General features: G+C 66.7%; 44 protein-coding genes and 1 tRNA gene. 20 read left to right on the top strand and 25 right to left on the bottom strand.

The window, feature by feature from the left end:
- Positions 1-372 precede the first annotated feature (372 nt).
- Together OXF11_13925 and OXF11_13920 are read right to left on the bottom strand one after the other, a co-directional pair.
- Complete coding sequence (locus tag OXF11_13925; protein MCY4488195.1) at positions 373-1,884, bottom strand: GMC family oxidoreductase; 1,512 nt, start codon at positions 1,882-1,884, stop codon at positions 373-375.
- 285 nt (positions 1,885-2,169) lie between these two features.
- Entirely contained in the window at positions 2,170-3,540 is a 1,371-nt protein-coding gene (locus OXF11_13920; GenBank protein ID MCY4488194.1) for an MmgE/PrpD family protein, read from the bottom strand.
- Positions 3,541-3,707: 167 nt separating this feature from the next.
- Between OXF11_13920 and OXF11_13915 the strand changes: the two genes are divergently transcribed.
- Both OXF11_13915 and OXF11_13910 read left to right on the top strand, forming a co-directional pair.
- Positions 3,708-4,829 (top strand): amidohydrolase family protein, encoded by a 1,122-nt coding sequence (locus OXF11_13915; GenBank protein ID MCY4488193.1) that lies wholly within the window; start codon positions 3,708-3,710, stop codon positions 4,827-4,829.
- A gap of 18 nt (positions 4,830-4,847) precedes the next feature.
- Positions 4,848-5,645 carry a hypothetical protein gene (locus OXF11_13910; GenBank protein MCY4488192.1) on the top strand — a complete coding sequence of 266 codons (798 nt, stop codon included), beginning with the start codon at positions 4,848-4,850 and terminating at the stop codon, positions 5,643-5,645.
- Between the two features lie 63 nt (positions 5,646-5,708).
- Here the strand turns inward: OXF11_13910 and OXF11_13905 are convergent, their stop codons facing one another.
- Positions 5,709-6,725 carry an LLM class flavin-dependent oxidoreductase gene (locus tag OXF11_13905; GenBank protein ID MCY4488191.1) on the bottom strand — a complete coding sequence of 339 codons (1,017 nt, stop codon included), beginning with the start codon at positions 6,723-6,725 and terminating at the stop codon, positions 5,709-5,711.
- A gap of 176 nt (positions 6,726-6,901) precedes the next feature.
- Positions 6,902-7,972: a glycosyl hydrolase gene (locus tag OXF11_13900; protein MCY4488190.1), complete on the bottom strand. Its 1,071-nt coding sequence runs from the start codon at positions 7,970-7,972 to the stop codon at positions 6,902-6,904.
- A 291-nt stretch (positions 7,973-8,263) separates the two neighbouring features.
- Between OXF11_13900 and OXF11_13895 the strand changes: the two genes are divergently transcribed.
- From OXF11_13895 to OXF11_13885, 3 genes are all read left to right on the top strand, one after another.
- Positions 8,264-9,181 (top strand): hypothetical protein, encoded by a 918-nt coding sequence (locus OXF11_13895; protein MCY4488189.1) that lies wholly within the window; start codon positions 8,264-8,266, stop codon positions 9,179-9,181.
- Positions 9,182-9,348: 167 nt separating this feature from the next.
- On the top strand, positions 9,349-10,239 hold the full coding sequence (locus OXF11_13890; GenBank protein ID MCY4488188.1) for an EamA family transporter: 891 nt from the start codon (positions 9,349-9,351) through the stop codon (positions 10,237-10,239).
- Positions 10,240-10,263: 24 nt separating this feature from the next.
- Positions 10,264-11,133 (top strand): DMT family transporter, encoded by an 870-nt coding sequence (locus OXF11_13885; protein ID MCY4488187.1) that lies wholly within the window; start codon positions 10,264-10,266, stop codon positions 11,131-11,133.
- A 170-nt stretch (positions 11,134-11,303) separates the two neighbouring features.
- Here the strand turns inward: OXF11_13885 and rnr are convergent, their stop codons facing one another.
- From rnr to OXF11_13845, 8 genes are all read right to left on the bottom strand, one after another.
- A complete protein-coding gene (gene rnr / locus OXF11_13880; protein MCY4488186.1) occupies positions 11,304-13,424 on the bottom strand; it encodes a ribonuclease R in 2,121 nt (706 codons plus the stop codon).
- A 4-nt stretch (positions 13,425-13,428) separates the two neighbouring features.
- On the bottom strand, positions 13,429-13,716 hold the full coding sequence (locus OXF11_13875) for a DUF4911 domain-containing protein (protein ID MCY4488185.1): 288 nt from the start codon (positions 13,714-13,716) through the stop codon (positions 13,429-13,431).
- A gap of 56 nt (positions 13,717-13,772) precedes the next feature.
- Positions 13,773-16,391 carry a hypothetical protein gene (locus OXF11_13870; GenBank protein ID MCY4488184.1) on the bottom strand — a complete coding sequence of 873 codons (2,619 nt, stop codon included), beginning with the start codon at positions 16,389-16,391 and terminating at the stop codon, positions 13,773-13,775.
- A gap of 135 nt (positions 16,392-16,526) precedes the next feature.
- Positions 16,527-17,732 (bottom strand): thiolase family protein, encoded by a 1,206-nt coding sequence (locus OXF11_13865; protein MCY4488183.1) that lies wholly within the window; start codon positions 17,730-17,732, stop codon positions 16,527-16,529.
- A 45-nt stretch (positions 17,733-17,777) separates the two neighbouring features.
- Positions 17,778-18,512 (bottom strand): 3-hydroxyacyl-CoA dehydrogenase family protein, encoded by a 735-nt coding sequence (locus tag OXF11_13860; protein MCY4488182.1) that lies wholly within the window; start codon positions 18,510-18,512, stop codon positions 17,778-17,780.
- Complete coding sequence (locus OXF11_13855; protein ID MCY4488181.1) at positions 18,505-19,362, bottom strand: 3-hydroxyacyl-CoA dehydrogenase NAD-binding domain-containing protein; 858 nt, start codon at positions 19,360-19,362, stop codon at positions 18,505-18,507. The genes OXF11_13860 and OXF11_13855 overlap by 8 nt, the downstream gene beginning before the upstream one ends.
- A 30-nt stretch (positions 19,363-19,392) precedes the next feature.
- Positions 19,393-20,175 (bottom strand): enoyl-CoA hydratase-related protein, encoded by a 783-nt coding sequence (locus OXF11_13850; GenBank protein MCY4488180.1) that lies wholly within the window; start codon positions 20,173-20,175, stop codon positions 19,393-19,395.
- Positions 20,172-20,945, bottom strand: coding sequence for an enoyl-CoA hydratase-related protein (locus tag OXF11_13845; protein ID MCY4488179.1), 774 nt, complete (start codon positions 20,943-20,945; stop codon positions 20,172-20,174). Before OXF11_13845 ends, OXF11_13850 begins: the two co-directional genes overlap by 4 nt.
- Positions 20,946-21,055: 110 nt before the next feature.
- On the opposite strand from OXF11_13845, the gene OXF11_13840 reads away from it, so the two are divergent.
- Positions 21,056-21,742, top strand: a complete 687-nt coding sequence (locus OXF11_13840; GenBank protein MCY4488178.1) for a TetR/AcrR family transcriptional regulator — start codon at positions 21,056-21,058, stop codon at positions 21,740-21,742.
- Between the two features lie 117 nt (positions 21,743-21,859).
- Here the strand turns inward: OXF11_13840 and OXF11_13835 are convergent, their stop codons facing one another.
- The 5 genes from OXF11_13835 to OXF11_13815 all read right to left on the bottom strand — a co-directional run bounded on the left by OXF11_13835 (position 21,860) and on the right by OXF11_13815 (position 26,886).
- Complete coding sequence (locus tag OXF11_13835; GenBank protein ID MCY4488177.1) at positions 21,860-22,489, bottom strand: glutathione S-transferase family protein; 630 nt, start codon at positions 22,487-22,489, stop codon at positions 21,860-21,862.
- A gap of 7 nt (positions 22,490-22,496) precedes the next feature.
- Entirely contained in the window at positions 22,497-23,795 is a 1,299-nt protein-coding gene (locus OXF11_13830; protein ID MCY4488176.1) for an OFA family MFS transporter, read from the bottom strand.
- A gap of 29 nt (positions 23,796-23,824) precedes the next feature.
- On the bottom strand, positions 23,825-24,568 hold the full coding sequence (locus tag OXF11_13825; protein MCY4488175.1) for a hypothetical protein: 744 nt from the start codon (positions 24,566-24,568) through the stop codon (positions 23,825-23,827).
- 2 nt (positions 24,569-24,570) lie between these two features.
- Positions 24,571-25,902: an ABC transporter substrate-binding protein gene (locus OXF11_13820; protein MCY4488174.1), complete on the bottom strand. Its 1,332-nt coding sequence runs from the start codon at positions 25,900-25,902 to the stop codon at positions 24,571-24,573.
- 96 nt (positions 25,903-25,998) lie between these two features.
- Positions 25,999-26,886: a deoxyribonuclease IV gene (locus OXF11_13815; protein MCY4488173.1), complete on the bottom strand. Its 888-nt coding sequence runs from the start codon at positions 26,884-26,886 to the stop codon at positions 25,999-26,001.
- A 155-nt stretch (positions 26,887-27,041) separates the two neighbouring features.
- Between OXF11_13815 and OXF11_13810 the strand changes: the two genes are divergently transcribed.
- From OXF11_13810 to OXF11_13795, 4 genes are all read left to right on the top strand, one after another.
- Positions 27,042-27,449 carry an EVE domain-containing protein gene (locus OXF11_13810; protein ID MCY4488172.1) on the top strand — a complete coding sequence of 136 codons (408 nt, stop codon included), beginning with the start codon at positions 27,042-27,044 and terminating at the stop codon, positions 27,447-27,449.
- A gap of 173 nt (positions 27,450-27,622) precedes the next feature.
- On the top strand, positions 27,623-27,769 hold the full coding sequence (locus OXF11_13805; protein MCY4488171.1) for a hypothetical protein: 147 nt from the start codon (positions 27,623-27,625) through the stop codon (positions 27,767-27,769).
- A 68-nt stretch (positions 27,770-27,837) separates the two neighbouring features.
- Positions 27,838-27,914: transfer RNA gene (locus tag OXF11_13800), tRNA-Val, on the top strand.
- A gap of 245 nt (positions 27,915-28,159) precedes the next feature.
- Positions 28,160-29,320 (top strand): hypothetical protein, encoded by a 1,161-nt coding sequence (locus tag OXF11_13795; GenBank protein MCY4488170.1) that lies wholly within the window; start codon positions 28,160-28,162, stop codon positions 29,318-29,320.
- 84 nt (positions 29,321-29,404) lie between these two features.
- Here the strand turns inward: OXF11_13795 and OXF11_13790 are convergent, their stop codons facing one another.
- Both OXF11_13790 and OXF11_13785 read right to left on the bottom strand, forming a co-directional pair.
- The gene (locus OXF11_13790; protein ID MCY4488169.1) at positions 29,405-30,250 is read right to left on the bottom strand and encodes a DUF3891 family protein; all 846 of its coding nucleotides are present in this window, start codon (positions 30,248-30,250) and stop codon (positions 29,405-29,407) included.
- Between the two features lie 68 nt (positions 30,251-30,318).
- Positions 30,319-31,296 carry a tripartite tricarboxylate transporter substrate binding protein gene (locus OXF11_13785; GenBank protein MCY4488168.1) on the bottom strand — a complete coding sequence of 326 codons (978 nt, stop codon included), beginning with the start codon at positions 31,294-31,296 and terminating at the stop codon, positions 30,319-30,321.
- Positions 31,297-31,505: 209 nt separating this feature from the next.
- Between OXF11_13785 and OXF11_13780 the strand changes: the two genes are divergently transcribed.
- Positions 31,506-31,964, top strand: a complete 459-nt coding sequence (locus tag OXF11_13780) for an Hsp20/alpha crystallin family protein (GenBank protein ID MCY4488167.1) — start codon at positions 31,506-31,508, stop codon at positions 31,962-31,964.
- A 76-nt stretch (positions 31,965-32,040) separates the two neighbouring features.
- Here OXF11_13780 and OXF11_13775 read toward each other — a convergent pair whose 3' ends face one another.
- Together OXF11_13775 and OXF11_13770 are read right to left on the bottom strand one after the other, a co-directional pair.
- Complete coding sequence (locus OXF11_13775; protein MCY4488166.1) at positions 32,041-33,132, bottom strand: hypothetical protein; 1,092 nt, start codon at positions 33,130-33,132, stop codon at positions 32,041-32,043.
- A 10-nt stretch (positions 33,133-33,142) separates the two neighbouring features.
- Positions 33,143-34,165: a kelch-like protein gene (locus tag OXF11_13770; protein ID MCY4488165.1), complete on the bottom strand. Its 1,023-nt coding sequence runs from the start codon at positions 34,163-34,165 to the stop codon at positions 33,143-33,145.
- Positions 34,166-34,256: 91 nt separating this feature from the next.
- Here OXF11_13770 and OXF11_13765 point away from each other — a divergent pair, with 91 nt between their 5' ends.
- From OXF11_13765 to OXF11_13755, 3 genes are all read left to right on the top strand, one after another.
- Positions 34,257-35,303, top strand: coding sequence for an amidohydrolase family protein (locus tag OXF11_13765; GenBank protein MCY4488164.1), 1,047 nt, complete (start codon positions 34,257-34,259; stop codon positions 35,301-35,303).
- A 61-nt stretch (positions 35,304-35,364) separates the two neighbouring features.
- On the top strand, positions 35,365-37,119 hold the full coding sequence (locus tag OXF11_13760; GenBank protein MCY4488163.1) for a hydantoinase B/oxoprolinase family protein: 1,755 nt from the start codon (positions 35,365-35,367) through the stop codon (positions 37,117-37,119).
- 7 nt (positions 37,120-37,126) lie between these two features.
- Complete coding sequence (locus OXF11_13755) at positions 37,127-38,305, top strand: MFS transporter (protein ID MCY4488162.1); 1,179 nt, start codon at positions 37,127-37,129, stop codon at positions 38,303-38,305.
- A gap of 94 nt (positions 38,306-38,399) precedes the next feature.
- Here OXF11_13755 and OXF11_13750 read toward each other — a convergent pair whose 3' ends face one another.
- Complete coding sequence (locus OXF11_13750; GenBank protein MCY4488161.1) at positions 38,400-39,119, bottom strand: ABC transporter ATP-binding protein; 720 nt, start codon at positions 39,117-39,119, stop codon at positions 38,400-38,402.
- Entirely contained in the window at positions 39,116-40,936 is a 1,821-nt protein-coding gene (locus tag OXF11_13745) for an efflux RND transporter periplasmic adaptor subunit (GenBank protein MCY4488160.1), read from the bottom strand. Before OXF11_13745 ends, OXF11_13750 begins: the two co-directional genes overlap by 4 nt.
- Positions 40,937-41,243: 307 nt before the next feature.
- Between OXF11_13745 and OXF11_13740 the strand changes: the two genes are divergently transcribed.
- Together OXF11_13740 and OXF11_13735 are read left to right on the top strand one after the other, a co-directional pair.
- Positions 41,244-42,620, top strand: coding sequence for a TolC family protein (locus tag OXF11_13740; protein MCY4488159.1), 1,377 nt, complete (start codon positions 41,244-41,246; stop codon positions 42,618-42,620).
- 126 nt (positions 42,621-42,746) lie between these two features.
- Positions 42,747-44,975: a SulP family inorganic anion transporter gene (locus OXF11_13735; protein MCY4488158.1), complete on the top strand. Its 2,229-nt coding sequence runs from the start codon at positions 42,747-42,749 to the stop codon at positions 44,973-44,975.
- Between the two features lie 160 nt (positions 44,976-45,135).
- Here the strand turns inward: OXF11_13735 and OXF11_13730 are convergent, their stop codons facing one another.
- A complete protein-coding gene (locus OXF11_13730) occupies positions 45,136-45,579 on the bottom strand; it encodes a helix-turn-helix domain-containing protein (GenBank protein ID MCY4488157.1) in 444 nt (147 codons plus the stop codon).
- Between the two features lie 512 nt (positions 45,580-46,091).
- Here OXF11_13730 and OXF11_13725 point away from each other — a divergent pair.
- Both OXF11_13725 and OXF11_13720 read left to right on the top strand, forming a co-directional pair.
- Positions 46,092-48,149, top strand: coding sequence for a hydantoinase/oxoprolinase family protein (locus OXF11_13725; protein MCY4488156.1), 2,058 nt, complete (start codon positions 46,092-46,094; stop codon positions 48,147-48,149).
- Positions 48,150-48,230: 81 nt separating this feature from the next.
- The gene (locus OXF11_13720) at positions 48,231-49,193 is read left to right on the top strand and encodes an NAD-dependent epimerase/dehydratase family protein (protein MCY4488155.1); all 963 of its coding nucleotides are present in this window, start codon (positions 48,231-48,233) and stop codon (positions 49,191-49,193) included.
- Position 49,194: 1 nt separating this feature from the next.
- Here OXF11_13720 and OXF11_13715 read toward each other — a convergent pair whose 3' ends face one another.
- Positions 49,195-50,295 carry a cupin domain-containing protein gene (locus OXF11_13715; protein ID MCY4488154.1) on the bottom strand — a complete coding sequence of 367 codons (1,101 nt, stop codon included), beginning with the start codon at positions 50,293-50,295 and terminating at the stop codon, positions 49,195-49,197.
- 62 nt (positions 50,296-50,357) lie between these two features.
- On the opposite strand from OXF11_13715, the gene OXF11_13710 reads away from it, so the two are divergent.
- Both OXF11_13710 and OXF11_13705 read left to right on the top strand, forming a co-directional pair.
- Entirely contained in the window at positions 50,358-50,630 is a 273-nt protein-coding gene (locus OXF11_13710; protein ID MCY4488153.1) for a hypothetical protein, read from the top strand.
- A 30-nt stretch (positions 50,631-50,660) separates the two neighbouring features.
- Positions 50,661-52,529: hypothetical protein (locus tag OXF11_13705; GenBank protein MCY4488152.1), on the top strand; the 1,869-nt coding region annotated here is incomplete at its 3' end.

Genomic DNA, 52,529 nt, shown 5'->3' with positions numbered 1-52,529 from the left:
GTCCCGGAACTCATCCAGGCCATCCATGACTACGTCCGCATCAATAACCAACAGCCCACTCCTTTCATCTGGACCGCTTCGGTCGAAGCCATTATGGAGAAAATCAATCGTTGTAAAGCTATTTATGAGACGGTACACTAGGTCCTACTCCGACCAGTGGTCCAATATTGCCTCACCACAACGTTTCAGGCGCTAGTTTCCCTCAAAGGGTGGCCAACTTTTTCCGGTTTACTCTGCCATTCTGTGTCGGATTCCGCATTCGCGTCCGAAATCCTACCACTTGCGGCCGGTCTGGCTTCGCTTGGCTCTCCGCCCGAGTTAGCAACCTCGGGTGGAGGCTTGCGCTCTTGCGGTACCCGACGTTACCGTTTCCTACGCGGCGCTGTTCAGGAACTCCGCCAGCCGTTCGGCGATGACGTAGACCGTGGCGTTGGTGTTGGCATGGGTTACCTCGGGCATGATCGAGGCGTCGGCCACCCACAGGTTGTCCAGCCCGTGGACGCGCAGGCGCTGGTCCACCACCGAGGCGGGATCGTCCGCCGGCCCCATTTTGCAGGTGCCGGAGGCGTGGTGGTAGCTGTCGTAGGTGGAACGGGCGAAGGTCGCCCAGTCCTCCTCGGGAGCCGGGTTGCGTAACGCGCCGCAGAACTCGCGCATGGGCGATGTGCGCGCGAGGTCCCGGAGGAATTCCATGGCCGCCACCATCTTCTCCACGTCCTTCGGGTCCGCCAGCAGTCCCGTCTCCACGACGGGGAAATCCCGGGCATCCAGGCTGGGGAGGCGGATCCGTCCCGACGCCCCTTGCTCCAGCAGTTGAACCGACAAGGGCAGCAGGGTGCCTACGCCCTCGATCCTGGTGGGCGGCCGCAGCGAAGCGCTGAAGTCCCCGTGATCCACGCTCGGGGAGGTCCGTGCCAGGAGACGAAGCCGCGACAGGGTCCACGCCACCTCGAAGTCCCTGGCGGCGGCGAAGGTCACGTGGACGACGGCGTGGTCCTGGAAGTTCCCTCCGACGCCCTCCAGCCCGTGCGTCACCTCGATGCCCATCCGTTCCAGCTCGGCGGCCGGGCCGATACCCGACAGCATGAGGAGCTGGGGCGTGCGGTACGCGCCCGCGGCCAGAACCACCTGGCCCGCGCTGTCCGTGTGGATCTGGCCGTCCTTCTCGTAACGCACGCCGTCCACGCGGCTGCCCGACAGGGTCAGCCCCAGCACCGGCGCCTCGGCCTTGACGGTGAGGTTCGGACGCCCCCGTGCCGGTTCGAGATGGCTCACCACCGCGGACTGGCGCACACCGTCCTTGATGTTGGAGACCCCCGGTCCCACGCCCACGGGGTCGGGGATGTTGGTGTCGGGGAGGCGCGGCAGGCCCATTTCGGCGGCGCCGTCGATGCAGGCCCGGACCACCGGGGACAGGTCCGACTCCAGGCTGAAGGGACGCTTGACGTAGACCGGTCCGGCGTGGCCGTGGTTTGGGTCGTCCGGGAAGTCCTGGTCCGCCTCGATGCGCTTCAGGACCCCGTGGACCGCTTCCCAGGACCAGTCGGGGTTCCCCGCCGCCACCCACCGGTCCATGTCGTGCCGGGTCGGCCACACCCAAGCCATGGCGTTGACCGACGAGCCCCCGCCCATGATCTTCCCCGCCAGGGAGCGGAACGGGCTGCCGTCGACGGGCCGCACCACGGGGACCATGTCGACGTAGGGGGTCTCGAGCCAGACCCGGTCCCGGGCGCTGGCCAACCGGATGGTTTCCGGTATCGGTTGCGGGTCCGGCGCGGCCTCCAGCAGCAGCACCTTGCGGCGCCGGTCCTCGCTGAGCCGCGCGGCGGCGACGCAGCCCCCGGAGCCGCCGCCGATGATGATGACGTCGTAGTGGTCGGACATGGAATTCTCCCCAAGCTGGCGGAAGTGGCCATCGGGCCTGATCCGTCATTGCCGCGAAAGCTTGCCCTCGACCCCGATCGGGGGCGGGAATCCAGGGGTGGCGAGGCCGGGAAACGCCGCTGTAGTGCCGCACCACCACCCCTGGATTCCCGCTTCCGCGGCAATGACGAATCGGGGGGTTGGTACTCATTCTCATCCGTGTGGAGTATGAACACGCCTGTCTCGCGGGAATGACGGATTCGGGCTATAGCGGCGCGTCTCGCAACCGGGACGCGGAGGCGGCCGCTAACTCCGCTCGTGTTTCTCCTTCGGTGTGGCGCTGCGGGCGAGGGCGCTTGCATCCTCCAATTCAACCATTGTTCGGCAGGCGCGAATCATTTCCCCGGTCGCCGCCGTCCCCAGCAGCGGGTCGGCGAGGGCGTGGACCTTCGCGTCCATGTCTTCATCGGACAGCGGACATTCCAGGCTGCCCGAGCACTGCTCGACGACCTCCTCGACGGTGCGGCCGTCCTTCAGCCGGATGGTGACCACGGCGCCGGCTTCCCGGATGTTGCCGTCCACCACCGCGGAGACCCGGTCGCGCACGGCCATGACGCGAGGGTCCTGCACGACTTCGTCGGCGAACTCGGCGACGTTCACGCGCCCGAGCACGAGGGCGGCGCCCGCGGCGTGGTACACGCTGAACTTGCCTTGCAGTCCGGTCTTCGGGGTCTTGTTCCCGGTGAGTTCCAGCACCAGCGGATGCACCCGCAGTTGCACCGATTCGATGTCGTCGCCCGTTAGCCCGTGGCGGCGTTTCAGGCTGATGCAGCCGTCGAGGCTCGGGTGGATCACGACGCCGCAAGGGTAGGGCTTGTAGGTGTTGAGCAGGGTCTCGTAGCTGTCGCCCAAGCCGTCGCAAATGGCGGCGTAGTCCTGTTTCGTGGACAGCACCCGGGCGAAGCCGCGCGGCGCCTCGAGGGCGCGCTCCGAGCCGGTCAGCCCCTCGGCGGCCAGAAACGCCGCGGCGAGGCCGTTCTGCGCCGCGCGTCCGATGTGGAACGGCTTCAGCATGGTGCCGAACATCTCCCGCAGCCCGGCGGCCTGGGTGGCGGCACCGGCCAGCGCCCAGCACATGCCCTGCACGTCGAGCCCCAGCAGGCGTCCGGCCGCGGCCGCGGCGCCGAACACGCCGGCGGTGCCGGTGATGTGCCAGCCCACGTCGTAGTGGTTTGGGTAGACGGCGTTGCCGATGCGGCACTCCACCTCGACGCCGAGGATGAGCGCGTGCAGGAAGTCGCGCCCGGACACGCGCCGGTGCTCGGCCAGCGGCACAAGCGCGGAGGCCACCGGCCCCGCGGGATGAATGATGGTCCGCAGGTGGGTGTCGTCGAAGTCGAACACGTGGGAGCCGATGCCGTTGAGCAGCGCCGCGTGCAGCACGTCCACGCGCTCCGTGCGCCCCAGCACCGACGCCTGCGGCTGTCCCATGAAGGGTCCCAGCGCCCGCAGCGTGATGTCCACGGATTCGTGAGCCGATCCCCCCACGGCGCAGCCCATCCAGTTGAGCAGCGTGCGCGCGGCTTCGTCGCGCACGGCGTCGGGGACGGTCGCGAAATCCGACCGGCAGACCCATTCCGCCAGGGGTTTGGTCACTTCGATATCCGGTGTGCTCATTGGAATGGCTTCCTCATGGGGCTTGCCGGCGTCGCGAGCCGCCGGTGGATGTACTCTCGATGTTCGCGGCTCGCGGCCCGGCGCCGCGCCGCACCGTCCTTGACAAGGTGCATCAAGGTCATCAATGTTGAGTGCACATATGTACCGTGAATCGATGGAGGTGAGAAATGCACTGCGTAGACGCTGACGGCCACGTGGAAGAGTGCTTGGAGACTTTCGACGACAAGTACCTGGACCCCAAGTTCCGCGGCCAGCGGCCGCGGGTGGTGGGCGTGGACGGCATGGCCTACTGGATGATCGACGAGCAGCTCTTCCCGCGCCGGGTGGGCCGCGGCTGCAACAACCTCGGAACGCCCCTGACCATCGACGGCAAGCTGGCGAAACACTCGGTGGGCAAGGTGGACAGCGTCGGCAGCCAGGAGCTGACCAACGTCGGCGAGCGGCTGGCGATCATGGACGAGGAGGAGATCGCCGTGCAGGTGGTTTACACGACGCTCTTTCTCGCCTATCCGCTGACCAGCAACGTCCCCTTGGCTACCGCGCTGTGCGACTCGTACAACCGCTGGCTGGGAGACCGGCTGGGCGGCAGCGACCGCATCAAGTGGGCGGCGGTGGTGAACCTGGACGACGTGAACGGCGCCGTGCGCTCGGTGAACGAGGCCGCGGAGCTGGGCGCCGTGTCGGTGATGGTGCTGGGCACCGCCGGCGACCGCCTGCTGGACGACGACGAGCTGCTGCCGTTCTACGAGGCGGTGGAAGGGAACAACCTCGCGCTGGGCGTCCACGTGGGCTGGTCGTGCCCGTCGGTGAACAACCTCTACTCGCACATCTACCCCTCCGGCGTCATCGCGTTCCACATGCCGGTGCTGATGGCGTGCACCTCGCTCATCGCCGGCGGCGTCCTCGACCGGCACCCGGACATGCGCGTGGTGTTCCTGGAAGCCGGCTGCATGTGGGTGCCGTTCATGCTCGACCGACTGAAGCACCGCTACGAGAACCAAGGCGAGCTGCTGCTCAAGTTCATCCCCGAGTGCGTGCCCAAGCAGGCGCTGCCGGCCATGGACTACGTCGAGAAGGGCAACCTTTTCTTCAGCGCGGAGATCGAGGACTCGCTGTTGCCGCACGTGATGCAGGAGGTGGGGCAGGGTCAGATCGTCATGGGGACGGACATGCCCCACGGCGACCGGGAGCGCTTCGCCGCGCGCATGCTGCGCGAGCGCACCGACATTTCCGATGCCGCCAAGGACGCGATCCTGGACGGCAACCCCAGGCGGCTCTACGCGTTGTAGGCTGGGCGGGAGATCGCCATGGCACTGAAGGCTTCCATGGGCGCCACCTACGGTTGGCGCGCGCGCATCGGGTTCGTCACCCCGAGCCCGGGGCATGAGAACAACGGCTACGAGTTCTATCTGATGGCGCCGGACGGCGTCACCATCGTCATGACGTCGCTGCATGTCACCGAGCTGACCCAGCAGCAGTACAACGACGCGGTGAGCCGCATGGGCGTGGCCGTGGCGGAGCTGGAGGACCGCCGGGTGGACTCCATCATCCAGGCCGGAGTGCCGCTGATCGTCACGCGCGGATGGGGTTTCGAGGAGGAGCTCCTGGCCGAGGTGGCGCGCCAGACCGACATCCCCATGGCCACCGACATCGGCGCGTGCATCCGCGGGATGCACACCCTGGGCATGAAGCGCGTGGTCATGCTCACGCCTTTCGACGAGTCCATGCACCGCCAGCTCACCGAGTACGTCGCAAACGCCGGCATCGAAGTGGTCGCCACCCGCTCCCTGTGGCCCTCCGACGAGGCCGGCATGTCACGCCGCTACGGCGTCTCCACCCTGCCGCTCGCCGAACCCTACCACGCCGCCAAGGAGCTCTATCTCTCCACCCCCTCCGCCGACGGCATCTGGATCACGGGCGCGCTCATGCCCAGTGTGGCCATCATCGACACCCTTGAGCAGGACCTCGGTGCCCCCGTGGTCAGCAGCATGCAGGCCATGATGTGGGCCGGCCTGGGGATGGCGCACGTGTACTCGGAGGTGGAAGGATTCGGCCAGTTGTTCGACTTCGCGTACGACGCGGAATCCGATGAGGATGAAGTGTAGAGGTCGCTCCGTGCCGAGGGCGTTGCCGGAGATGCAGGAGGCTCGGTTCGCCCGGGGTAGGCGCTACGCCAATCTTGGCGCCACCTTCTCCGTGAGCAGCCGGATGGAGTTGATGACCTGCTCGTGGGGGATCTGGCCGCCGTGGTTCACGTCGAGGATCATGCCGGTCAAGCCCGTGCGCTCGCGGAACTCCTCGATGCGGTCGAGGGCGGACTCGGGCGAGCCGTAGATGACGCGGGTGCGCAGGAACGAGTCGTAGTCCGCCAGGAAGGCCTGGGCCTGGGCCACGCGGTCGGCGGCGTTCATGGCCGTGGCCTCGCCGATGACGCGGTGAAGGTCGTGCTCCACGCTGGCCCGGGGTATCTCCCGCGCCGCCGCTTCCGACTCGGCGATGAAGATGGGCACGCGCACGTGGATCTCGGGCGGCTCGGGATGGCCCGCGGCCTGCCATTCCTCGCGATAGATCTGCAGGCGGTCCTCGTAGTAGTCGCCCATGAACCACAACACCACGTTGAATCCGCTGCGGGCGGTGTGCGCGAAACCCTCGGGCGTGCGCACGGCCATGTAGATGGGGGGATAGGGTTGCTGGAGCGGCCGCGGCGAGATGCTGACGTCGTGGTAGGAGTAGTAGTCGCCTTCGAAGGAGAAGGTCTCCTGGGTGAAGGCGCGCATGACGATCTCGAACGACTCGGTGAAACGCGCCGTGCTTTCCGAATACGGGATGTTGAAGCCGTCGTAGAACTTGGGGATGCTGCTGCGGCCGACGCCGAAGTCGAACCTTCCGTGGCTGATGTGGTCGATGGACGCCACCTCTTCGGCGATGCGCAGCGGGTTGCCCAGCGGCAACACCTGCACCGCGGTGCCGATGCGCACGCGCTGGGTGCGCGCGGCGATGGCCCCGGCCATCATCATGGAGGCGGAGAGCACCGAAGCCTTGGGCCGGAAATGGTGCTCGACGATCCAGATGGAATCCAACCCCATGCTTTCGGCGGCATCCACCTGATCGAACAATTCGTCGAAAGCGAGGGTCTGGGTTTCGCCCTCGCGCACGTGACAGTCAACCAACAAGCCGAACTTCATCAAGTCATCCCCGTTGCGCGGCGCGACGTACCCATTGCACGTTCGCGCCGTTGTCCGTTGTTGCCGCGCGTACCGACACGGAGGCGGGTCTGAAACCCGCCCCCGTGCGTTGGCCGCGGAGGCTCTTCTCGCGTTGTGTGTGCCCGGCGGCGCCGGGACAGGCCCTGCACCAGGATCTATGCTGCCTGCAGGTCCTTGTAGTGGAAGTCCTTGGAGATGGGCGCCAGTCCGCTGGCGATGACGGACCAGCTTTCCCCGGCGTCGTCGCTGCAATAGATCTCGCCGCTCGTGGTGGCCGCGAAGACCGAAACCGAATCGCCCGCCGCTTCGAGGCACAGCGCCTCGATGCTCGCCTGCAGGCGGTCCGGGAGCCCGTTGCGCAGGATCTCCCAGGTGCGCCCGCCGTCCATGCTGCGCGAAATGCGCGCGCCGGCGGAGCGGGTCCGTTGCCACTGGCCTGGATTGTACTGCGCCGCGCTCAGGAACATCATGTCGGGATTCAGCGGATTGAGCACGCATCCGTCCGGATAATCACCGTTCTCACACGGCCGCACGAGCCGCTCCTCGAAGTTCTTCCCACCGTCCGCCGAGACGTACAAACCGCGTCCGGTCACCTCGTACAAATGATCGGAGTCCTGCGGGTGGATCACCAGCCTGTGGGCGTCTTCGTAGATCCCGAGAAGCTCCTCGAAGGTCTCGCCACGGTCCCGGCTCCTGAGGAGGCCTCCCACCTCCACGCTGACGTACACGGTGTCGGGGTCGTGCGGATCGAAGTTGATGTGCTTGGCGTGGGCGATGTGCGGCGGCACCGAGAACTTCCAGTTGGGCACGCTGGGCACCGACCGCAGCGCGGGCAACTCGTTCCAGTGCTCGCCCAAGTCGTCGCTGCAGAACAGGTGCGCGGGCTCGGTGCCGGCATAGAGCCGCGTGCGGCCGTTGCTGCGGGAGGAATTGATGCTGTACACGTCCAGCTCGCTCAACCCGTTCTCGCGCGCCTCCCAAGTGGCGCCGTGGTCGCCGCTCACGTGCAACCCGGCGTGAAACGCCCCGACGAAGAACATGCCGCTCTCCGGCTCCTGGTGGATGGCGCTGATGTGCTTGTCCTCCAGCATGTGGCGGGCGACACGCCAGCCGCCGGAGTCGCGTTCCAGGACCGCGATGCCCTTGCGCGTCCCCACCCACAGTTCGTCGGAGCGGGAGGGGGACGCATACATCGTCGTTCCGCCGTGGGACAGTGCGATGCTCATGGCTGTGCCTCCTTCGGAAATGGGTCCGTTCGCGCGCCGGGCGGACGGTCGTTGCCGGGCGCGGCACCCGTGTGTGAAAGCGACGAGGACGGCGTGAAACGTCCGTCTATGCAAGGCGGTACACCTTCGCTATGGTGGTGTCAAGCTTTGCCGGGCGGGGCCGGCATGCGGGGGCAGGAAGGGGCACGGCCACCCCGAACCGTCATTCCCGCTTCCGCGAGAATGACGGTTCGGGGGGTGTCTTGAAACAGCCTGGAAAGCGGTTGTCCGGGCGAGGGGCGGGGAGACGGAATGCAAGTGACACGGCTAAGGGTGCTTTACGGGGTTCTCGGCGAGGGGAGCGAGAGTGTGGCGCGCGATCCCACCGGGTATCTGGGGATCGAGCAGGGCATCTACCGGCGCCACGGGCTGGAGCTGTCCTGGGACCACGTGCAGGGTACGGACGAGCGCAATCAGGCGCTGGCGGACGGCGACGCCGACCTGTCCCTCGTCATCGGCCGGGCGTCGCTCCAGCACTTCCTGCGCACCGGCGCCACGCGGCTCGTGGGGTCGTGCATGAACAGCAGCCCCTACGTGCTGATGGTCCCGGCCGGGACACGCGAGCTCGCGCACCTCGGGGGCAAGGCGCTGGCATGCCGCCGCGTCATCGCCGAGACGGCGCCGCTGGCGGAGACGTTTCGAAGCCTCGGCGGGCTGGAACTGGGGGCCGACCTCGGTCTGGACACGGTGGATACCGATCAGCACGCGCTGGACCGGCTCACCGAGGGGTCCGCGGGCGCGGCGCTGTTGCCGCGGCCTTTCGACTTCGTCGCCCGGGAACGGGGCTTCCTGCCGCTCGCCGGCTGGCCGGTGGTGGCGGACGATCCCATGCCCATCACCGTCGAAACGATGGCGGCGCGGCTGAGCGAGAAGGGCGGCATCATGGCGGCGTTCCTGGCCGCGCACCGGGAGGCGATCGGCTACCTCCAGGAGCATCGCAGCGAGACCCTGACCATGCTCAGCCGGGTGTTCGGCTATGCGCCGGTTCTCGCGGCCGTGGTCTACGACGAGTACCTCGTGTCGCTCGACTCGCGTCTGACCGTCGACCTGCCGCAGGTGGAGAGACTCGTGCGCCTGACCGCGCCCGAAGCGGGCGGCGCCTCCGAGCTGGCGTCGCGCTGGCTCGCACCGGGCGCGGCAAGCTCCGAGGCGGCGGCCGCCGGCTCCTGAGCCCCCTGCACGGCATGAAGATCCGTGGACACGCCGCACTGGCCGGAACCTGCCGGGCCTGCCTGCCGGTCGCCCCTGCCGGAGACTGTCCCGGCGACCGCCGCGGGTGCTGACGCAGGACACGACACTAGCTTGTCATGCCGGTTCCCGCCGAAGCCATAGCCCTGATGGCAGCCTTCGCGTACGCGTCGGTCTCGGTCTCCTCGCGGTTGGGGCTGCAATACTCCACGCCGCTCACCGCCACCTGCGTTGCCATGGTCGTGCGCATGACGCTGTTGTGGTGCGCGGTCGCCGTCACCGGTGGCGTGCCCGCGGTGGCCGGCCTCGCCTTCCTGTTGTTCGTGTTGCTGGGCGTGATGCAGGCGCTGACGAGCTATCTGAGCTTCACCGGCGTCGCCCGCATCGGCGCGTCGCGCAGCCAACCGTTGCGCACCACCTATCCGCTCTGGAGCGCGGGCTGGTCCGTGGCGCTCCTGGGCGAAAGCCTGACGCCGGGTCTCATGAGCGGGACCGTGCTGGTGGTGGCGGGCACCGTGCTGATCTCCTGGAGTCCCGACCGCGCCGCGGATCAGGGGCAGGGCACGGAAGGCCCGCGGCCGGCGGCCGGAACCGCGGTTCCGCGCCAACACTGGTGGTACATCGTCTTTCCCTTGAGCGCGGCGTTCCTGGCCGGCATCGCTTTCCCCGTGCGCCGCTATGCCCTCGACATCTCGAACCAGCCGCTGTTCTTCGCCGCGGTGCTTGCCACCGTGGCGGCGGTTTGCCTGGCCATATCCCTGTGCGCCGGCGGCATTCACGGGCGCTTCCTGTGGAACCGGCGCGCGCTGTGGCCCTTCGTCGTCGCCGGCACGTTCGAGACGGTGGCCTCGCTGTTTTCGCTCATCGCCGTCAGCATGGGCCAGGTGGTGGCGGTGGCCCCGCTGGTGGCCACCTCGCCGTTGTGGACCCAGGTGTTGGCCCTGCTGTTCCTGCGCGGCGTGGAACGGCTCAACGTCAGGTCGGTCACCGGCACCGTCGCCGTGGTCGCCGGCACCGTCACGATCATCGCGGCCCGCTGATTCCGCCGCGGGAAACACCTCGCCATGGTACCCGAGATTGTCGCCGTCGTTTCCGCCGCCATGTATGCCGTGAGCTTCATCGTCGCGCGCCGGGGCCTGCGCTACTCCACCCCGGCCACCGTGACGACCTTCTCCATGGTGTTCCAGGCCGGCATCTTCAGCGTGGCGGTGGCGATTCGAGGGATACCGGACTTCGGCTGGAACGCCGTGGCGTTGATGGTCGCGGCCGGCAGCCTGCAACCCTTCGTGCGCCAGTTGACCTATCGAGGCATGCAGACCATCGGCGCCGCCCGGAGCGGCTCGCTTCGGGCCACCCACCCTTTCTGGGCCGGCATTATCGCGATTTCACTATTGGGGGAAGAACTGACGCTGCCCGTGTTCCTCGGCAACGTGACCGTAGTCGCCGGCATCGCGGCCATTTCCCGGGAGAGCGCCAGGGCGACCGAAGACAAGGCGGATAACCCGGGCTGGTATGTCCTTGTGCCGCTGGCCGCCGCGGTCATGGCGGGCATCGCCTTCCCCCTGCGGCGGGCCGCGCTGATCCTGACCCCGGAGCCGGTCTTCTTCACCGCCGTCACCGGCACGGTGGGCCTGGCCTTGCTGGGAATCACCCAGGTCGTACCGGGCCTCGCGCAACGCTACGTATGGGACCGGCGGGCGTTCTGGCCCTTCGTCGCGGCGGGCCTCTTCGAAGGCGTCTCCGCCGGCGGCATCCTCTACGCCCTCAGCGCCGGCGAGGTCGTCGTCATCGCGCCCATCACCGCCACACTGCCCATGTGGATCGTCCTGGGCACCGTCATCTTCCTCCGGGACATGGAACGGGTAACCCGCCGCACCGTGCTCGGGACGGTGCTGGTGGTAACGGGGATCATCCTGGTGTCCGTGGTGCGTTGAGACTAGTGTGGTGTCTGGTTAATTCGCATAATAATCTGCGGGTCTTTTTCGCCGTCGGCTGCGTTGCTCTTCCTCGCGTGGTGCCCGCCACTGCTCGTCATCGCGCCTTGCCGACAACGAAAAATCCTCCGCAGATTATTATGCGAATTAACCAGACACCACACTAGAAGTCACGGCCGCGCCAGCTCGAAGTCGATCTCCCCCTGGAAGAGCTTCACCCGCACCACCTTCACGGTGACCGGGTCGCCCATGCGGAAGCTCTGGCCGTGGTTCTGGCCCTTGATGAGGTGGGCGGTGTCGTAATAGCGGTAGAAGTCGTCCTCCAGGGTCTTGAGGCTCACCAGTCCTTCCACGAACCAGCGGTCGAGTTCCACGAAGAAGCCGAAGTTGGTCAGGTCGGTGATGACGCCGGTGTGTTCCTGGCCGATCTTGTCGGTCATGAACTGCGCCTTCTTGAGGTCCACCATGTCGCGCTCGGCGTCCACGGCCAGGCGCTCACGCCGGGAGGCGTGGTCGGCGGCCTCGCGCAGGTAGGCGTCGAGGTCTTCCCGCGCACCGGCATCGAGCTTCGGGCCGGCGGTGGCGCGGTCCAGGAGCCGGTGGACCATGAGATCGGGGTAGCGGCGGATGGGGGAGGTGAAATGCAGGTAGGCGTCGGACGCCAGCCCGAAGTGGCCGACGTTCTCCCGGTCGTAACAGGCCTGCTTCATGGAGCGCAGCAGCATGCGGTTCAGCACCCGTTCCTCGGGCTTGCCGCGGCACGCTTCCAGGACCCGTTGGAGCTCACTGGACGAGACTCTCTCTTCCTTCCGGTGGAGCCGGTATCCGAGGGTGGAAAGGAACGGGCCGATGGCGTCCAGGGTGTCCTCGTCGGGTCCTTCGTGCACCCGGTACACGCACGGGAACTTCCGTTTCCGCAGGTAGCCGGCCACCGCTTCGTTGGCCGCGATCATGAACTCCTCGATCATGCGGTGGGCGATGGTGCGTCGGGCGCGCCGGATGTCGACGGGCACGTTGTCGTCGCCCAGCACGATCTCCGTGTCCGGCAACTCGAAGTCGAGGCTGCCGCGGGCGCGCCGGCGGTCCATGAGGAGGTGCGTCAGTTCTTCCATGGCGCGGAGGGCGTCGATCAGCTCCGGGTACTTCGCGATGACCGTGGCGTCCCGGTCCACGAGCATGCGCCCCACCTCGGTGTAGGTGAGCCGGGCCGTGCTGCGGATCACCGAACGGAAGATCTCCACCCGTTCGACCTCGCCCCTCCGGTCGATCTCCAGGAGCGCCGTGCGCGTGAGCCGGTCCACGCCCGGCTTGAGGCTGCAGATGCCGGTGGACAACGCCGGCGGCAGCATGGGCAGGGCCCGGTCCGGGAAGTACACGCTGGTGCCGCGTTCGTAGGCGTCGACATCCAGGGCGGAGTCGTGCGCCACGCAATGGGCGACGTCGGCGATGGAGACGTAGAGCGCGTAGCCGCCGGCGGCCCTTCGCTCCAGCCCGACGGCGTCGTCGAAGTCGCGCGCCGTCTCGCCGTCCACGGTGAAGGTGGTCAGCCCGCGCAGGTCGCGGCGTCCGTCGAGGCTCGCCGGCACCCCGGCGGCGGCGTGGCGCTCGGCCTCCTGGAGGGCCGTGTCCGAGAATTCCTCGGGCCAGCCGTAGCGGAAGATCAACGCCTGGGCCTGGACCTCGGGGTCGTCCGGTGCGCCCAGCACCCGTTCCAGGCGCGCTTCGGCGGGCGTGTAGCCGCTGCCGTAGCGGGTCATCTCCACCGCCGCCACCTGGCCGGGCTGAAGCGGTCCGGGCGCTTTCAGCGGGATGGCGGGGGCCACGCGCGGGTCCATGGGCACCACCAGGGTGCGGTCGCCGTCGGTCTGCACCACGCCTACGAGGCGCCGCTGGCCCCGCTCCAGGACCTCGACGACGTGTCCCTGGCTGTCGCCGTGGCGCTTCTTCTCCGGGCGCACCAGTACCCGGTCGCCGTGCATCACCCGGCGCATCTCCCTGCGGCTGAGATAGATGTCCTCCATGCCCTTCTGCTCGGGCACGACGAAGCCGAAGCCGTCGGGATGGCCCTGCACCACGCCGGAGACGAGGCTCGCGGCCTTGGCCAGGGTGTAGTGGTTCTTGTGGAGACGGATGACCGTGCGTTCGTGGATCAGTTCCTTGAGGGCGTCCTCCACCGCGTCCCGTGACGCCTTGCCGAAGCCCTTGCGGATCTCCCGCAGGCTGAAGCGATGGCCCGGCTTGGTCCGCATCAGCGAGAGCACGCGGGGTTTGAGGTCGGTGGAGCCGCTCATGCCCTCAGGATCCTTCGCCGCCGTCCGGTTCGGCCGTTGTAACCGCACCCAGGAGCCAGTCGTCCCCCAAGCCGGCGGGTCGGGGAATCTCCTCCAGCGGGACTTCTCCGGACAGGGCCTCGATCACGTCGCGTGCCAGCGCGAGCGAGTCCTCCAGCACCAGCAGCACGATGACTGCCTCACGCGGATCCACCGTACGGATGATGCCGAGCAGTTCGTAGGACTCCACGATGAACTTGATGTAGGCGATGTCTTGCCGGCGCACCCGGAGGTAGAGTTCGTGGACGTCCATGTCTGCCGGGTGTGATGAAAGGGTGAGCGTCGCGTGACGGAGGGTGCGCGCCGGCGTCAACGGAGCAGTTCCAGGAAGCCCCGCCCGAGGCGCTTCCACAGGTTGCCGTCGTTGTCTTCGGCCTGCGGCGGCCGCTCCTCCGCGAGCTTGTTGAACATGTAGCGCACGAGTTGCGGCACGTCCGGCTGGATGGTGACGTCGGGGATGCGGCCCGCGAGCCGGAAGGGCAGACTGATTCCCTCGGCGTCGAAGAGATAGCGCACGTTGCGGTAGCGGCCGCTCAGGTCGCGGGAGAACGCTGGTGACAGCACGAGGGCGCCTTGAAGTTCCACTTGGCCGTCCGACTCCAGCGAGCCTTGCCCCACGATGCTGTAGTGGTCCGAGACCAGGCGCACGTCGTCACTGCGCGCCTTGCCCCCGCGGATGGTGAAGTGGCCCGTGACGTTTTCGAAGGAAGTCCGGTCGTCGCGTACCAGGGAGAGAAACGCGGGGCCGGCCGCGTCGATGCGCTCGATCCCTTCCACGGCATCGAGCGTCGCGAGAACCCCCCGGACCGGGTTGAAGTCGGCGAGCACGCCCTTGTTCAGGGTCATTCGGCCCTGTCCGTTCAGGTTCCCGACGAAAGACTGCCAGTCCGTGGCTCTGCTTTGGAAACGGCCTTCGAGACTCACGTTTCCGTTGATCGAATCCGCGGGATAGTGGGGGAAGAGCGCGAGGAGTCCGTTGGCGTCCAGGCCCTCCGCGGAGGGGTGCAGGTCGATGTCGAAGGCCCCGCCGTTCCGGCGCGTAACGGTGCCGTGGCCGTGGATCGCGCCTCCCAGGGTCTCGATGGCAAGCCGTCGCACCGTCAGGCCGCCGCGGGTCCAGTGCACGAGGCTCTGCAGGTTCTGATAGGCGGTGCCGCCGACCTGGCCGCTGGCGGAGGCCAGGTAGCCGCGCACGGAGGCGATGCCTTCGCGCAGTTCGGCGGAGCCCTCGTGAACGACGTTGCTGAAGGAGTGTGCCCGATGCGCGGCGTCGCCGGTCACGTCGCCGAGATTCAGGAGGTCGGAGTGGAGACTGTAGTGCAGCGTGGGCCGGCTCAGGTTGACCAGCAAGCCGCGCAGCCGCAGGTCCGACAGCCCCGAGCGCAACCGAAGGTCGCGTATCTCGATGTCTCCGCCGCGGAACACAAGCTCTCCCTGGAGACCCTGTACGGGCCTCTTCTTGCCCGGCGGACCGATGATGTGGACGTTGGTCAGACGCAGGTTGCCCCGGAGAGCGGGTGGCTCGGTGCGCGGCCCCGACTTCTGCGCCAGCGCCAACCGGGCGCTTACGGATCCGTCGAGCTGGTAGTCCTTGGCCGCCGGGACGACTTCTTGCCATCCCGCCAGCGGCACGTCCTCGGTCTGGACACGGAGTTCAACCAGGTGTTCCGGTTGTTGGACGATGGCGCCGGAGAACGGGACGTTGGCGTTATGGAGCCGGGCCTCGGACTCGTCGATCACGATGCGGTCCGGCCGGACCCGCAGGTTCATGGCCAGGCGGGCCGCAACCCCCGGCGCCTTGAGGAACCAGTCGCCGTATTGGATGGTATGGTCATCGGCGATCAAAGCGGCCTGGACCCTCAAATCGTCCAGCGGCCCCTCCAGCGTGTTGACGATGCGAAGTGGCTCGTGGACGCGCAACCCCGCCGGCACGATGCGCTCCACCCAGGGCAATTGTCTGAGTTGGTCGAGGTGGACCGGTTCCAAGTGAAGCTCGCACTTGGCCAGAGCGCGGCTCCACGCCGGCCCTTGCGAGAAATCCACGGCGCCGGTCAGGCGGGCGTTGTCCGCCGGGGCTCCGAACAAGGCTCCCGTGATCTCCATGCCGGTTACGCGCGGACGGTCGATCCGTCCCGTCACGCGCGCGTTGACGGTCAGCGGACCGGAAGGACGGAGGTAGGCCGGGAAGTGTGGCTCCAGAAACGTCCAGGCGCGCGCCAACAGGGTTTGTGGCAGCGACGCGGCGCGAATCTCCAGGTCCACCTCGTTCCGGCGCCACTCCGACAAGGGCGCCGCCGTGCCCACGGTACCGGCCACGGAGAACGTGCGCGCGCCTTCCTCTGACAGCGCGCCCGATACCTCGACGCGGAGGCGCTGTCCTCGCTGCCATTGGAGGTTCGCCGTCAGGTCCCGCAGGCGCAGTTCCTCGGGCTTTTCCGAAGAACGGTCCACCAGGTAGAGCTTGGCGCCACGGGCATGAACCGCCGCACCGTTCGCATGGGCCGACTCGAACCCGGCCTTGAGCGGCTGCGCGGGCACGAAAATGTTGATATCGCCGTACTCGTTGCGGATGACTTGGAGCTCGGGCTGTTCGAGGACGACGTCGGAAATCGTCGGCGCGCCGGTCAGCAGCGAAAACCAGCCCAGGGAGAAGGTGAGCTCCTGCGCGCGGATCAGCGGTGTCGCCGCGAATCGTGGATCGTCGGCCACGCGCAGGTCCGTTACCGTGATGCCCAGGCTTCCCAGGCGTCGGAACAACCTCAGCCGGACGGAGTCGAACGCCACGGCACGGCCGACGGCGGTCTCGATCTCCCGGCGTATGGATTCCTTGCGGTTTTCCAGGAAGGCTTCCAGCCCCACCACCGCGGCTACTCCCAGCACCGCCGCGAGGGACAGGAAGACCAGCAGTCTGGATGCCTTGTTTCTCATGCGACGCAGCATCCCGGCCTTGCCGCGGGAAGACCCCCTCCGTCGTCCCGGCGGCCCGACCTTGAATCGATTATTCCCAATACGACGATCGAGTCGCTTTCCCCTTAATTTCTATGGGGTATTTTCGTCCGCCGGTCAAGCGTCCGCGCGCTCCACGATGGTGGCGATGCCCTGGCCCACGCCGATGCACATGGTGGCCATGCCGTAGCGGCTGCCGCGCCGTTTCATCTCGTGGATCAACGTGGTCATGATGCGCGCGCCGCTGCAGCCCAGCGGGTGGCCGAGGGCGATGGCGCCGCCGTTGACGTTGACCTTGTCCGGGTCGAGGCCGAGCTCCTGGATGCACGCCAGGGACTGCGACGCGAAGGCCTCGTTCAACTCCACCAGGTCCAACTGGTCCGCGGTCAGGCCCGCGCGCTTGAGCGCCTTGCGGCTGGCCGGAATCGGCCCGATGCCCATGAAGGCCGGGTCCACTCCCGCCACCGCCGACGCCACGATGCGCACCACCGGCCTGAGCTTGAGCGCCTCCGCCCGCTCGCGCGACGTTACCAGCAGCGCCGCGGCGCCGTCGGACAGCGGCGACGAGTTCCCCGCGGTCACGGTGCCGTTCCTGGCGAAGGCCGGGCGCAGGGCGGCGAGCTGCTCCAGGCTGGTGTCCGGTCGCGGCCCCTCGTCGCGGCCGTGCACCACGGGGTCGCCGCGCCGTTGCGGTACCGGCACCGGAATCAACTCGTCGGCGAGCCTCCCGCCCTCCTGGGCCGCTACCGCGTTGCGATGGCTCTTGAGCCCGAACGCGTCCTGCTGCTCGCGGCCCACCGCGTATTTCTCGGCCACGTTCTCGGCGGTCTCGCCCAGGCTGATGAGCGGGTACATCTCCCCCATGCGCGGGTTCGGAAAGCGCCATCCGAGCACGCTGTCGTAGACCGTGACCTCGCCGCGCGCGAACGGGACCGCGCCCTTGGGCATCACCAGCGGCGCGCGGGTCATCATCTCCACGCCGCCGGCCACGAACAGGTCGCCTTCCTCGGCCCCCACCGCGCGCGCGGCCTGGTTGACCGCCTCCAGCCCCGAGCCGCACAGGCGGTTCACGGTGGCGCCGGGAACCGAGTCGGGAATGCCCGCCAGGAGCGAGGCGTTGCGCGCCACGTTGCGGCAGTCCTCGCCGGCCTGGTTCGTGCACCCGAGGATCACGTCCTCGATGGTCGTCCGGTCGATGCCGTTGCGGGCGATGAGCTTGTCGATGACGTGCGCCGCGAGATCATCCGGCCGGACGTCCTTGAGGATGCCGCCGTAGCGCCCCATGGGGGTGCGCGCGGCGTCGATGATGACGGCTTCTGGCATGGTGTCCCTTCCCGGGGCGGAGGCTGGATCCTCCGCCTTGCAATGTCAAACTCCGGTCTCTCCGTGGCGGTAGAACCCCCGGCCCGCGCATTCGCCGAGGCGGCCGGACGCCACCATCTTCCGCAACAGCGGCGCCGGACGGTAGCGGTCGTCGCCGGTCTCTTCCAGGAGCCCTTCGAGGACCGCCAGCACTTCGTCGAGGCCGATCTCGTCGGCCCAGCGCAGCGGCCCCTGGGGATAGTTGGTGCCCAGCCGGAGGGCGATGTCGATCTCCTCGGCGCTGGCGACCCCCTCGTCCAGGCTGCGCGCGGCCTCGTTGATGATCAGGCTCAGGATGCGCGGGAACACGAGGCCGGGCGCGTCCTTGACGACGGCGCTCTCCTTGCCCAGGCCTTCCACCAGGGTGCCGGCCGCCGCCATGGCGTCGTCGCCGGTGTCGAGCCCGCGCGCCAGCTCGATGACGTTGCGGCGCGCCAGCGGGTGGAAGGTGGCGAATCCGACGATCCGTTCCGGCCGGCGGCTCCAGGAGGCTAGCGTCGTGGTCGACCAACGGAGGCAGGAGCTGAGCACGAGCGCGGCGCCCGGCGCGGCGGCGTCGATCTCTTCCACCAGCCGCCGCTTCTCTTCGCTCCCGTGGGCGAGGGTGTCGACGACGACCTCGGTCGCCGGGTCGACCTCGTCCGGGCGCGCGCACCGCGCCGCGTTCAGGCCGTTGTCCCGCGCGAGCCCGTGCAGGTCCTCCGCCAACCGGTTGCCGCCCAGGATCGCGACGCTACTCATAGTTGTAAAAGCCTTTGCCGGTCTTGCGCCCCAGGTGACCCGCCAGATACAGCTTTTGCTGCAGCGGGCTGGGGCGGAAGCGCGGGTCCTCGAAAAACGCGTGGTAAAGAGTCTCGGTGGCGGTGAAGTTGATGTCGATGCCGATGAGGTCCTGCAACTCGAACGGTCCCATGCGGAAGCCGCCGGATTCCCGCATGATCCGGTCCACCGTCGCCACGTCGGTGCCGCCGTCGCTCAGGATGCGCAGCGCCTCGTTGTAGAAGGGGCGCGCGATGCGGTTCACGATGAACCCGGGGGTGTCCTGGGCGCGTACCGGGGTCTTGCCGAAGCGGCGGGTGATGTCCATGGCCTTGGCCACGGCGGCGTCGCTGGTGAGCTCCCCCTGCACCACTTCCACCAGCGCCATGAGGGGTGCCGGGTTGAAGAAGTGCATGCCCAGCACTCGCGTGGCGTCCTTCACCGCGCCGCCGATGGCGGTCACCGACAGCGACGACGTGTTGGTGGCCATCAGGGTCTCGGGCGCGCACGCGGCGTCGAGCTTCTGGAACAGCTCGCGCTTGACCGGGAGGTTCTCGGTGGCGGCCTCGATGACCAGGACGGCGTCGGACAGATCCTCCAGCGCGAGCGAGCCCTGGAGGCGTCCGAGGATGCGCGCTTCCTCCTGCGCGTCGATGTTGCCCTTCTCGCGGCTGCGCCCGATGAAGCCCCGGATGCGCCCGAGGCCGCGGTCGAGGAAGTCCTGGGCGACGTCGTACACCACGCACTCGAACCCGCCCTGGACCGCCACCTGGGCGATGCCCGCGCCCATGGTGCCGGCGCCGATGACCCCGATCTTGTTCTCGTTCGCCATGTTCGAAATCCGCCCTGATCGTCCTGGGCCTTACTCGCCCTTGAACACCGGCGCCCGTTTCTCCATGAAGGCCCGTACGCCCTCGTCGTAGTCGGCGGTACGCCCGGCGATCTCCTGGGTGCAGGCCTCGTACTCGAGCTGCGCCTCCAACTCGGCGTACATGGAGCGGTTGAGGGTGCGCTTGATCAGGCCGGCGCTGCGCGGCGCGCGGGCCAGGCGCTCGGCCATGGCGCGGGCCTCCGCCGCCAGCTCCGCCACCGGCACCACCTTGGCCACGAGCCCGTAGCGCAGCGCGTCCTGGGCCTCCAGCGGCTCTCCCAGAAGGAACAGCTCGGTGGCCTTGCCGAGGCCGATGAGCCGCGGCATGAAGTAGCTGCCGCCGCAGTCGGGGCCCAGACCCACGCGCACGAACGCCTCGATGAAGCGTGCGTTGTCCGAGGCGATGCGCAGGTCGCACGCCAGCGTGAGGTTGCAGCCCGCCCCCGCGGCCACGCCGTTGACGGCGCAGAGCACGATCTTCTCGGTCCTGCGGATGGCCAGGATGATGGGATTGTAGCGCTCCCTCAGCGACTCGCCCAAGGAGCCCTTCCTGTCCGGCGAACGCTCCTTCAGGTCCTGGCCGGCGCAGAAGGCGCGCTCGCCGGCGCCTGTGAGGAGGAAGCAGCGCACCGCCTTGTCGCGGTTGCCGTCCTTGAGCGCGTCCAGCAGCTCGCGGTTCATCTGCGGGGTGAAGGCGTTGAGCGCCTGGGGGCGGTTCAGCGTGATGGTGGCGACCCCGTCCCGCTTGTCGTAGAGGATCGTCTCGTAGCTCATTTTCCCTTGAACTCGGGTTTGCGCTTGTCGAGGAACGCACTCATGCCTTCGCGACGGTCCTCGGATGCGAACAGCGTGTAGAAGGACTTGCGTTCGAAGGCGAGTCCTTCGTCCAGGGGCGTGTTGGCGGCCTTGAGAATGGCTTCCTTGGCGAAGCGGATGGCGATGGGCGGCTTGCGCGCGATGGTATGGGCCATGGCCTTGGCCTCGTCCAGCAGCACCTCCACCGGCACCACCTTGTTCACCAGCCCGCAGCGCTCGGCCTCGGCCGCGTTCATGAACCGCCCCGTGAGCACCAGTTCCATGGCCTTGTGCTTGCCCACCAGGTGGGTGAGCCGCTGAGTGCCTCCGGAGCCCGGGATGACGCCGAGGTTGACCTCGGGCTGGCCGAAGACGGCGGACTCGGACGCGATGATGATGTCGCAGCTCATTGCCAGTTCGCAGCCGCCGCCCAGGGCGAAGCCGCTCACCGCGGCGATGACCGGCTTGGCGAGGTGGTTCAGGCGGTCGCGCAGCACCAGCCGGTCGTGCGCCGTACCGGCAAACGGGGTGGCTTCCACCATCTCGTTGATGTCGGCGCCGGCGGCGAATACGCGTTCGCCCCCGGTGATGATGAACACACGAACGGAGTCGTCGCGGTCGAGTTCCTCGAAGGCCGTGCACAGGTCCTTGCACAGTCCGTGGGAGAGAGCGTTGAGTTGTTTCGGGCGGTTGAGCGTGGCCACGGCCACGGGGCCGTCACGGTCCAGGATGATGTTGTCGAAGGTCATGCTACGGGGCAGCTATACACCATAGGTCGGGTGGTTTCAACGCGAGTCCGGGGCGGTAGCGCCAGTGATTTCATTGACTTGGATATCCCGATCTGACAAGATCGGTGCTCATGCCGAACGGTCCTGAATCACGCACCGCCCACCACGACGAGAAGCTGCAGGAGATCCTCAAGACGGCTGCGGCGATCTTCGCGGAGAAGGGCTTCGACGGGACCTCGATCCGCGACATCAGCCGAGCCACGGGGATGAGTCTGGCGGGTCTGTACTATTATTTCCGTACCAAGGAAGAATTGCTGTGTCTGATCCAGGAGCGTTGCCTGGTGACGTTGCTGGATAATGCGGGGCGGATTCAGACCACGGAGAAGAGCCCGCGCGAGAAGGTCGCCTTGTTCGTCCACAACCATCTCGGTTTCTTTCTGCACAACATGAACGAGATGAAGGTGATGTCCAGGGAGGACACGGCGCTGACGGCGGACTACGAGAAGCGCATTCTCGAGTTGAAGCGGCGCTACGTGAAGGCCTTGGTGGACCTGGTGGAGGAGCTGCGAAGAAGCGAAGGCGCGCACAAGCTCAACGTGCGCGTGGCGGCGCTGGCGCTCTTCGGCATGATGAACTGGATCTACACTTGGTACAATCCCAGCCGGGACCCCTCGCTCGAGGGGCTCATCGAACAGGTCCTGCGAATCTTCTTCTTCGGCGTGCTCCACGGGGAGGTCGAGGACGAGGGAGCGGAGGACCATCTGCGCCGGTCTTTCCTGCCGGACGACAAGAGCTTCGTGCTGTGGCCCGAGTCGTGAGCCGCTGAGCCGCGGCCGCGCTGGGTAGGCGACGTCCACCCGAAACGTCATTCCCGCGAAAGCTTGCCCTCGACCCCGATCGGGGGCGGGAATCCAGGGGTGGCGGGCCAAGGCGTGTCACGCGGCGGCGCTCGAACGCTGGCTCACGCGCTGGTACCAGGCGGCGGCGTGGCGGCATTCGGCGGGCAGGCTCATCTTGATCCAGCCGGCGAAGTCCACGGCCACCTGTGCGGTGATGTCGGCGATGGTGTAGCGCTCGCCCGCCACGAAAGGGCTGTGGGCGAGTTGCGTGTCCAGGGCGGCGAAGAAGCGCTCGACGCGGGCGCGGCCACGTGACACCAGTTCCGGGATCTGCTCGGCGCCTTCCGGGCCGGTGAGGGCGCGGCCCTTCAATCCTCTGGCCTGGTTGCGGAACGCTTCGGTGACGGCGAGGAAGCCGTCGATCTCGAAGCGGTGCTCCCACATGGCCACCCGCGCGCGGTCGCTCGCGTCCAGGCCCATGAGCGGCGGCTCGGGGTGGGTCTCCTCCAGGTAACGGCAGACGGCGACGGCTTCGCTCAAGGTGGTGCCGTCGTCGAGTTCCAGCACCGGGACGGTGCACCAGGGGTTCAGCTCCCGGAACGACTCGGTGAGGTGTTCGCCGTTGCGCAGGTCGATCTGGACGGTGGGGATGTCCAGGCCTTTCTCGGCGATGAAGATGCGCACGCGGCGCGGGCTCGGAGCGGTGCTGCAGTCGTAGAATTTCATGGGAGGGTTATACCGGACTTCGTGCCGGAATGCCGTACCGCCGGAGCGTGTTTTCGAGCGTCGGGCGGCCGAGCCGGAGGCGGCCGTCGTTCAGAAGGTACGAGAACAGATAGCCGGCGCCGAGCATCAGGATGCCGATCAGGAAGCAGTACATGACGGCCCGGTCGGGGTGCGAGTCCTTCAGGTATCCCACGTAGAGCGGGCCGAAGATGCCCGCGGCGGCCCAGGCGGTGAGGATGACACCGTATATCTTCGCCATCTTCTCGGTGCCGAAAACGTCCAGGATGTAGGGCGGCATGGTGGCGAAGCCGCCGCCGAAACAGAGCAGCACGTAGCACACCAGTACCGAGAACACCCACGGGTTTTCCTCGGTCATGAGCACGCCGAAGACGACCATCTGGCTGGCCAGGAGGATGCGGAAGACCTTGACGCGGCCAATGCGGTCGGACAGGAGGCCCCAGAACAGCCGGCCCACTCCGTTGCATACGGAGCTGGCGGCGATGAGCGTGGCGCCGTACTCCGCCAGCGCCGCGGGCTCGACGGTGGGGTCCGCAAGTCCCCAAACCTCCTGCAAGAGCTCCGACTGGAAGCTGATGACCGAGATGCCGGCGGCGATGTTGAAGAAGAACACGGTCCACATGATGATGAACTGGCTGGAGCTCAGGTAGGGCAGGGTGGACTCGGGCTCGTCCAGGTCCAGGCGCTGCGGGACGGACGCGCCCGGGGTCTTGGACGGGGCCACGGGGTCGCTCAGGGCCAGGCTGCACGGCAGCAGAATGCCGGCGAAGATGATGCCGAGCCACAGGAAGACCAGGGCCAGGTCGCCCTCGGTGCGCACCACCAGGAACGGCGCCAGCCCCTTGCTCAGGAGCAGCGCGCCGATGCCGAATCCCATCACCACGATGCCCGTGACCAAGCCCTTCTTGTCCGGGAACCACTTGGCCACCGTGGCCACCGGGGTCACGTAGCCCAGGCCGATGCCGGCGCCGCCGATGACGCCGTAGCCGAGATAGAAGAGCGGCAGGAAGTCCAGCCACAGCGCCGCGCTGGCGATCACGTACCCGACCGAGAACATGGCACTGCCGGTGAGCGCCAGCCGCCGGGGTCCCAGCCGTCCCAGCGCGGAGCCGGCCCAGGCCGCGGACGTTCCCAGGGAGAAGATGGCGATGCTGAAGGCCCAGGCGGTCTCGGTGTGCGTCCAGCCGGCCTGGCGCACCAGCATGGTCTGGAAGAAGCTCCAGGCGTAGACTGTCCCGAAGCATATCTGCAGCATGGTGCAGAAGAACGCGATGGCGGCCCTGGGCATACGCACCCCGCTAACCTCCCGTCTCGCGGTTATCCGGTGCCGTCCGCCGCCGGGGGCGGCTCGTCCGACCGGGTCCGGCGTTGCGCTATGTGCAAGAGCAGGCGCGCCAGTTCCCCGGCCTCGTCGTCCCGCGCGAGAATCTGTTGGTCTTCGGTGCCCTCGGCGTCGTCCTCCTTGGCCAGCTTGACGGCCAAGGCCAAAAGGTCACCCAGCGGCCTGGCGGCCAGGTTGACGAACCATATGGATCCCAGGACCCCGACCACCAGCAGGATGGAAATGAGATACACCTGCTGGCCGATGGCCCGTTGGATCTTGAGGCCGATGACGTCGAGGTCCATGCCCACGTGCACGGTGCCCGCGAAGCCTGCCAGGATCGGGCTGCCGACCTCCACGAACTCGCCCATCCCCGGCAACTGCCTGTTCACGGCCTGGGTCTCGCTCGGGTCGCTGTTGAGGATGGCCTCGGGAATGCCCGGAACGAAGGTGTGGGCCAGGAACTCGCCCGTGTCGCTGGTGATGTAGACGTAGCGGATGCCCTGGATCTCCACGAACTGGTCGATGAGCGACTGGAGCGTGGCCAGGTTGCGGTTGAGCAGGATGTCGACGCTGGCGTCGGCGATGGTCTTGGCGATGTTCCGGCTGTTGCCTTCGTACTCGGTCGAAAGGTGAGTCTGGACCGTGTAGATGGTCAGCGCCGAAGTGGACAGCACGACCAGGCCGAGGAGCCCGAAGATGCCGAACTGTGTCTTCTGGAACAGTTTTCTGATCTTCATGATCACCCGAACTTGGCTTTCCAGTCGTCCAGGGTCACGAACCGCCCGTCCTCGACGACCGTGTAGTAGACCTTCTGCAAACCCTGCCTGCGCTCCGGCCCGAAGGACACAGCCTCGCCGATGCCCAGGTCGTAGTCGCGCACCGAGAAAACGGCCTCCTCCAAGCCGCTTCTGTCCGGCCGGCCCTTGAGGCGGCGCAGTATCTCCACCAACAGCTTGGCGTCCAGGTACCCTTCCAGGCTCACGAAGCTGTTGGGAAACGGCGTATACGCCTCCTTTACCAACTCCTTCGGCACCTGGGGGTCGTAGCGCGCCATCAACTCGCGATATTCCTTGACCGCCGGTATGGAGGTGTCCTCGTAGCTGGGCACCACCTGCGAGTTCACCAGGTAGCGCGTGTATCCATCGGGGTCGTCCTGACCCTCGGACAGCAGGTTGAGCAGGTTTTCGCTGCCGACGAACGACAGGTTGGCGATGGGGACCCGGAGGCCCAGGTCCACGGCGTCGCGCGCAAAGGCGGCGCACGCGGCGTACGCGCCCACGCAGATCACCGCCTCGGGAGAGGCTTTCTTGAGGATCTCCACCTGCGCGCGCATGCTGCCGGTGAACCGCGTGCCCCGGCGGTAGGTGGCCTCGCCGGCGATCTCGTAGCCGTGCCTGGCCATGGCTGCCCGTACTCCCGCCCAGCCGCTGCGGCCGTAGGCGTCGGCCTGGTAGAACATGGCGATGCGTTGCCGGCCGATGCGCACGAAGTTGTCCACGAGGCCGGCGGTCTCCTGGCGGTAGGAGGCCCGCAGGTTGAAGGCGAAGTCGCCGTAGGGCGGCTCCCGCTGAGGCTGGGCGCCGGTGAAGGGGAAGAACAGATAGACGCGCTGGGCCTGGAACTTCTTCAGCATCGGCAGAACGCGGGTAACGGTGGGCGTGCCCACGTAGCCGAAGAGCAGGAAGACCTGGTCCTCCAGCATGAGCTTCACGGTGTTCTCGACGCAGGGATCCGGCTGGTAGCCGTCGTCGTAGAGCTTCAGCGCGATCTTGCGGCCGTTGACGCCGCCGTTCTTGTTGACCTCGTTGAAATAGGACTTGGCGCCGCGATAGAGCTCGGTACCCAAGCCGCGGGAGGGCCCGGAAAAGGCGGCGGACACTCCCAGCACGATCTCGCCGTCGGGTCCGATGCCTCGCAGCGCGGCCGCGCGGGCGCCCGTGTTCAGGGAGTGGAGCCAGGGAGGCGCCAGCATCGCCGCGAGCCCGGCGCGGACGAACGTTCTGCGCGTCAGGCCCGCGCGCGTGGCCGGAGTGGTCTGGCCGTTTCTACCGGTAGGACTCTGCGTATCCACAAGCGGCCTCGCTTTCCTGAAGTTCGATGCGATGGGAATCCGCAGTTTCGTATTGAGAACAGTCTCTCCGCAGGTTAACGGCTCTGGCTTGTTGAATCAATGGTCCTGGAAAGATCGCAACAGCTCCAGGGTCTCTCGGTCTTCCTTCAGGTCCTTGCCCTTCGGGGTCTCCAGGCACATGGGCAGGCCGAAGAAGCGCTTGTCGTTCATCAGCAGGCGGAACGGCTCCACGTCCAGGTGTCCCTTGCCGATGATCTCGTGGCGGTCCACCCGGCAGTCGAGCTCCTTCTTGGAGTCGTTCAGGTGGAAGGCGGCGAGCAGCTTGACGCCGATGACCTCGTCGAACTCCGTGAAAGTGCGCTCGTAGCCTTCGCGGGCGCGGATGTCGTATCCGGCGGCGAAGGCGTGCTGGGTATCGAAACAAACCCGGAGCCGGTCGCTCTCCTTGGCGCTGTCGATGATGTTGCGGATGTGCTCGAAGCGGTAGCCCAGGTTGCTGCCCTGTCCGGCGGTGATCTCCAGGGCGACGCGCACTTTGAAACCCTTGCAGCGCCGGTGGATCGCGTCCAGCGAACGCGCGATGGTGCGCAGACCGGCGCGCTCGCCGGCGCCCGTGTGGGCGCCCGGGTGGGCGATGAGACAGGGAATCTCCAGCGCCTCGCACCGCTCCATCTCGTCCACGAAGGCCGCCACGGACTTCTGCCGCAGCTCCCGGTCGGGCGCGCCGAGGTTCAGCAGGTAGGAGTCATGCGCCACCACCGTGTGGACCCCGCTGGCCTTCTGAGTGTCCTTGAAGGTGCGCACGTCCTCCTCGGTCAAAGGCTTCGCGGCCCACTGCCGCGAGGACTTGGTGAAGATCTGGACGGCCTCGCAGCCCAGGCTGTCGCCCGCGTGGAGCGCGTTGTACACCCCGCCGGCGATGGACATGTGGGCTCCCAGAAGGGGCCGGTCCTTGGGGGGCTTCTTGGGCGGGGTGGCGGCCATGATTTTGGAGTTGTACCACAAGCATGCCGTCCACTTCATCCTCGGAGGAATGGGCGCCAACGCGTCGTGGCCGGCCCCGGACAGGCGCGTGCCGGAATTTGCCACGCGCGGCGCTTTGCAGTATTTCAACACATCGACCAACAAGGAGGTCCGTCATGGCCAACTGGCTTCTCAAGACCGAGCCCAACGTCTACTCCTTCGCCGACCTGCAGCGGGACAAGAGCACCATCTGGGACGGCATCAAGAACAACCTCGCCTTGAAGCACCTCGCCACCGTGAAGAAGGGCGACCGGTGCATCATCTACCACACCGGCGGCCTGCGGGTATGCGTCGGCCTCGGCACCGCCACCACCGGCGCCTATCCCGACCCCGAGAAGGACGACCCCAAGCTCCTGGTGTTCGACATCAAGGTGGGCAAGGCGCTGAAGCGCGAGGTGTCGCTGGCCGAGATGAAGCTCAACCCCCAGCTCGAAGGCTTCGACCTGTTCCGCCTGGGGCGGCTGTCCTTCGTGCCGGTGAGCGACGCCCACTACGACGTCGTCATGGAGATGGCCAAGGGTTGAGGGCCGGGCAAGAGCGCGGCTCCGAGGCTCCGAGCGACAACAGGAGGGAACCCATGAAGAAGGCAGACTTCCGGCAGTTCTACCGCGACGCCCACGCCGTCGACAGCCTCAGCGAGCGCGAGAAGATCTTCCTCGGCCTCGCCGTGGCCATGACCCGCAACTGCGATCCCTGAGTGGACCGCCGCCTTGCGGACGCAAGGAAAGCAGACATCCCCGAGGAACACCTGGACGCCGCCGTGGACGTCATCGCCGCCGTGGACGCCGGCATTCTGGAGTCGCTGAACCAGCGCATCAAGCAGCGGCACAAGGAGCGGGAATAAGCCGTTCCGCGGACCGCTGCGTGCTTGAAACCCGCCGTCCGAGGTGGTAAACGTCAGGGTCCCACAGTGGTCGCATAGCTCAGTCGGCTAGAGCGCTTGCCTCACATGCAAGAGGTCGCAGGTTCGAGTCCTGCTGCGACCACCATCCAAGAGAACTCTGGCTCACCTGCCAAGTGTAGGACGAGCATTCGAAGCCGCTCTCAAGCGTGGGAGCGGCTTCAGTAGTTTTCGGCGACTCTATACCGTGAAGTGGCGACGGTTTGGCGTGTTTGGCATGAGGCTTGAACACACCGTGAGCTCGCCTTGCAGGCAGCAGAAGAAGGTGTCAGCCTGAACAGGTTGGTCAACGCGAGGCTGGCGGGATTCTGAGTATGGCGAGGAGGACACGGCATGAGTAGCGACTTGAAGATGTTTCTTTTGACGGCGGACGATCTGGTGCGTTGCCATTGGGACGGCCGTTCCCCTCGGGTGGAGGTGTTGGACCGGGTGTTGGAGGGAGAGGTGCTGCGCGAGGTGACGCGGGACGCGGGGGACCCGAACCGGCTCTACGCGGCGACGAGCACGGAGATGCACGTGAGCGAGGACGGCGGTGAGAGCTGGAAGTGGATTCCCTCCGGCGGCCTGGACTACCGGGACATCTGGACGATGCGGGCGCATCCGACCCGGGCCGGCGAGCTCTACGTGGGCACGCTGCCGGCGGCGGTGTACGTGAGCGAGGACGGCGGGCGCTCGTTCCGTGAGCTGACGGCGTTCCGCAGGATCGAGGACTACGCCCGCTGGACCTTTCCGCCGCCGCCCCATACGCCGCACATCCGCTGCATCGTGCTGGACGGCCGGGTGCCGGACGAGATCATCGTGGGGGTCGAGGAAGGGGGCGTGGTGCGGAGCCGTGACCGGGGCGAGACCTGGGAGGACATCAGCGGACCGTCGAGCACTGCCGCATACCCCGAGCACAACGACCCGGCGGGCGTGTTGCCGTACCAGATGGGCGCCCACGAGGACGGGCGCGTCTATCGCGACGTGCACTGGCTCATGCGCGATCCCGCGAGCCTTGAGACGTTGTACGCCACCACCGGAATCGGCACGTACCGCACCGACGACGGCGGCGCGTCCTGGCGCAAGCTGGAATACGACATGGGACGTTCCTACGCCATTCCCTTCGACATCCATCCCGGCGTGCCGGAGCGCATCTTTCTGGGCGCGGCCGAGAACGGCCCCACTTCCTGGAAGGGCCACCGCACGGTCCGCCCGGGCCCGTACAACACCATCCGCTTCAGCCGCGACACCTCCGAGGAGCTGGGCGGCGCCAAGGCCGCCATCCTGCGCAGCGACGACCGCGGTGCGACGTGGCGCAAGCTCACGGGCGGCCTGCCCGAGGGGCATGTGCACATGACGAGCTGCGTGGCGGTGCATCCCGGTGCCCCCGACACCGTGGTCATCGGCTACACCGACGGTTCGGTGTACGCCAGCCACGATGCCGGCGAGGCTTGGGAGAGGCTGGAGTTGCCGGAGACCCGGCTCTACGGGGTGCGGCTGCTGGCCGATTCCTGATCCGGTCCGCGGCGTGCCGGAGCGGTCTTCCCGCCCGGCACGCTGCATTCCCTGCCGGATGTCCTGTCCGGTTCCAAGCAGAAATCAACTTGAACAGAGCGTGTGCGTCACGGTGATGCGCTCGCCGCGGTAGAACTCGCTCAGGAAATCGTCCGGGTCGGCGTAGCGCCGGTTGGGTACCAGCCGCGCGGGGAAGCTGAACACCAGCGGGTCCACCGCGAACGGGTAGGGGTCGAGGACGGCGCGGTGCTCGGCCACGGTATCGATGTGGATGTGCACGGGAGGCTCTCCCTTTCGGGTGGGCACGTCCACGTCGTTGAGCGTGTCGCTGGGACCGAGTTTCCGCTCCTTGCTGTTCAGGGGATAGCGGTTGCACACGTACTGCGCGAGCTGGTCGAACACCTCGATGTAATCGTAGTTGGTCCAGATCCGCTCCTCGGAGGCGTAGTCCGCGAACTCTTCGGACTGGGCCAGTTCGGCGGCCAGGCGTTTCCTCAGCTCTTCCTGATGGTCCACGTACGCGCGCACCCGCGGGTCGGCGGTACGATCGGGCGGATGGGTGTACTTGCCGTAGCCGGCGTTCATCAGCGCCACCCCGTGCATGGCGATCAGCATGGCCGCGTAGGGATCCCGCTGGACCACGTCGTTCACCACGTTCGTGTAGAAGTCCAGTCGCAACTGGCCGAGGAACTTGAAGCTGCCGTCATGGTAGTCCATGGGGAAGTTCTTGTCGTTCAAAGTGGCCGGCTTCATCTCCCATTCCCACCAGCCGTGGTCGTGCTCCTGGGCCGCCAACACGACGGATGCATACGGCTCCGGCCGGTCGAACGCCTCGTTGCCCCAGTGCGCGGCGAAGAAACCCGCTACCCGCGAATGGTCGAACTGCAACGCGAGCATCAACTGCGAATCGTTGTAAGGGTTGACCATCATGGTGAGTTTTCTCCTTCGCTCCGACCGGGCGTACCCTCCAGGCGCGCGCGGGCCGCACCCGCAGGGCGCTACTTCTTGCCCTTGAGCACGTCCAGCATGGGCTGCCGGTACTTGCTGTACAGGTCCACGAACACCTTCATGTCGCCGGCTGCCGCGGCGGCGTTCCCCGGCACCAGGGGGATGCCGAACGAGGCCGCCCAGTCCTTGTACGCCTTGCTTTCCATGGTCTTCAACAGCAGGCTCTCCCACTTCTTGTGGAGGTCCTTGGACATTCCCGGAGGCCCGACCATGGCGCGGAACACCTTGACAATGAGGTTCTTGTAGCCCAGTTCGATGGCCGTGGGCGTATCCGGGGCGTTCTTGGCGCGACTTTCGCCGAGGTTGACGATGGGCACGATTTCACCCGAGCGGATATACGGCAGCGTCGAGGGGTGGTCTATGGGCTGCGTGAACACGTCGAAGTCACCCCGAAGCAGGCCCGGCAGCGTCTCGCCGGTGCCGCCATAGCCGGCCACCACGTCGAACGGGATCTTCAGCTCATTGGCGGCGAGAAACGCGTGCACCCAGCGCGCGATGCCGATGCCCTCCACCCCCCAGGTCACCCGCTTGGCCTTCTGAAGATCCTTGACGGTGCGGTAAGGCGATTCGCGACGAACCAGCAACGCCTCCGCCTCCTGGGAACTCACCACCGCGAGCCAGGTGAACTTGTCGATGTCATAACCGACGTTGCTGCGGATCATCTGGGTTCCCAACATGCCGTCGGCGTAGATGTGTCCGACGGTGTAGCCATCGGGCTTGGCGCGGTACATGGCCACGGTGCCGGTGATGCCGCCGGCGCCGACGACGTTCTTGACGATGATGTCCACGTCCTTCGGGATAAAGGGCTTCATGTAACGCCCCAGGGCCCTGGCAATGGCATCGAACCCGCCTCCCGGTGAAGCGTGCACGAGAATCGTGATGTCACGGTTGGGAAACTCGGCTTGAACGGTGCCGGCGAATGTCATGAGGCCGAAAACGGCGAACAAGGTGGCGAATGTCCTCTTCATGTTACCCTCCTGTGGTAAGGTTCGGAGCGGAACCGCCGCATTATAGGGTCGGGCCGAAGGCGGTGTCAACGACGAAAAAATTCGGGCTGGAGTGCGAGGTCGACGCGTCGGACCCGTTGACACGTGCGGTTCCGATGCTTACCTTTCGTTCGCAACGAGGAGCTCCATGACAGTTCGATAAGAACGTTACAGGGAAGGAGATACGAACCATGTTGGGTTATGAAGTGACGAGGTGGAACCCGCTTCTGCACAATGGACATCGGGACTTCGATGCCATGTTCGACCGGTTCCTGGGACGCCGCGAGTTGAGTGGCGGTTGGATGCCTCCGATGGACGCATTCACGCGTGACGATCACTACGTGATCCGGATCGACATGCCTGGAGTGGATCCGAAGGACCTGGACATCCAGGTGGAAGGCAGGGTCCTGTCCATCAAGGGAGAGCGCAAGGGCGAGGAGCAGGGGCATTACCTGCGGGAGACGTTCCGCGGCAAGTTCGAGCGTACCGTGAGGCTGCCCGAGGGGCTCGCCACCGACAAGCTGGAAGCCCGCTACCAGAACGGCGTGATCGAGATTTCGGTGCCGCTGCCCGACCAGGCGGTGGGACGCAGGGTGCCGATCCGGATCGAGGTGGCCGAGCCCAAGGCCGTCGAGTCCAACGCCGGGTAACAGAACGGCTGGCGGGTTTCAGCCCATCGATCCAAAGGGGCCTCTCGAACCGGGAGGCCCCTTTTTTCGCCCCTCTTCACACCTCGACGATAGGCTGCCCGATGATCCACAGGCTGAAGATGGTGTAGCCGACCATCAGGGCCAGCATGGGGATTTGCGCCGCCACGGTAGTCCCTCCGCCGGATGCGCGGCGCGCCGCCCGATGGGCCAGCCACACGGCGATGACGTGGCCGGCCACGATGACGAAGAGCGAGAACAGCCAGAGGAAGCGCGCGTCCACCACGGTGGGGTCCGGCGTCACGCCCGCGGTGCCGAAGAGGTCCCAGCCCACGCCGAACGGGTCGGAGATGTGCCCGTAGAGAAGCTGGCCCTCGACGATCAACAGCAGCAGGTAGTGCGCCAGGTGGTAGGCGATGGCGATGGGCACGAGCGTGAGGACATACTCGGAGGCCACCTCCATGGCGCCTCGGTGAGTTCCTCGCCGCAAGCCCTCAAGGCGCGCCATGAGCCCGCAGGTCCCCAGGAACAGCGCCACGAAACAGGCCGGCGCCAGCAGGAGCCCGCTGGTGAACACCAAGGTGCGCGCGCCGGTGTTTCCCAGGAACTGGGTCCAACCGATGTCGTACAAGGCATGCGACGACGCGGCGTAGAGCGCCGCCCACACGGGCGTGTGCAGAAAGCCGTCGAAGCTCACGGTGGCGAGCAGCGTCACCACCAGCACCACCATGGAAACCGGCACCTTCCCGCCCTCCGCCAGTCCGGATCCGTAGTGCCGTAGCACCAGCGCTCCTTCGGGCGTGCGGGCGAGTGGAGCGAAACGGCCGAACAGTCCGAAGATGATGGAGAAGGGCTCGCCGCACCTGAGCCACGGTTCGACGCCGTAGCATGTCATGGCGGCCCAGGTGAGCGCGCTGTAGGCCAGGATGAGGACGGCGAGGCGCGCGGGCGCGGTGTTGTTCGGCCAGACCAGTTCGGCCCAGGCAAAGCACAGGTACAGGAAAACCGCCGGCCACACGCCCATCCACGAAGGCAGCGGCCGCACCGCGCGCCCGCGCAGCCCCTCGGGCAGCAGCGCCGGCACCGCGGCCCAGGGGTTCAGGGCGGGCCAGACATTGCCGGCCAGGGCGCACACGACGCCCAGTCCCGGGATGACGGCGCCGGTTTTCAACCGCCGCCACTCAACGACAGCGCATGTCGGTCCGCACCACCTGGTGATGGATGGTGCCGCTGCTGCCGCCCCGCCGGATGCCGCCGCCGGGCAGGTGAATCCAGCCGTTCAGGTAAACCAGGCCGGTGACGCCGTGGACCGGTATGGGCATGTCCGCAAGCCGCGTCCAGGTGTCGGTCCGGGGGTCATAGACCTCGTGGTGCGGGAACACGCCGCTCGGCCCCGCCGACGGATGCTCGCCGCCGAAGGTGTGGAAGCAGCCCTCCACGGCGATGCCGTTGAGTCCGCCGCGAGCTTCGGACATGGGCCGCCGGGTGGCCCACTGGTTGGTCTTGGGGTCGTAGACCTCCAGGGCCGGGGTGATCTCGCTGCGGAAGCCTCCGCCGAAGCGTCCCCCGGCCACGTAGAGCTTCCCGTCGATGTTCGCGGCGGCGATGTGGTTGCGTTGGGTGGGCACGTCGGGCAGCGCCGTCCACTTGTCCGCCTTGGGATCGTAGACCGCGAAATCGTGGCCCCGCGGCGGGCGTCCTCCGGCGACGTAGAACTTCCCGTCGATGACGTCGTGGGCCATGGCGCTGCGCTTGGTGGGCATGGGCGCCCGCGCCGTCCACTTCCTGGTCTTGGGGTCGTAGGCGTGCACCGCGTCGGTGTAGCGGGACCGCTCGCTGCGTCCGCCGGCGTTGGTCTGCCCGCCGATGACGTAGAGGAGGCCGTCGAAGCCGATGGCCGACGCGTGGTTGATGGTGGTGGGATAGGGCGTGGTCAGTCCCCACTTGTCGGTGGCGACGTCGTACACCTGCACGGTGTCGACGCTGATCCGGGTGGAGGGGTAGCCGCCCACCACGTAGATCTTGCCGTCGACATAGGCCACCGCCATTTCCGAGTTGGGCTCGATCATCTCGCCGCGCTTGCTCCACTCGCTGGCGGGCTTCGCGTCTGCCGCCAGGGCGGGCGTGCCGGCCAACGCGAGGGCGCCGCAGAGCACCGCCAAGGTCATGTATTTCAGGTGAAGCGATCCTTGTTTCATGGTCATCGTCAAGCCTCCTGGGTTCCCTCTACTCTCATTGACAAACAAGGTCAAAACCAATAAGGCCAAACCAAAAGCCGAACCTGGAGGTGGAACCATGGGTAGCGCGACTTGTGTCGATACGGACGGACACGTTCTCGAACGGGCGGCGGACATTCGCAAGTACCTGGAAGCGCCCTGGAACGAGCGCGGGACGCCGCTTTGGCCGGGAGACCAGCCCTGGGATCCGAACCTGTTCCAGGGGTTCAAGATGTCCGTGAACTGGGAGGGGCTGGCGCCCGAGGAGCAGGTACGGCGCTGGCACACGCTCATGGACAAGCAGGACATGGAAGTGGCCATCTGCTTCCCCACGGGTTCGGGCAACATCGCCAAGAACCAGGAGGTGCCGTATCAGGTGGCCGTGACGAAGGCCGCCAACACGCACTTCGCCAAGGAGTACAACGCGCTGTCGAACCGCCTGAGCTGCGTCGGCGTCCTGCCCATGAAGGCACCCGAGGAGGCCGCCAAGGAGCTGCGCCGGGCGGTCAACGAGCTCGGCCTCAAGGGGTTCGAGATCCTGCCCACCGGGCTCCCCATCGCCCTGGGCGAGACCTACTATGACCCCATCTACAAGGCGGCCGAGGAAGAAGGCGTGGTGCTGGGCATCCACGGCACGCGCAACACGTCGCGCGAGCTGGGCGCCTCCATCCTCACCACCTTCGCCGAGGTCCACTCCTACGCCTTCACCGCCGGCATCCTGCTGCAGTTCACCAGCCTGGTGTGCCAGGGCATCACCGAGCGCTTTCCGAAGCTCAAGCTGGCCTTCCTGGAGATCGGCGCCACCTGGCTGCCGTACTACCTCGACCGCCTCGACGAGCACTGGGAGAAGCGCGGCACCCACGAGATGCCGCTGCTCAAGCAGAAGCCCAGCGACGTGGTGCGGGAGTCCAACATGTACTTCAGCCTGGAGTCCGGGGAGTCCCAGTTGGCCGCCACCGTCGACTACGTCGGCAGCGACCACTTCGTCTACGCCTCCGACATCCCGCACTGGGACAACGAGTTCCCCGGGAACCTGCACCAGCTCAGGAACCACCCGGACCTGTCGGACGAGGTGAAGGAGAAGATCCTCCGCAAGAACGCTCAGCGGCTGTTCGATCTCAACTAGCGCGGGATCTCGTGTGGCGGGGATGATGTTCCCGTAAAGGGAGCCGGCGGGGAGGGTCTTCATGGATGCCGTGCAGATGGAGGTGGTCTACCGGGCCACCGCGCAGATCGCCAAGGAGCTGGCGCTCAACATGCTCCGCACGGGCTATTCGAGCGTCATCAAGGAGAGCCAGGACTTCACCTTCACGATTTTCGACGGCCAAGGGCGCATGGTGACCCAGGGCCTTCCGCAGCCGCTTCACATCGGCGGCATCTCGGCCCAGGTGGGCGAGGTGATTCGGGTGTTCGGCGACGACATGGCGGAAGGCGACGTCTTCATCCTGAACCACCCGTACTTCGCCTGCCAGAACCACGCCACCGACGTCACCGTGGTCTCGCCGGTCTTCGACCAGGGCCGGCGCGTGGCCTTCATCGCCAACACCGCGCACAAGCCGGACCTGGGTGGGATGGTGCCAGGCACCAACTCGCCGCAAGCCACCGACGTCATCCAGGAAGGGCTGTTGCTGCCGGCGCTGCGGCTGTACCGGGCGGGCGCGCTCAACGAGGACCTCAAGACCATCGTCATGGCCAACACGCGCACGCCGGAGGTCACCTGGGGGGACATCCAGGCCCAGGCCCAGACCAACTTCTACGGCCTGCGCAAGCTGGCGGAGCTGATGCACCAGTACGGCGCGGACGATGTGACCGCCTGCTGGACCCAGTGGATGGACATCTGCGAGGCGGAGGTGCGCAAGGCCATCGAGAAAATCCCCGACGGGAACTACGGCCCGTGCGTGGACTATCTCGACGACGACGGCCTCGACCGGGAGCGCGCCTATCGCATCGCCGCCTCCCTGCGGGTGGCGGGCGACGAGATGCACTTTACGCTGGAGTCGTCGGAGCAGGCGCGCGGCCCGGTCAACCTCCGGCCCTGCGTCATCCGCAACTTCATCGACTGTCTTGCGGTGGCCGTGCTGTGCCCCGACCTGCCGGTGAACCAGGGCATCTCCCGGCCCATCCACGTCGCCTTCCCACCCGAGGGTTCGATCCTCAACCCGCGCTATCCCGCGCCGGTGAACATGTACGTCCGTCCCGCCCAGATGGTCACTTCGGTGGTGCAGATGACGCTGGCGGAGGCCCTGCCGGCGGTGGTGCCCGCGCCGGACAGCGGTGCCGGCGGCTCGGTGTCCATCTCCGGACAGGACGTCGATCGCGACCGATGGTATTCGCTCTACGACCTCAACTGCGGCGGCGGCGGCGCGCGCGCCGAAAGCGACGGCCCGGCGGTGCTCAACTCGCTGGTGATCAACGTGATGAACACCCCGGTGGAGCCGCTGGAGACGGAGTTCCCCATCCGCATCGAGCGCTACGAGCTGTTCGAGGAATCGGGCGGCGCCGGCCGCTACCGCGGTGGCCTGGGCATGGTGCGGGACTGGAAGATGCTCGGTGACGAGGCTTTCGTGAACCTGCGCAGCGACCGTTTCAAGTATTCCGCCCCCGGTCTCCACGGCGCTCGCGACGCGCTGCCGTCGTCGGCCTTCCTGAACCCGGGCACCGAGCGGGAGCAGGAGCTTCCGTCCAAGGTGGGGCGCCTGCGGCTCGGGAAGGGCGATGTCTTCCGCATCCGCTACGCGGGCGGCGGCGGACGCGGCGACCCCTTCGAGCGGGATCCCGCCAAGGTGCTGGACGACGTGCGCGACGGCTACATCAGCGCCGAGACCGCGCGCGACGCCTATGGCGTCGCGGTGAGCGGCCGGCCCCTTGAGATCGACGAGGCGGAGACGCGCCGTCTCCGGAGCGCGCCCCGTAAAGGGGACGCGGGATCGGAACGGGCGTAAGCTCCCCGTGGAACCCCAAGCTCCCGCCGCGCGAGGCTGGTTCCGGGACTTCCTCCTTACCTGCGGCGCCCGCTTCGGGCTCTTCTTCGCCATGTTCCTGATCGAGCCGGTGTTCCCCGTGTACCTCAAGAACATGGGGACGAGCCCGTTCATGATCGGTGTGGTCATGGCCGCCTTCCCCCTCGGCGCCACCCTGGTGCGGCCGCTGGTGGGAGCCTACATCGACCGCCTGGGCAGCAAGATGTTTCTCGTGGGGGGGCTGAGCATCTTCATCACCGCCGCCACGGGCTACGTCTGGACCGCCTCGGTGCTGGTGGCGCTGCTGCTGCGCACGTACCACGGCTTCGGGTGGTCGGGATGCACGACGTCCATAGGCACCTTGGTGGCGGACATCTCTCCGGATCATCTCCGCGGCACCCTCATCAGCTACTCCGGGGCGGTAAGCACCGTGGCCTACTCCATCGCGCCGGCCTTCGCCTTCTGGATAGTGGCCGGTTATGGCTTCCCGACGGTGTTTCTCAGCGGGGCGGCGGCGGCGGCGGTCGGCCTGCTGGCGGCGCTGTCGATTCCCGAGCCGGTGAAAGCCAAGGCCGTGGCCCGGCGCCTGCGCTGGTTCGAGACCTTCATCCTGCCCGCATCCCTCCTGCCCGCGGTGAGCATGGGTCTACTGGGGATCTCCCGCGGCAGCATCATCGCCTTTCTGTCGCTTTACGCCCTGGAAAAGGGAGGGGACCCGGGCATCTGGTTCGGCGTCTTCGCGGTGGCGGTGGTGGCCGGCAGGCCCATCTTCGGTCCGCTCTCCGACCGCAAGGGCCGGCCGTTCGTGATCATCCCAACCTACCTCCTGGCCCTGGTGGGCATGGTGGTGCTGGTGCTGGCGCGCACGCCCATGATGCTGCTGGTCTCCGCGGCCATCATGGGGTTCGGCTACGGCTCCACCCATGCCGCGCTCATGACCATGACCATCGACCTGGCACCGCGCGATCGGTGGGGCCTCAGCATGGCCCAGTACCACCTGTTCTACGACCTCGCCATCGGCATGGGCGGGGTGTTGGCCGGCGTCATGCTCCACTTCAACGGCAACAACTATCCCGCCATGTTCCTTGCCACCGCGGTGGTGGGGCTAGGCGGGTTCGTTCTGTTCGTGATGAAGTATCGGACGGGCGGCCACGCCACGCCGATGTAAGGGAATCCGCGGTGACGAGTCTCGCGGCTGTCCGTATTCGTCGACCCCCAGCACGCCTCCGCCAGGTTGGCTCGCCCGATAACGCTCAACGTCCCTATCCCTGCTCTCCGTGTGCCGGGCGATGCTCCTGCAGTTCTCCCTTGTGGATGTGCATCCGGCGCCGGCATTGGGCCGCTACAGCCTGGTCGTGAGTGATCACGACGATGGTCGTCCCGCGATCCGCGTTCAGCTCCCTCAGGAGCTTCATGATGTCCTGACCGGTGGCCGCATCGAGGGCGCCGGTGGGCTCGTCCGCCAGCAGGATCTCGGGCTCACCCACGAGTGCGCGGGCGATGGCCACGCGTTGCCGCTGTCCGCCCGAGAGCTCGTCCGGCCGGTGTTCCACACGCGATCCGAGCCCGACCCTCTCCAGCGCCTCGTGGGCCCGGCGGCGAATTTCCTTGCGGTCGACGCCGCGGTAGATCAGCGGCAAACCGACGTTTCGCCAGGCGTTCATGCGCGGGAGGAGATGGAATGACTGAAACACGAAGCCGATGGTGGCGTTGCGCAGGGCGGCGAGCTCGTCGTCGCCCATCGACTCGATCTCCCGGCCCTTCAGGATGTACTTCCCGTGAGTCGGTGGATCGAGGAGGCCGATGATGTTCATGAGAGTGGACTTGCCGGAACCGGACGGCCCCATGATGGCGGCGAGATCACCCTTGTCGATATCCAGGTTCACTCCCTGGAGCACGTCCACGTTCACCGGGCCGATGCGGTAGCTCCGGCGAATGTCCACGAGCCGCAGCAGCGTCGGTCCGGCTTCCGCCCCGTTCACGGCACGATCACCTTGTCGCCGGGCGCGAGACCCGCGAGGATCTCGACCGAGTCGAGGGTGGTGACCCCGGTCTTTACCTCGACCACGCGTTCGCTCCCCGTGGTTTCGTCCCGCACGCGCACCCGTGGCGTGCCGTTGGAAAGGTCCACCGCCTTGACCGGGACAACGAGCGCCCGCTCGCTTTCGTGAATGACGATCTGCATGTCGGCGGACATGCCGAGGCGCACCGCCTCGCGCTGTTGAGGGTCGAGCTTGTCCACCACGGCCGCGATCTCGAAGGTCGGCAAGCTCTTCCCCCCGGGGGAACGGAACGCGCGCGACGAGACATGCGTGACCGTCCCCTCCAACGTGATGCCCGGGAAGGCCGGGCCGGCGATCCTCACCGCGTGCCCCGGCCGGATACGGCGTACGTCCACTTCATCCACCCGGCCCGCCGTGGTGACGCCCTCCATGTCCGCGATCGTGACGAGGTGTTGTCCCGGCTCGATGGAGGTCCCGGGCGAAAGTCCATCATTGTCCCGCCCGAACCCTTCGCCGAGACGGAGCACCACACCTGCAACCGGAGCCGTCACCGTTGCGTTGCGCAGCAGCCGTTCGATACGCTCGAGGTCTTCCTTGGCGTTGGCCAGCTCCAGACGGGCCAGTTCCCGTTTGTCGGGTCCTTTGTCGAGGACCGCGTCGAAGTCCTGTTCGGCGGACTCCAGATCCAGACGCCGCGCCCGCCGCTCCCGCTCCGCGGCCTTCTCCCGCGCGGCGGGCGTGAGCCCTTGCTCGACCAGGAATGCCGTCTCTTCGAACTTGGTATTCGCGCCTTCGAGGGCGATGCGCGCCTTGGTCACGGCCCGTTTCGCCTTCGACGCGTCGACGCTGTTCTTCCAGTTGGCGAGCCGCTCCGCCTCTGCTTTCGCCTTGAGAAAGATCGCCTGTGCCTTCCGGCGCTGGATCTCGACCTCGCTCACGTCGAGGCTCAGCAGCGGCTGGCCCGCGGCGACACTCTCCCCAAGCTTGACGTGGACCGCCCCCACCTGTCCTCCGATCGGGCTCGTCACGGAAACCTGGCGGCGCGGCCCGATCTCGCTCGCCACGGTGATCGTGGACACGATTCTCTTGGGCTCGACGACAAGGAGGCGGACGCCGGCGACCGCTCCGCCGGCGTGGGTCTCCTTCGCGCCGAACCAGGCGGTGGGAGATTCGTTCCACAGATAGGCGCCGATGCCGAGCACCAGGACGACGGCGCACGCCGACGCGACCAGCCGCACCGCGCGGATCTTCTGCAGCAGGGTCCCGAGCTCGACATTGCGCCCTTCGAGGCTACGGTAGGCTTCGCGCAGTTCCTCGTGTTTGCTCTGGAGGTCCCTGGCGAGAGCCAACTCCTTGGCGCGCAGGCGTTCGAGTTCCGAGATGTCGCTGAACACGGCAACCAGGGCGCGGTCGGAGCCTTCGCCGCTCTCGGTCCCCCGCAAGTAGGAACTCTCGACCGCCAGCGGCCGTATTCGGCCGTCCACCGTGACGTTGACCACTTGCTGACGGCCCACTGCCCCCTCGTAGATTGCCGCCAGCACGGCCTCGCTCAGCTCTTCGAACCCGCCGTTGGCCACGAAGACCTCGGCGAAGCTGTGCCCCACAACGGCCTCCCGTTCGAGGCCGAGGATCTCCGCGGCCGCCGGGTTGAAGGTCTCGGTCCGTCCCTTTCCGTCGATGAGCATGACGCCGTACGCCATGCTCTCGCAGATCATCCGGAAAAGGACGTCCCGGTCGGCTGCCGCACCCGGTTCCCGGGCGCCTGAGCCGGCCGGCCCTCCGCGGGCGGTCGTCATGGGTGTGTCGGTGCGCATATCAACTCGGACCCTCAGCGTGTCGATGGCCGTCTTCGCGATATGCTGGACGATCTAGGGGTCTTCGGGGAAGACCCGTGCGAGCGGGGGCGCCGCGCGGGTCGAAGAGGACTCCTTCCTTGGCGAAACAACAAATGATAGAACAATTATCCAAAAGAGAACTTGTTTGTCAATGATAGTCTTATCTATCCCATAATGGAACTTCATTCTGTCAACGACAATCCCACCGATGTTGAGATGGATAATGCCAATTACAGAATCTCTTGGTTTCAGGCGTTGGAAGGCCTCCATGGCGTCGTTGCTCCTCGTGATGCTGTGGTCGCCGTGCCCGGGGGCTGAACCCGACGGCGGGAAGGAGATTCTCCGGCTCGCTCTCGAGGACACGATCCGGGTTGCGCTCGAGAACAGCCGTTCCGTGACCTCCGCGCAACTCGATCGCCAGGACCAGAAGCTCTCGCTGGAGGAGGCCGAGGAACGCTACCGGCCGCGCGCGCGCATCCAAGCCTCCACCGTCGCCCGGGGCCGCGCGGACGAAGACACGAAGATCTCCTTCGGACCGACCCTGCGGGTTCCCGCCGGTGGCGAATTCCGGCTTGACTGGCAGCAGCGTGTGGGCGGACAAGGGCCCAAGAGGGGTACGACGGCCCTGAGCTTTTCACAGCCGCTTCTCAAGGGGTTCGGCACGGAAGTCGACATCGCTCCCTTGATCGGGGCGCGCATGCAGGACCGCATCGCGATGCGGGTATTTCGAGATCGGATCGGCAGGGTCATCGGGTCCGTGATCGATGCCTACCGGGGAGTCTTGAGAGCGGCGCGCCAGAACGTCATCGCGCGGGACGCCCTGGAGCGCGCGCGCACGCAACTCACGGTGAATCGGGCGCTGGTCGAGGCCGGCCAGATGGCCCAGCAGGAACTCGTGCAGGCGGAGGCGCAGGTCGCGGACAAGGAGTATGCGCTGACCGAGACCGAGAGCCGCCTCGCCACGGCCAACTCGGGTCTCGTCAACGTTCTTGACCTTCGGGACACGGCTCGCGTGGAGCCGCGGGAGGAGCCTGGTGTCACGCGCCTGCGGCCTGATCTGCAACAGAGCATCGAGACGGCCTTCGAGCGTCGTTTGGACTACCTGCGGGCCGAAGTCGGAGTGACATTGGCGCGGCTCGACGTGCGCGTGGCAGAGAACGATCTGCGTTGGGACCTCTCGCTGCGCGCCGAGGTTGCGCGCGGCCGTACGCCCGGACGGACGGATTACAGCGGAGAGCTGAACCTGACCGTACCGTTGTGGGACCGTTCTTCCAGGCGCGCGTGGCAGAAGGCGCGGAATGGTCTGCGGCAGGCCGAATTGAGGCTGGCAGAGACGCGCCAGGCCATCCGCATCGAGGTGAGGAGGGCGGTGCACGATGTCGCCGTCGGGCTACGCCAGATCGATCTCGCGCGGGTGGGACGCGATCTGGCCGAACGGAAGCTCGACGTCGAACGGCGCAAGCTGCAAGTGGGTCTGTCGTCCGCGTTCCAGATCGCCCGGTTCGAGGATGACTTGGTGCGGGCGCAGAACAGGGAGGTCGACGCTGTGGTCGGTTACCGCAACGCCCTGACCGCGCTCGACCGGACGCTCGGCACGACGCTGGACCGGTGGGGCATCGATGTCCAGCGCGTGGAACAACGCTGACGCGGATCGGCCGGCCCTCGTGCTCGACTTGCCGGCACCGGCCTCCCGCCATGTTCCTCGCCACCGGTATTGCGCGGGCCATGGCAATATGGTTAACGTCGCCTCCGGATGCACGACCACGAGGCAGTGACCGCGAAGCCCCGGCCCCCGGACCTGATGTCCGAGCTTCGCGCCGACGTCGCGTCCGGGAAGTTGGTTCCGGCACTCACCGCCGGACTCAGTTCCGGACTGAGCCTGCTCGTCGCCTACGTTGCCTTCGGCACCGCCATATACTCCGGCCCGCTGGCGCCCTATTCCTCCCAGGGCGTCGGCCTGGTGCTGTTCGGGACCTTCGCCTCCTGCCTCATCATCGCCTTCACCGGCGGCTACCGCGGGGTGATCGCCGGGCTGTCTCCCGCGCTGGTGATCGTCATGGCCTCGGTGGCGACCACGGTGGACGCGCGCGGCGAGGCGCTGTTCGTCACCGCGGCGGGCGCGCTGATCATCAGCGCCATGGGCACCGGAGCGTGTTGCCTCATGATCGGGTGGTTCAAGCTCGCCAACCTGGTGCGCTTCATCCCCTATCCCGTGGCCGGCGGCTTCGTGGCCGGGATCGGCGGCGCCGTGTGCCTCGCCGCCATGTCGCTGATGGGGGCCAAGCTGGATTGGCGCACGCTCCCGGCGCTGGTGGAGCCTTCCGTGTTCTGGATATGGGTGCCCGGTGTGGTTTTCGGAATCGGGCTCTATCTCCTGATGAAGCGCTTGCGCCATGCGCTGATCCTGCCGATCAGTGTCGCGCTGGCCGTCGGCGCGCATCACCTGGTCTTCGCCGCCCTGGGGCTTTCCGGCGAGGAGGCGAGAGCGGAGGGGCTGTTGCTCACGGGAACGGCCGGGGGGCGCCTGTGGCCGGTCCTGGGGCCGGCCGATGTGGCGCATGTGGACTGGGCCGCGATGGCCGGTCAGGCGCCCGAAATGCTGATTCTCGTGTTGATCGCCTTTATCTGTATCGTGATGAACGTGGCCGGCCTCGAGCTTGCCGTCGACCAGGAGCTGGACTGGGACGGGGAGTTCACGGCGACGGGGGTTGCCTGCATGGTCAGCGGCCTGGGCGGTGGCACGGTGGCGACCCTGGTTGTCCCGGCCTCGCTTCGCAGCAAGCTCTTCGGGGCCGCTACCCGGCTGACCGGCGTGATCACGGCCGCCGTCATCGGCAGCGCGTTGTTCCTTGGCGACGGCATGCTGGAAATCGTCCCTACGGCGATCGTGGGGGGGATGCTGACCTTCGCCGGCCTCGGCATGCTGGACGAAGGGCTTGTGAGAAGCCGCCGGCGGCTGCCGCCGTCCGAGTTCGGCATCATCCTCCTCATCTTCGTGGTCATCGTCACCCTCGGGCTGTTCGAGGGCGTGGCCGCCGGTATGCTGGCAACGCTCGTGTTTTTCGCGGTGCGGCTCAGCCGCGTGGATCCCATCGAAGCCGAGTTCACCGCCCGCGAGCGCCAGAGCAACAAGGTACGTTCCGTACCCGAGCGCGCCATCCTGCTGGCGGAAGGCGAGGGCGTGCACGCCTACCGGCTGCGCGGCTACATCTTCTTCGGCAGCGCCATCCCGCTGACCGATCGCCTCAAGGAATCCCTTAACGGTCCCTCCCGTCCTTCCTCCCTCATATTGGACTTCACGGCCGTGTCCGGCTTCGACTTCTCGGCCGTGAACACGCTCAGCAGGTTCCTGCAGGCGGCGCACGCGGCCGGGGTGCGGTTGGTTCTGAGCGGTGTGTCCGAGACCTTGAGGTTCGGCCTGGAGCGCAATCTGCCGCCGGCCGTGTTCACCGAGTTGTTGTTCGAGGCGGATGTCGAGCGCGGTCTCGAGCGTTGCGAGGAGATGGTGATCGAGGCGTGGAAGGCGGACGAGACCACGCCGGACGCGCGCCGCGCCGCGTTGCTGGAGCGAACCGCCGATGACGTCGAGCGTTATCTGGAGCGGCAGATACAGTTCGAGGACCTGATGGAGGAGCTTGGACGCTGGCTCACGCCCCACGAGTACGGGGCGCAGGAGCCACTTGCGGGGCCGGACGCGCCGCAAGACGGTCTGCAATTGCTGCTTTCCGGTCGCGCATCCGCCTACGATGACGCCGGCGCGCGTCTCCATCAATTCAGCCCGGGCGATGCCATATGGCCGGACGAGGCGGCGCCGGTGGTGCTCGCGGACGAGCCGTGCAGGACCATGGTGCTGACTCCGGCCACGCGGGGCTGGCTGGAGGAGCACGAGCAGGGCGTCGCCCTCGACCTCTACCGCTACTTGCTCACGGGGCGTCTGGAGGCCGGATCGAGTGCCGGAGGGGCGGGGAAGGAATCCGACGGCGACGAGGAGTCGAGTTGAAGAACGTGCCGCGGTTCCCAGGACGCAGGAAACGCGTGCATCACTGTCCGCTGTTTGAACGCTAGATGACATCCTTGTGATTCCAGAGAACTGAGGCCGTTCGTGTGAGCCCCATTCGCTCAAGCGCGGCTACATGTTCTATGGATGAGCGGTTCATTGGCTATTGCAAGCCGAGTTTTTGATCCTGAGCAGTTAACTCGTCCAGGGCATCTCGGCGACGAGACTCCGTATCCCGACGATAGGCGAGAATGTCTTCGGTCCGCACACGCCGATGTGAGCCGACCTTACGGCATGGGATTCGTCCCTCGTCGAGCAACCGTACCAGGAACGTCCTCGAAACCTGCAGGAGATCGGCCGCTTGCCGTGTGGTCAACTCCGCCTGAACCGGCGTCAACGTAACTGTATTGCCACGCGCCATCTGGTCAAGAATCTCGCGTAGAAGCCGCAGCGCTTGGGCGGGAATCTCGACCGTTTCCTCGCTGGCAGCGCCAAATCGAACCGCAACCGGCTCAGTCCCATCCGACAACTCTGCCAGTTTCCTGCCGATATGGTCTGCAAGAAATGCGTCCCGCCCGCTCGCAAACCCAGCCTCTCCGTCCTTCATGGCTCGATTTCCCATTGGCACCGCCTCGGTTTCGGCAACAGCAATACTCACTCAAATAACATAAATGCCATATTCGTTGCAAACGACACCTTTCAGGCTCCCATGGGCCACTACCGATCAAGGTCTGCCGGTGTAATTTTGAGACGACCCCCCGGTGGCTTCCGGCGGACCACGCTGGGCGGTCGTCGAGCTGAAGCAAGGGCATGACGGCACCTTCGACCCAGCCGGTGGTGGCAGAGCAGCAGATTCGTCGACGAGATTGATCTCGTATGCTAGGTAGACTCGGATGCGCATGTTCGAAATGCGGAGCCACTACTGGGGCGAAATCAAGTTTCCGGAACCTTGTTGTTGGAGGGTCCAGAGGCACCTGGACGGCGGACAGAGCGACAGAGGCGCGCTGGGATGCGCGCAAACTGAAGTGAATCCGCTTACAGTATGCTTCCGCCATGGATCGAACCGCTTAGCGATTCACAGTTCATGACGCCTCGGAATCACAGATATACCAACTAGTTATGAGTGATTCACGAGGTCGGTACAGGGTCGGCATCGACGTCGGCGGCACATTCACGGACGTTACGGTCCTGGAGGAGGGGACCGGGCGCATCCTTGACGTGCGCAAGGTGCCGTCCAATCCGGCGGCGCCGCTGGAGGTGCTCGACGGGGTGCTGGCGGACCTGCGCGCCAAGTGGGGCGACGATGCCTTGTCCTACCTGCTGCACGGATCCACCCACGCGCTCAACACCGTGCTGGAGGAGAAGGGCAGCCGCACCGGCCTGCTGACCACCTTGGGATTCCGCGACGTCTACGAGATCGCGCGTCAGTGGAAGGGCGAGGAGGTCTTCAACATCTTCTACCCCGGGGGCAAGCGGTTCGTGCCGCGGCGGCGCGTGGCCGAGGTTCCGGAACGCCTGGACAAGTCCGGCGCGGTGATGGTGCCGCTGGACCTGGACGCGGTCGATGAAGCCGTGGCCGGGCTCATGGAGCAGGGCATTGACGCCCTGGCCGTCGCGTTCCTGTTCTCCTACGTGAATCCGGAGCACGAGCGGTTGGCGGCGGAGCACATCCGTTCGCGTTATCCGGGTCTGTTCGTGTCGCGGTCGTCGGAGGTGAACCCGGTGTGGCGCGAGTACGAGCGCACCGCCACCACCGTGCTCAACGCCTATCTCGGCCCGCGCATGGAACAGTACTTCTCCGGCATGGAGGAGACCGTGCTGCGGCACTTCCCGGCGGCGCACCCCTTCCTCATGAAGTCCAACGGCGGCATCGGGGCGCCCAAGGCCATGGCGCGGTTCCCGGTGCAGACGCTCATGTCCGGACCGGTGGCCGGGGTGGTGGCGGCCCACGAGCTGGGGGCGCGCAACGATGTCGCCAACCTCATCTCGCTGGACATCGGCGGCACCAGCAGCGACATGTCGCTGATCCCGGGAAGACCCCTGTTCCGCACCGAGTGGCGCATCGGGCGCCATCCCGTGCGCGTGGACTCGGTGGAGGTGGAGAGCCTGGGAGCGGGCGGCGGCAGTCTGGCCCAGGTGCGCTACGGCAAGGTGCTCCAGGTGGGCCCCCAGAGCGCGGGGGCCGTGCCCGGACCCGCATGCTACATGCGCGGCGGCGACCAGCCGACGTTGACCGACGCGCTGGTGCAGCTCCGCCACCTGAATCCGCGGGCGCTGCTCCAGGGCGAGATGGCCATCGACGCGGCGCTCTCGGCGGAGGCCATCCGTCGCGAGGTGGCCGAACCCCTGGGCATGTCGGAGGACGAGGCGGCCCTGGGAATCCTGCGCGTGCTGGTGGCCAACATCGTCGCCTCCATGCGCACCATCACCATCGAGCGCGGCTTCAATCCGGCGGACTTCGTGCTCGCTCCCTTCGGCGGCATGGGGCCGACCCTGGCCACGGCGGTGGCTTCGTCCCTGGGCATCGGGCGGATACTGGTCCCCGCCGACCCGGGCAACTTCAGCGCCTTCGGCATGCTGCTGTCCGACTTGCGCTCGGACGCGGTCACGACGAAGGTCTTCGCCCTCGACCCGGACACCCTGACGGGCGCGGTGACGGCCCTGCGCGAACTCGAGGACGAGGTCCGGCGCGAGCTTGCCTCCCAGGGGCCGGCCGAGGATTCGATCCGTGTTGATTGGCTGCTGGACATGCGTTACCGTGAGCAAGCCTACGAGTTGACGGTGCCCATCGCCAAGGACCCCGCGAAGCTCAACGTCGAGGAGATCTGCGACCGGTTCGGCCAGGCCCACGAGCAGCGTTACGGGCACCGGGCCGACGACGAGGTGGTGGAGGTAGTGAACCTGCGGGCTTCCGCCTACGCGTCGCTGGGGAAACCGGAGCTGTCGCGGGGCGAGGATACGGGCGCGCGGGAGCCTGCGGCCAGGGAGCGCCGCCGCGCCGTCATGCTCGACGGTGCGCACGACGTGCCGGTGTTCCGCCGGGACGATCTGGCCCCGGGCGCGGCCCTGGCCGGCCCGGTCATCGTCGAGGAGAAGACGTCCACCACGGTGGTGGAGCCGGGCTGGGCGCTACGCGTCGACCCGGAAGGAAACCTGGATCTCACGCGCGTTGCGTGACGGCATGCAGTGGAAATGTAGGGGCGGGTTTCAGACCCGCCCGTGTCCGGGCCGATGCGTGGCTCGGGACGGAGGCATCACATGAAGATTCTGATTACCGGCGGCATGGGAGTCAACGGCGCGGTCACCGCGCGGCACTTGGTCCGGGACGGTGTGCGCCCCGTGTTGATGGACAACCGGATGGACACCTCGTTGATCTCGGATATCGAGAAGGACGTGGACCTGGTGATCGGGGACATCCTGGACCCCGAGGGCCTGGACAAGATCATCGTCGACAACGGCATCACGCACGTGGCCCATCTGGCGGCGCTGATGCCCATTCCGGCGGAGACGGACCCGGCCCTGGGCATCAAGGTCGGCGTGGACGGAACCCTCAACGTGCTCGAGATCGCGCGGCACCGGGGGCTCGAGCGGGTGGTGTTCACGAGCTCCAAGGCGGTGTACGGCGAGATCGGCGGGAAGCACGCCTACCCCGACTACGTGCCCGTGGCCGAGGAGCACCCCCAGAGCCCGGCGGATCTCTACGGCACCATCAAGGTGTGCTGCGAGACCCTGTGCACCTACTACCAGAAGAAGTACGGCGTGAGCTCGGTGGTGCTGCGCTTCGGCTCCATCTACGGTCCCGGCAAGGAGGTGCGCCACGGCGCGCTGTCGCTCTACGGCCAGATGATCGAGAAGGTCATGTCCGGCGAGGGATTCTCGGCCGAGGGCGGTGACCAGTCCAACGAGGCCCTCTACGTGGGCGACGTGGCCCGCTCCATCATCCTGGGCCTGCAGGTCAAGGACCCCGCCGAGCGCACCTTCAACATCGGCACCGGCGTGGGCGTCACGCTCCACGACTTCAAGCGTGTCCTCGGCGGGCTCTATCCCGACAGCAAGATCGAGATCAGCTCGGGGCTGGAGTTCCGCATGACCGAGAAGAAGAGCTACTGCATCTTCGACATCGGCAAGGCCACGGCGCACCTGGGCTTCACCCCGGCCTACGACCTCGAAGCCGGGATCAAGGACTACATCGCCACCATCGAGCGGCTGCGGCCGCGGTAGGTCAGGCCGCCCCCTGCCGTTCCAGGATGTGGGGCATGTCGACCTTGGCGCCGGAGGCGCCGCAGGAGTCGACGAAGAGCTGGATGAGGTCGTCGTCTTCGTCCTCGTGCTCGATCTGCCAGCCGCCCTGGTTGAGGGGGACGTCGGACTGGATGGGGCCGGGGACCAGCTTGAACATGCGGCTGAGCATCTTGAGGGCCAGGTAGCGGGCCGGCTGGGGGCCGGAGTTGAAGTGCTGGTGGAACCAGCCCTCGGGGGGCACCACGAGGGAGCCGGGCTTCCAGATAAACTGCTGCTTCTCCTCGCCTTCCGGCCACATCAAGGAATAGCCTTCGCCGGACAGGATCATCACGTGGGCGCCGGGTCCGTGGCGGTGCGCCTTCTTGTAGCGTCCCACCGGGAACTCGGAGACGTGGGCGCCCATGTGGCTGTTCACCAGCTCGAAGAACACGGTCCGGCTGCCCTTGCCCCGCGCCTCCCAGGCGATGGGCTCGATGTTGGCCACGTCGGGGATGAAGTTGGTCTCCAGTACCCGGTCGTTGTAAAGGCGCGCGTGGCCGCGGAAGTCCTGGTCGTCGTCGAAGCGGTCCCTGAAGGCGTAGGGATTGTTCATGACGAAGTCTTCGTTGTGGAAGATGTTGTAGACCAGCGGCGCGTTGGTGACTCCCAGGAGCTTGGCCTCCCGGTCACCCGAGCCGTTGAAGTGCTGATAGGTGGCGTTCACCGGGATGGCGAACAGGCTGCCTTCCTGCCACTCGAAGCTCTGCCCCTTGCCGTCGCTCTGCCACAGAGTGGTGGCGCCGCGGCCGGACAGCACGTACACGAGCTCGTCGTAAATGTGCTTCTCCGGGTTGAGGCTCTTGCCCGGCGGGATCGACACCACGAAGGCGTCGTCCAGATAGCCGGCGCCTTCCAGGTTGATGTAGACGCCGTGGCCGCCCTTGCGGTCCCACCACTTCATCGGCACTTCCTTGAGGTCCTCGACGAAGTAGCCCCGGATCACGTCCATTCCCTGGGATGCCACCCAGCGGTCGTAGGGCGTGTCCATCACCTCGGCGTTCCGGTCCACGCGTTCGAAGTTGCCAAGACTCTCGATCTTCATCCTACTCGTCCTCCGGGTCCTTCGACTTTGCTCCGCCCGAATCGGATGGAAGAATAGCACACTTGGCCGGCGTCGGCGATGTTCTGCCCTGCGTCCAGCGCGTGTCTTCCCTTCATCAAGGTAGCAGTTCCCAGCAATTGGCAGCGTTCCAAGAGTTCACCGAGCCGGCTCTTTCAGCAGAACGGTCCATCAAGAAGCAGGTCTGGGCGCTGGTCGCCCACGAGACGTCCGGCTACGAGGAGTGGGGCGCGAGCAGCGACATCCAGGTCACGGCCAGGAGGGGTGCGAAGAAGCGAGCGCTTTGCTATTGTGCGAATGCTCTATTATTCACCTAATATGCAAGTGGTGATTATTGGAGAAAATTTATGACTTTCGCCGAAAACACATCCGCGCGTCAGGAACTGCATTTCGCTTCTACATGCGATTTCAAACAAACCCGCAGGATATCTCGGGTGACCGCCGCCCTTGCGCTGGCCGCCTTCTGCATGCTCACAGCCCCGGATGCGCGGGCGGAGAACGAATGCGGCCCGCCGGAGCCGGGGGTCGAGATCGTCTGCTCGCCGTCCAATTACGATCCCTCAGACGGCAACATTTTCTACGGCCCCGACGAGTCGAACGGCAACTTTACCATCCGGCTCACCGATGATCTCGCCCTCGACTATGACCGCGAGCATCCCGGCGATGATGCCTACATCGATCCCGACAACCCTGAAAGCCTCCCTCTCTATAGCGCCATCTGGATCACGCCCACCGAAACGGGCTATGGCTACCAGGGGGAGATCTCGGTCGTCTCCTCCGCGGACGTAACCTCGAACGGGCGGGGCATCTTCGTCGGGCACTACGGAGAGTCGGGTGCGCTCCGATTGGACCTGCGTGGCGGCGATTTCACGACCATGGGTGAATTCGCCTACGCCGTCCACAGCCGTCATGAAGGAGCGGGCGCCAGCAGGCTCATCGCCCGGAACCTCACCGTCGACACGAATGGAACGTTCGCCCACGCCATTGTCTCCTCCCATGTTGGTGTGGGAGACACGAACATTGACGTTCGAGGCGGCGCCATCTCGACGACGGGCAAAGCCGCCCGGGGCATCTGGGGGGAACATTCTGACGCCGGCGCACTCACCATCGACGCACAAGCCCTCACGGTCTCGACGATGGGCGAATCCGCCCACGGCATCTTCGGGGAACACAGCGGCCAGGGCATCCTCGACATTGACGTGCAGGGCGGCGCCATCTCGACGACGGGCAAATCCGCCCAGGGCATCTGGGGGGAACATTTTGACGCCGGCGATGTCACCATCGACGCGCAAGCCCTCACGGTCTCGACGACGGGCGAAACCGCCTACGGGATCGTCGGGCAACACCGCGGCGAGGGCAGCCTCGACCTCCACGTGCAGGGCGGCGCCATCACGACGACGGGCGAAACCGCCCGGGGCATCGTTGGGACACATTTTGACGCCGGCGATGTCACCATTGACGCACAAGCCCTCACGGTCTCGACGACGGGCGCACTCGCCTACGGCATCGTCGGGCAACACACCGGCGAGGGCAGCCTCGACCTCCACGTGCAGGGCGGCGCCATCACGACGACGGGCGAAACCGCCCTGGGCATCTTGGGGTTACATTTTGACGCCGGCGCTCTCATCATCGACGCGCAAGCTCTCACGGTCTCGACGACGGGCGCATTCGCCAGCGGCATTCTCGGGCAACACACCGGCGAGGGCAGCCTCGACCTCCACGTGCAGGGCGGCGCCATCTCGACGACGGGCACAACCGCCAGCGGCATTGCTGGAGCACATTATGACGCCGGCGATATCGTCATTGACGTCCGGGACGTCACCATCACGACAGAGAGCACGGGCCTTAACCCCGACCCCGACTCCGATGACATCTCCGCCTACGGCGTCTATGCCGGGCATGGCAACCCCACGGACGGTGCTGGCAATCCTCTCACCGATTCTGACGGCAACGTCATCCAAGGTACAGGCAACATCGCAATAGGCCTGACGGGTAGCGAGATCAGCACGCGGGGCGAGGGCTCCCACGGGGTCTATGCCGGTCATGAATCCGGCATCGGGGAGATCGGCATCACCGTCGATGGGGGCACGATTGGCGCCGGCGGCAGGGAGGCGAGCGGAATCCAGATAGGTCGCCTCGATGCGGAGGGCATGATAGAGGGAGCCGCCGCGTTGGGCGAAGACGGCTACCGCACACAGAGCGTCAGGGTGAACGGC

The organism is Deltaproteobacteria bacterium (assembly GCA_026712905.1).
GTDB lineage: Bacteria > Desulfobacterota > Binatia > UBA9968 > JAJDTQ01 > JAJDTQ01.
This window is presented reverse-complemented; position numbering and strand designations above follow the sequence as displayed.

Excerpts from the sequence above, each read along its gene's own strand:
- OXF11_13925 (MCY4488195.1), bottom strand. The coding sequence starts at position 1,884 with ATGTCCGACCACTACGACGTCATCATCATCGGCGGCGGCTCCGGGGGC.
- OXF11_13920 (MCY4488194.1), bottom strand. The coding sequence starts at position 3,540 with ATGAGCACACCGGATATCGAAGTGACCAAACCCCTGGCGGAATGGGTC.
- OXF11_13915 (MCY4488193.1), top strand. The coding sequence starts at position 3,708 with ATGCACTGCGTAGACGCTGACGGCCACGTGGAAGAGTGCTTGGAGACT.
- OXF11_13910 (MCY4488192.1), top strand. The coding sequence starts at position 4,848 with ATGGCACTGAAGGCTTCCATGGGCGCCACCTACGGTTGGCGCGCGCGC.
- OXF11_13905 (MCY4488191.1), bottom strand. The coding sequence starts at position 6,725 with ATGAAGTTCGGCTTGTTGGTTGACTGTCACGTGCGCGAGGGCGAAACC.
- OXF11_13900 (MCY4488190.1), bottom strand. The coding sequence starts at position 7,972 with ATGAGCATCGCACTGTCCCACGGCGGAACGACGATGTATGCGTCCCCC.
- OXF11_13895 (MCY4488189.1), top strand. The coding sequence starts at position 8,264 with ATGCAAGTGACACGGCTAAGGGTGCTTTACGGGGTTCTCGGCGAGGGG.
- OXF11_13890 (MCY4488188.1), top strand. The coding sequence starts at position 9,349 with ATGGCAGCCTTCGCGTACGCGTCGGTCTCGGTCTCCTCGCGGTTGGGG.
- OXF11_13885 (MCY4488187.1), top strand. The coding sequence starts at position 10,264 with ATGGTACCCGAGATTGTCGCCGTCGTTTCCGCCGCCATGTATGCCGTG.
- rnr (MCY4488186.1), bottom strand. The coding sequence starts at position 13,424 with ATGAGCGGCTCCACCGACCTCAAACCCCGCGTGCTCTCGCTGATGCGG.
- OXF11_13875 (MCY4488185.1), bottom strand. The coding sequence starts at position 13,716 with ATGGACGTCCACGAACTCTACCTCCGGGTGCGCCGGCAAGACATCGCC.
- OXF11_13870 (MCY4488184.1), bottom strand. The coding sequence starts at position 16,391 with ATGAGAAACAAGGCATCCAGACTGCTGGTCTTCCTGTCCCTCGCGGCG.
- OXF11_13865 (MCY4488183.1), bottom strand. The coding sequence starts at position 17,732 with ATGCCAGAAGCCGTCATCATCGACGCCGCGCGCACCCCCATGGGGCGC.
- OXF11_13860 (MCY4488182.1), bottom strand. The coding sequence starts at position 18,512 with ATGAGTAGCGTCGCGATCCTGGGCGGCAACCGGTTGGCGGAGGACCTG.
- OXF11_13855 (MCY4488181.1), bottom strand. The coding sequence starts at position 19,362 with ATGGCGAACGAGAACAAGATCGGGGTCATCGGCGCCGGCACCATGGGC.
- OXF11_13850 (MCY4488180.1), bottom strand. The coding sequence starts at position 20,175 with ATGAGCTACGAGACGATCCTCTACGACAAGCGGGACGGGGTCGCCACC.
- OXF11_13845 (MCY4488179.1), bottom strand. The coding sequence starts at position 20,945 with ATGACCTTCGACAACATCATCCTGGACCGTGACGGCCCCGTGGCCGTG.
- OXF11_13840 (MCY4488178.1), top strand. The coding sequence starts at position 21,056 with ATGCCGAACGGTCCTGAATCACGCACCGCCCACCACGACGAGAAGCTG.
- OXF11_13835 (MCY4488177.1), bottom strand. The coding sequence starts at position 22,489 with ATGAAATTCTACGACTGCAGCACCGCTCCGAGCCCGCGCCGCGTGCGC.
- OXF11_13830 (MCY4488176.1), bottom strand. The coding sequence starts at position 23,795 with ATGCCCAGGGCCGCCATCGCGTTCTTCTGCACCATGCTGCAGATATGC.
- OXF11_13825 (MCY4488175.1), bottom strand. The coding sequence starts at position 24,568 with ATGAAGATCAGAAAACTGTTCCAGAAGACACAGTTCGGCATCTTCGGG.
- OXF11_13815 (MCY4488173.1), bottom strand. The coding sequence starts at position 26,886 with ATGGCCGCCACCCCGCCCAAGAAGCCCCCCAAGGACCGGCCCCTTCTG.
- OXF11_13810 (MCY4488172.1), top strand. The coding sequence starts at position 27,042 with ATGGCCAACTGGCTTCTCAAGACCGAGCCCAACGTCTACTCCTTCGCC.
- OXF11_13795 (MCY4488170.1), top strand. The coding sequence starts at position 28,160 with ATGAGTAGCGACTTGAAGATGTTTCTTTTGACGGCGGACGATCTGGTG.
- OXF11_13790 (MCY4488169.1), bottom strand. The coding sequence starts at position 30,250 with ATGATGGTCAACCCTTACAACGATTCGCAGTTGATGCTCGCGTTGCAG.
- OXF11_13785 (MCY4488168.1), bottom strand. The coding sequence starts at position 31,296 with ATGAAGAGGACATTCGCCACCTTGTTCGCCGTTTTCGGCCTCATGACA.
- OXF11_13780 (MCY4488167.1), top strand. The coding sequence starts at position 31,506 with ATGTTGGGTTATGAAGTGACGAGGTGGAACCCGCTTCTGCACAATGGA.
- OXF11_13770 (MCY4488165.1), bottom strand. The coding sequence starts at position 34,165 with ATGACCATGAAACAAGGATCGCTTCACCTGAAATACATGACCTTGGCG.
- OXF11_13765 (MCY4488164.1), top strand. The coding sequence starts at position 34,257 with ATGGGTAGCGCGACTTGTGTCGATACGGACGGACACGTTCTCGAACGG.
- OXF11_13760 (MCY4488163.1), top strand. The coding sequence starts at position 35,365 with ATGGATGCCGTGCAGATGGAGGTGGTCTACCGGGCCACCGCGCAGATC.
- OXF11_13745 (MCY4488160.1), bottom strand. The coding sequence starts at position 40,936 with ATGACGACCGCCCGCGGAGGGCCGGCCGGCTCAGGCGCCCGGGAACCG.
- OXF11_13740 (MCY4488159.1), top strand. The coding sequence starts at position 41,244 with ATGGCGTCGTTGCTCCTCGTGATGCTGTGGTCGCCGTGCCCGGGGGCT.
- OXF11_13730 (MCY4488157.1), bottom strand. The coding sequence starts at position 45,579 with ATGAAGGACGGAGAGGCTGGGTTTGCGAGCGGGCGGGACGCATTTCTT.
- OXF11_13725 (MCY4488156.1), top strand. The coding sequence starts at position 46,092 with ATGAGTGATTCACGAGGTCGGTACAGGGTCGGCATCGACGTCGGCGGC.
- OXF11_13720 (MCY4488155.1), top strand. The coding sequence starts at position 48,231 with ATGAAGATTCTGATTACCGGCGGCATGGGAGTCAACGGCGCGGTCACC.
- OXF11_13715 (MCY4488154.1), bottom strand. The coding sequence starts at position 50,295 with ATGAAGATCGAGAGTCTTGGCAACTTCGAACGCGTGGACCGGAACGCC.